Genomic DNA, 57,671 nt, shown 5'->3' with positions numbered 1-57,671 from the left:
CTCGTACGCTGACAAGCTCCATTTCTCTGGAATCAGGACTAGCGACTTCGTCAAATATTCGGTAGGATCGGCAAATGAAATGATAACGACATATATAAAAGGCAGCAGCGTTACCAGCCCGACTATCGTCAATACGGTATAGTTCAGCGCATTAAAAATTTTGGCTCCCATGCTTTTATCCATCTTAGTAAAGTCCCTCCTCTCCGAATTTCTTGGCTAGACGGTTCGCTGAGACGACCAGAATAAGCCCTACAACTGATTTGAAAAGTCCTGCGACTGTCGCGTAACTGAAACGTCCTTGTTGAATACCAACACGGTACACATACGTATCAAATACGTCTGCAACTTGAGCAACCGGTCCGCTTGCCATCAAATAAATTTGCTCAAACCCTACGTCCATTACTTGTCCCAAACGTAAGATGAGCAGCACAATAATTGTGCTTTTGATGCCGGGAATCGTTACATTCCTCATTTGCTGCCATCTGGTAGCCCCATCAATCTGCGCCGCTTCATACAGCTCCGAGTTGATGCCCGCAAGCGCTGCCAGGAAAATAATCGTGCCCCAGCCCGCTTCCTTCCATATGCTCTGCGCCGTCAGCATCGCCCAGAATAAATTCGGCTCCGTCAGGAATTGAATTTTTTGCCCGCCAAATTCCACGATCAATTGATTGACAACGCCGCTGCCTTCTCCAAGAATCAGGAAACAAATTCCGACGATAATGACCCATGACAAGAAATGCGGCAAATAAATGACCGTTTGAATGAATTTTTTGAAAGCCAGCTTCCTCACTTCATTCAGCAGCAGAGCCACCACGATCGGAATTGGGAAGAAGAAGACGATATTCAGCAGGCTGATCGCCATCGTATTGCGGAACAGCAGCATGAAATCCGGATTGTCAAAAAACTCTGCAAAATACTTGAATCCCACCCATTCGCTATCCCAAAAGCCCAAATAGGGAGAAAAATTCTGAAAAGCCAGCAGTAACCCCCACAGCGGGACATATTTAAAAATAAGGAAAAATAAAAGTCCCGGCGCAGCCATTACATATAAATATTTGTCTCGCTTCAATGCGACCTGCCATTCCTGCACCCAAGATTTCTTGGGATGCGCGCCTTCGCTCCGTCCAGCTGGCAGCGCTTCTTGAAGCCGTTCCAATTGACTATGCGACAATGTCATCACCTCTCGTTATGTCGTTTGCATCTCGCCTTCTTGCCTGAAACGATCGTACATGACCACAAGCCATGCGGACAATGACCAATTCTTAACCGCATTCTGCGCCCAGGCAAAAAAAGAGGAACCCCGCAGCAGCGGGGCTCCTCATGCTATTTGTCACTTTTTTTGCCTCTAGATCAGGGTTGGAACAATAATTGTGCATCCTAGTTTTCGCTGTCTGCTCCCCGATACTGGCCTGGGGTAACACCGATATGCTTTTTGAATACACGAATGAAATTCTTCGTCTGGTAACCCACTCGCTCCGCGACATCGGAAACCGACAAATCAGTCGTATTCAGCAGCGCAATGGATTGATCAATACGCGTCTTCGTCAAGTACTCAATAAAAGAGACGTCCATGTTCTTTTTGAACAGCTTGCTCAAATAGTGCGGACTCAAGCCGCAAATTTGCGCACATTGGTCAAGCGACAGATCAAAGTGATAGTTTTCCTCGATGTAGCGGACCACTTTCTGGATCAACTGTTCATGTTCCTGATGCTGTTTGCCATGTACGAAGGCCACAATGGGTTCAACCAAGCAAGCTTTGAACCAACTGTTTAATTCTAGAATGGTGCTGATTTTGCGGATATGCAGATAAGGATCTGAACTCTCTTCCCCGAACAGTTGATTCGTATCAAGCCCCAACAGGTAAGCGGTGCGAATAGCTGCCGTGAGCAGACGATAGTATGACATTTGAATCAACTCCGGCTTGTGAATCGCCTCCTCCATCGATTTGGCAAATTCATCCATCATCCGTTCTGCTTCTTCCCGGTCGCCAAGCTGCAAGGAATTCTCGAAATGCGTTTCGATTTCCAGTGGATAACGATAATGGATCTCTGAATGGCCGCTGCCGCCGGTATGGGCGATCACTTGATTCCCCCCAACGATCATGCGGGAACGGACAGCGAGCAGCGCTTCCTCGTATAATTCAGGCACTTCGCCAATCCTCTCGCTTTGTCCGCTTAGACCAATCGTCACCGATAATCTTAGGTAATCGGATACAAGCACCCGCAATCTTTCGGAGAAAAGTTTAATGCTCGAATCTCCCTCTTCCGTCTGCATCGGATCACAGAATAGCCAGACAGCAACCTGATCGTTCAGCAGATTGATGACGATGCCTTCCATTTCCTGCGCTTGCAGCAGTTCACTGACGATGTTCTTCACCGCGAAGACGATTAAATCCCGATCCTTCTCCTGAAAGCGTACCCCACCATCTGTTTGCAAATCGAAGGCAATCACGATCACACTGCTCTCTCGCTCGGCAGGCACATCATACCTGCGCAGCATGCCCGCAAGCTGATCCGGAGAATAGTGAAGAAACCGCCCTTGCAGGAGCTGCAGCGCAAAAATTTCGCGAATCAGCGGCAATTGATCACTAAGCTGCTGCTGCAAGTCATTTGCCGTAGAACTAAGTTCTGCCCAGCGTTTATGCATGAAGCCAACTTCGTCCGCCTCAGCGTCATCCGCTTGGCCCCCTTTGACATGAGCCACGAGATTCTGAATCGGCCGATACACCCGCCGCGTCCCCCATAAGGCGAATAAAGCTCCGAACACAAGGCAGACGGCAACAATAATTAGTGTAATCGTCGCGATACCATTTGATTTGGCATTCAATTGCTTGATTGGCACCATATTAATGTACTGCCACTTGTTATAAGAGGAAGTAATGGAGGTAACCATGTAGTCCGTCTCATTGTAGGCAAAAGCAAACCGCTGCTCGGAACCCTTCTGAGCAACCAAATCAAACAAGCCTTGCGGCACCTCGTCACTGCCTGTTGAAGTAACCAGCTGCCCCTTCGCGTCCAGAATAAACATCTGCTCTCCGTCATAGCTGATAAATCGGTTCATGATGTTTTGAAACTGTGCTTCATCAATACGTATGAACAGCAGTCCGATCGGCTGCTTGGCTAGAAGCGGTGCCTTCGCAATTAAGGTTACCCCGTTCACATTGTAGCCAGGCAAAGCTGGATAAGGACCGATCACCCATTTGAGCTGATCTTCCGAGCTAAGCTCCTTCTGCAGGGCATCACGTTCCGGTTGGCTCTCAATTTTGCGGCCGCCATAGATCGGCGAAGTTAAATAGCCTTCATCCGGTACGTAAATCGCGACATCCCCCGCCTCTTTGTTGCTGCTCATCAGCGCTGATAATTCGCGGGCAATACCGGAGTAAAGACCGGAATAATTGGTATTTTTCAACTCCGTCAGATTTGAGCTGAAAAAAGTGCCCAGCAGCATTTGAATACCGTTGTTCTGTATGCGATCCAATGTCGAATCTATGGTGGACGAGACGTTATTGAGAATCCGCACATTCGATTGATTGACTTCGCTTTGCACCGCCGAGGCGGAATATAAATAGCTGCCTATTCCAACAACAAGCACAGGGATAATCGCCACGAATAGAGCCAACGTTACCATGTTGCGAAACATCGTTTTACGCTGAAAGAAGCGTTTCCAATTGAAGTTAAGTACTTTGCGCAGGACGATCACCTCGCTAACAGATTAATGAGCATTTTAATCGGTTAGCGGCTTAAAATCAATCACTTTTTGCAACGACATTCATATAATGTGTCATATATAATTTAAAACCTCTATTTCAATGATATTTCAATGCGATTTAATTATTTTAACATTATATATTGTGTACTATATAGTTATATGTTACATTAATGACGTACTAATTAAAGATTTGGGGGATGGAGATGCGAGTTGGAATTAGTGGAACAGGCAGAATAGGAAGACTGTGTTTGAGAAAGGCTTTAAGCACAAAACAACAGGATTACGAAGTAATCGCAATCAACTCCACAAGTCCCATTCATGTTCTTGCCCATTTGTTGAAATATGATTCGGTTCATGGTACTTGGGATGCAACGATTGAAGTGCTGCATGACAACTTCATCCAGATCAACGGACAGCAAATCTCCGTCATCAGTGAAAGAGAACCTGATCTATTGCCGTGGAAGGATTACGGCGTTGAATTGGTCGTAGATGCAACCGGAAAGTTTAATCATCGGCATGGCGCTGAACGGCACCTATTCGCCGGAGCCAACAAGGTTGTGATCACGGCACCTGGGACGAACATGGATCTGACTGTTGTCATGGGCGTGAACGAAGATCGATATGACCCCAAGCAGCATCACTTGCTATCTGCTGCCTCCTGTACGACCAACTGCATCGCACCCATTCTACATATTCTGGATGAAGCTTTTGGCATTAAGACTGGGTTTATGACAACGGTTCATGCCTTCACGAATGATCAAAATCACATGGATAACCCGCATAAAGATCTCAGGCGTGCGAGGGCCTGCACGAATGCTATTATTCCAACTTCAACCGGCGTTGGGAAGGCGCTAGTTGATGTCATTCCTCATCTCGCTTCCCATATCCAAGGCGTATCTATTCGCGTACCGACGCAAGATGTCTCACTGCTCGATCTTCAGGTTGCAGTCGGCCGCAAAGTACAAATCGAAGAAGTGAAGCATGCCATCCAACAAGCGATTGCCGGGCACATTGGCACTTATGTGGACTACAATGAATTACCTCTAGTTTCTGTCGACTATATTGGAAACGACAAATCCGCCATCATCGATGGGCTTAGCATTATGACGAATGAAGACCAGATCAAGCTGCTGGCTTGGTATGACAATGAATGGGGTTATGCGAACCGAGTCCTTGATTTCGTATCCTATATCTCGCGCGCTGAATCCTTAAATTCGAAGGAGGAAAAACAATGTCTAACACAAATGATGTAAAATTGGCGGCCATCCATCGCTATGATCTTGGTGTTATTATTTGTAAATCTTGCAATGAAGTGATTGCAACCTTGCCTACGAATGGATATAAAAAGTTTTATAGTTTGTGCTGCTCCATCACATGCATAGAAAAAAATAAGGAGGAAAACAAACGATGAGCAAGACGCAAGTAATTCCCTTTCAAGATGGCCATGCTTCAATGAAAGCTTTATTAGGAGGAAAAGGAGCCAATCTAGCTGAAATGACACGTGCTGGCCTTCCCGTTCCTCCGGGTTTTACGATTACAACCGAGGCATGCTTGGCTTTTTTCCAAACGGGGAATCGAATCTCAGACGAACTGCACGAACAGATGACAACCGCCCTCAAACAGCTTGAGAAACAGAGAGGACTATCGTTCGGAGATGCCATCAACCCCCTGCTCGTTTCCGTACGTTCCGGTTCAGTCTCCTCGATGCCGGGAATGATGGATACCATTCTAAATCTCGGGCTCAACGATACAACCGTTCAAGGATTAGCAAATCTTACGCAAAATGAAAGATTCGCTTACGATTGTTACCGTCGTCTGATTCAGATGTTTGGCAATGTGGTTCTCAGCATTGAATCCCGCCATTTCGAGAAGCTTTTGCACCATTTGAAAGAGACAGCTTGCGTAGAGCAAGATCAGGATGTAACAGCTGAGGGTTGGAAAGCGCTTATCGAAGCTTACAAACAATGTATCCTAACGCAAACAGGCCGGGCTTTTCCACAAAATGTCTACGAGCAGTTACGAATGGCCGTTGAGGCTGTTTTTAAATCCTGGAACAATGCTAGAGCTCAGATTTACCGTAAAATGCATCGGATTCCCGATGAACAGGGCACGGCCGTTAACATTCAGAGCATGGTATTTGGCAACATGGGCAGTAATTGCGGTACGGGGGTTGTTTTTACGAGAAACCCTTCTACGGGTGAGAATACGTTTTTCGGTGAATATTTGATCAACGCTCAGGGGGAAGACGTCGTAGCAGGTACCCGAACGCCGCTTGCGATCCAAGCGCTGAAAAGCGAAATGCCGGGAATCTATGAGCAATTGTTTAAAGCCTCCAAACAGCTTGAGAAGCACTACAAAGATATGCAGGACATTGAGTTTACAGTGGAAAATAATAAGCTTTACCTGCTGCAAACACGCAATGGAAAACGAAACGCCCAAGCCGCGCTGAAGATTGCTGTGGATATGGTTCACGAAGGATTAGTATCCAAGCAGGAAGCCCTCGGGCGCATAGAGGTGGCGCATCTTGATCAGCTTCTGCACAGAGGCATCCAAGAAGATGCGATCAAGGATGTGTTGACCAAAGGACTGCCAGCATCGCCGGGAGCAGCGGTTGGGCAGCTAGTCTTTGACGCGGATACGGCCGCTGAATGGCATCGTGCCGGCAAGATGGTCATTCTGGCAAGAAGCGAAACGACACCCGAAGATATTCATGGCGTGATCGCCTCCGAAGGCGTTCTTACGAGCCGTGGAGGCATGACGAGCCACGCTGCCGTTGTCGCTAGAGGCATGGGCAAACCTTGTGTATGCGGCTGTGAGGACATCCGAATATCATCTGATGAGAAGCAATTGCTGGTTGGGTCCAGCGTCCTGAAAGAAGGTGACTGGATCACATTGGATGGTGCAACCGGACGCGTCATTGCTGGTGCCATGCCCTTGCAAGAAGCCCGAATGACAGATGAACTGCTCGTCATGCTGGCTTGGGCGGATGAGATTCGGTCGTTAAAAGTCTACGCGAATGCAGACAATCCGGAAGACGCCATACTAGCAAGACAGCTAGGGGCGCAAGGGATCGGATTATGTAGAACGGAGCATATGTTTTTCTCCCCCGCTCGTCTGCCTGTCGTTCAACGCATGATCCTGGCAGATGACAAGGAGGAACGATTGCGGGCTCTTGCCCAGCTGCTCCCTATGCAGCAGTCGGATTTCGAAGGTATTTTCGAGGCAATGACTGGCCTTCCTGTCACGATTCGCTTGCTTGACCCGCCGCTGCATGAGTTTCTGCCAAACCTGGAAGATTTGCAAAAAAGACATGCTCAACTGACTTATGATCAGACTGGAACAAACGTAGAAAGAGAGGAGATCGCCAACCTCCTCCGCAAAGTACAGGCTCTCCATGAAGCCAATCCCATGCTGGGACAGCGGGGCTGCCGTTTGGGTATCGTATTTCCGGAAATTTATGACATGCAGATTGAGGCTATTTTCCGCGCTGCTTCCTCCTGTACAGACAGAGGCATCCGCGTACTTCCCGAGATCATGATCCCACTCGTTGGGCATGCCAACGAACTGAAAATCGTCAGAGAACTTGTTGATTTCGTAGCGGAACAGGTGCTGGGGAAAGATAAGCTCCGTGATTGTCCGTACAAAGTGGGGACCATGATTGAGGTGCCGCGAGCGGCGCTTACGGCACGCCAAATTGTCGCTTATGCCGATTTCTTCTCCTTTGGCACGAATGATTTAACTCAGATGACTTTTGGTTACAGCCGCGACGATGCCGAGGGAAAATTTCTATCCCATTATGTCGATCACAAGCTTCTTCCGCATAATCCTTTTCAAGTGCTCGACACCGAAGGGGTGGGACAACTCATTGAACTGGCTGTGAATGCCGGACGTCTCATTAAGCCTGCGCTTAAAACGGGTATATGCGGGGAGCATGGCGGCGATAAAGAATCGATTTTCTTTTGTCATCTGACCGGTTTGGATTATGTCAGTTGCTCACCTTACCGCATCCCCTTAGCTCGAATTGCCGCTGCGCAAGCGTTCATTCAGCATGGAATCAAGGGGCAGCAGCGCGTCTCGCTGGCAATATGAATGACGGAGCTAGAATCAGATGGAATCGGGCGATACTGGCGTATCCCTATGAATTTAGTCCGAATTTATGGTATTCTAACTTCATCAGTGATGAAGTTTCGTTGCTTCGCTGAAATGCCTGTTAAAGGAGATAGATCCATGACCAACCCTAACACTCCTGCCGACTCCGTTTCGGTACTTCCCTTATTTAAGTCCTTTCACTCGGACCACTTGGACTTAACCAATCGCATCGTCATGGCGCCCATGACACGCGGTTTCTCACCTAATGGCGTTCCTGGGCAAGACGTAGCGGATTATTATCGCCGCCGCGCCGAGCACGGCGTAGGTCTCATCGTAACCGAAGGTACGCTCATCAACCATCCGGCGGCGGGCGCAAGCCCGAGTTTGCCGAACTTCCATGGGGAAGCCGCCTTGCAGGGCTGGGCCAAAGTCGTAGCTGGCGTACATGAAGCTGGCGGGAAAATCATTCCACAGCTCTGGCATGTAGGCACAACACGCGCAGTCGGCAGTCAACCGAATCCGGAAGCTCCACCGGTAGGCCCATCCGGCCTTGACCTGAACGGTGTCAAAGTATCCGAGCCGCTAACGGTAGATGAAATTAGCGCGCTGGTCGCAGCCTATGCCCAAGCAGCCGCGGATGCGAAGCGCATCGGCTTCGATGGCATCGAGCTTCATGGCGCGCATGGTTACTTAATCGACCAGTTCTTCTGGGAGAAAACAAATCAGCGCAGCGATCAATATGGCGGAAGCCTCGTTGCCCGCTCCCGCTTCGCGGTTGAAATCGTAGAAGCTTGCCGATGCGCCGTTGGCCCTGACTTCCCGATCGTCTTCCGCTTCTCGCAATGGAAAAGTTCTGATTATACTGCGAAACTGGCCAACACGCCCGAAGAACTTGAGCAGTTTTTAACGCCTTTAGTGCAAGCGGGTGTCGATATCTTCCACTGTTCAACCAGACGTTTCTGGGACCCTGAATTCGAAGGTTCCACACTCAACCTAGCTGGCTGGACCAAAAAAATCACAGGCAAACCAACCATCACCGTCGGCTCCGTAGGGCTGGATGCAGAATTCACGAAGCTCTTTCAAGAGGGAGCTGGCGCCAACGCAGTTCATCTCGGAAATCTGCTTGAGCGATTGGAGCAAGGAGAGTTCGACTTAATCGCCGTCGGCCGCGCCTTGCTGCAAGATCCGCAATGGGCGGAGAAAATCCGCGAAGGCCGCACGGATGAACTGCTGCCATTTACGCCTGAGTCAACACGAACGCTGACTTAATTAAAATGAACCTAGCCTGCAGGACTGCGGCTAGGTTCATTTTATTCTACGATCCCATGGAGTCGAATTTTTCTGGGTGGTGGAGTAGGATAGAGGGTTGGGAGAACGCTGAGAGTAGCTGTGAAGGAAAGTAGCTAATTGGCTTGGGCGATGCGGCAGCACGTCCAAGCTAAAAGGAACTACGATACGCTATTTGTGACAAATCGGCTGATTTGGCTGTTACGCGGAACTATAATAGCGAACTGTAGTTCCCTCCGCACGAGGCAGCTGGGGTAACATTCATACAGAAAAGACCGTCATATCATCCTGACGGCCCTTCTATGTCGGTTAAATCTGCAATGCCGACTATTCGCCAACGCCATAAAAGCGCGCCGCATTGTCTCCGAATAAGGCCGCCTGCGCCTCTTCAGATAAATGCGCAGGCAAAGCTTGAAGCAGCGCCTCGTAGACCTCATCATAACTGCTGGCGAGCAAACACACCGGCCAATCGCTGCCAAACATAATGCGATGTGGGCCAAACATCTCTACGACGGCGTGCACATAGGGAGCCAAATCCTCCCATCGCCAAACTGGATGATTCGCTTCTATGACCAGTCCTGACAGCTTACACATGATGTGAGGAAAAGCAGCCAGTTCGGTGAGCTGCGACTTCCATGGTTCGATCAAACCAGCCGCAATAAAGGGTTTCGCCGCATGATCCACCACAGCCCTAAGTGTCGGAAACCTCCGCAACAGCTCCAGAATATAAGGAAGATGCCTTGGCCTAAGCTGCAAATCCAGCGGAAACTCGTCCTCAACTACCCGTTCGAGATGATCCAGAACGCGTGGTCGAAGGATCCAATCATCCTCCAAGTCCTGAAGCATTGGGCGAAAGCCTACGAATCCTCTGTGTTTGCGAAGCTTGGCGTACTGCTCGGGGAAGTGAGGGGAATCGAGATCCAACCACCCCACTACGCCAGCGATACTATCATGCTCCTCATACAAAGAAAGCAGGAACTCCGTTTCCGCTACCGTAGGTGCGGCTTGCACGACAATTGTATGCTCAAAGTGGTAGCGCTGCCGTGCATCTGCCAATCGTTCCGGCATATAGTCCTCAAATAGAATGCCCTGCTCAGGGGCCAACCAGCCATAATCGCCACGTTCTGTTAGCCAATAATGTTGATGAGCATCAATTCTCATGGTTCACCCGAACAAGATATCTGTAAAATAGTAATGCGGTCCAGGAATGCTGGTCTCCTTAATCGCCACTGGCAAAATATAGACCTCTAGAGGACTGCCATTCCTTACTGCTTCTACTTCCACCTTGTAGCTTCCGGCAGCTAATGTTAGCTCAATCAATTGTTCATCATGAGCCCGGTGATACGCCGGCATAAATTCCAAAATTTCATCGCAATTGATGACAAGCTTGCCATCTAAGATGAGCTTAACCGGGCTGTTCGCCGCTGCGATAAGTCTGACCGTGCGAGGCTCAGGGTTAAATAGCGTCGTTTGCGCACGGTACACGCCATCATCCTCGGAAGCAAGCGCCTGCTCGAGTTCCAGTCGGTTTCCAGTGACGTAGACCTCTTTCCCCTCCGTGTTATTCGGTCCCCAGACGGTCCATTTGGCCGCATTGACCAGCGCAAAAGGCACGCGATGAGCCGTCCAAATCGAAGCATCATGCGAACGCGTCCATACACATGTCAGTTCATAACTCGGTTTAGCCGTTTCAGAAGCGCATACGAGGGCATTCCACTCCGTGGACTCGTTAGGCTGCAAGCTAACTTCTACCGCAGTTGGCCCCTCCCAACCATCTGGCAATTCCAAGGCCAGCCAACCTGTAACAGGCGTCAAAGCACGATTGGTCAGTGTGATTTGCAAGGTTTTCGTTTGATTTACACCGATCGCCGGACCTGTTTGGCCAAAATCAATTTCCAACTCGGCATCCGCGTTCTGCTGTGTGCCAAGAGGCAGCAAGTAGTGATTAGCCGTTACTTTCTTGGTCCAAAGCTCACGAATGCGCGAAGCCTGCTCTACCTGGACAGGCTGATCCCACGACGTAGGCAGGTCGGGATGAACGATAATCCCCGTGTCCCAGGCAGCGAGTATTTGTTTGCCCATACGGATTGTGCGCTGCGTGAGTTCGTCCAAATTCTTCGGCGCGGGAAAGCCTTTAATCGGCGGGCTGACAACAATGCGATCCCCAACCGGATCTACCCATGCAGCAGGCAAGCCTTCTGGCCCTAGCAGCATGCCTAGAATGGCCCCCAGCGTAGCTGCCGTGCAATCCGTATCATAGCCGCAATTAACGGCTTTCAAGATGGCATCTTCGAAATCTTCCCCATACAACCAGCCGAGGATGGTGAAAGCAATATTTTGCGGAGCATCGGTGAAATTATCACTGCCATGGTGTTCCAAAATCAAGGCGCGCGCTTCGAGCCAGTCTTTCCCTTCTTGATGCCAGATCAGCAGATCCTTCAAAGCTTTGGCCGTACGGGAATCTTCCGGGATATAGGTCATCCCTATGGCAATTAAACGATCCCGATCCTTCTCGAAGAAAATGGCGCTTTCCAGCGCAGCAAAGAACATTTCTCCGTATACGCCTTCACCGCCTGCATGATCAACGATCGCATCTTGATAGGCATAATGAGCTGCTGTTTCCGGTGATCCGGGAGTTACCATCGCCCAAATTTCAGAGCGAATCGGCGAACCCATACAGTTCGTAAATGGATTATTGAAAGCTCCTGCAACCGGCGCAACGAGTCCTCTGCGCATATTCGTAATCGCGTAACCGTATTCATCAAAAGGGAAAAAGACATGCTCCAGCCATTCCTGACCTAATTCACGCGCAGTCAAACCAGGGCCGTACTGCTCCAATGCATGCAGCCACACCAATTGCAAATCCAAATCATCATTTTCCAGCGGCCCGTCCGGCAGCTCCGGATAGTAGGTCAATGTGAGCAGTTCTTTCACGCCTTCGACAGGCGCGCCGAGCGTCCCTCCGATATTTTTACCCAGCCATCCTCCATATACAATGCGATAGTAATCCTTTTCATTAAGAATCTGACAGCTCATGTAGAAACCTCCGTTATTTTGATATAATGGTTATGAGTTCATCATACGTGCGGTTTCGTTCTCAATCCATGTACATCAATTAGACTTCAAAATAATAAATCTCGGAGGATGTCATGCCATGTACTACTCTCTATCGCGATTGTCCAAGCTTGACGTCATTTGGGCGGATCTGTTCGATACCAAAAACAGTTCCTTTTACCGCGAGCAGCATCATAATCCCTATTACGAGCTGATTGTTATTGCTGACGGAACGGTACATCTGCAAACAGGTGAAACCCGCATGAGTCTGCATGCCGGCCAGTCGCTGCTAATGCTGCCTTGGGAATCGCATACCGGCTGGAATCCGGAGGAGCGGCAGGGCCAGTTCTTTTGGGCGCAATTTTCTTGCGACCCCGGCCTGAATGAATTCCTTCTGGATCAAGCAAGCCAACTAAATATTGTCCATGCCGAAAGAACCGAGCTGCGTACGACGGAAATGAAACATGAGGATGTATTGGTCGTTCCACGTCAATTCCAAGCGATCCAGCGCTACAAACTGCTGGGGTTGTTCGAAGAACTGGTATCGACCATGAAACAGCCTAAAGGCTATTTCCGTTTCCATGCGACCCTGTTGTTGGGCGAGATTCTGCGGCTCATTGCTAGTGATTTTCTGGAGCAGAGTGCTGTGGATACGAATTTTTCAGCTTCTTATATCACTTTCCGTGGACTGGTCAACCACTTAAACAATTCCTATGAATCCGATATTTCCAAAGATCAGCTGGAGCAAGTGTTGAATCGGAAATATGAATATTTGTGCCAAGTGTTCAAACGCTATGCCCATACGAACATCCATCATTACATCCATCAGCTGCGAGCGCAGCGCGCCAAATACTTGCTCCTGAATACGGGCAAAAGCGTGAAAGATATCGCCGAAGAAGTCGGTTATCAGGACCCCTTTTATTTCAGCCGGATGTTCAAAAAAATCGAAGGAACTTCACCCCAGCATTTCCGAGGGGCAAGTTCTAAGAACTAGCAGTGAAGGCAGCCGGTGCAATGACCGGCTGCCTTCTTAAGGTTTATGATTTAATTGATGTACTCACTAACTTTCGCGCCTGCAGGGTTATAGAGCTCGACCGCATCGGATTCTGTATCGTTCCAGACCTCCGATGTTGTCCAAAGCAGGCTTCGGGAGTACGTCCGGAATTCCGTACCGTTAACACCCGTTTGTTCATAGGATTTACCTTCTTTGCCGCTAAGGAGCATGACATAAGAATCCGGGTTCAATACATAGCTTTCTTTGAACGGATATACTTCCTGGCCGTTTACACTTATAACTTTCCAGCCTTTAAGATCGATTTCCTTGGTGCCCCGATTTTTCAACACAACGAACTCCGCCTTCTTGTCGCGTTCAACGATAATCATGTCAGATTGTACATTTGGCGTCGAAGTAGTTGGCTTTGCAGCAGGAGTAACCATTGGATCAGCAACGATCAAATTGATTAATCCCTGACGGTCCGAGTTAAAATTGATGCGCAAAACTTGAATTCCCGTCACGTCCAAATCCACGGGAGCAGCATTCTTCCCTGCGGTGATGGCATCAATGACGAGAAGTTCCTTCCCGTCACCGATGAACTTGATCGTTCCTGACGCCGTATTGGACAGCGTGCTGTCATCGGCCCCGACAAAAGCAGTAAGCTTCACGTATTTGCCATCTAACGGGTATTGAACGGTTCCACCTGTTTTGATATTCGGAGGATAAGGATGATCATGATGGTAAAGACCTAATCCCTTTTTATAGTTCGTGCCAGCAATTTGAAAAGCAGGTTTATGCACAGCCGTGTTGTGGCCTTTTCCCCAGCTGTTTACGTTAAGCATGCTAGCTTCATCTTCCTTGGTCATCCCGGTCAAATCTGTCAAATACACAGCAGCTTCTGTTCCTGTAGATGTCGGATTGCTGCCGTTCTCGTTCCCAGCATTTGTATTTGTATTCTCCGGCTGCTTCCCGATCCAAATCGTCTTGGATGTGCCATTCCAACCAACCTCCTTGCCGAGAGATTCACTCACGAAACGCAATGGCACATACGTTGTCCCCTTATAGATAAACCCTTGTCCTTGTTCTGCCGTGGGTTGCTTCTCGACCCCTTCGAAAACATACTTCAACTTTTCAAAATAAACCTCGATCTGTGTCCCGCCTGCCGCATAGGCTACGGTTGCCCCTAGCATAAGACATGTGGTTACAACGCCTAACATAAAACCTTTTAAACTGGATTTCATCGTAGTTCCCCTTTGGCATGTATAATAATTCCTTACTTATAATACCATTACAGGAAGTCAAGCTGTCAATGGAGATTATTAAAACTGCGTACCAGACAACAGGCGGAATCTTATTACATTGGATAAATCCAATGTAATCGTGAATTTGGCCGCCAATCGGGCTGGTAGATTGGATTTATCCATTGAAATCCTCAAATCTGCGGCGTTTTTATCAGATCCCATTGGATAAATCCATTGTAGATGCGAATTTAACCGCCAATACGGCTGTTGGATTGGATTTATCCAATCAACAGCGTGAGGCGTTCCTTAGACAATGGACGTGCTACCGCACAGTCCGAGTATTTCAGCTACTTTCCCTTGCAGCTACTCTCAGCGTTCTCCCAACCATCTGTCTAAACTAGTTAACTTCAAGATTCCGTACCAGACAACTGGAGAAATCTTATTACATTGGATAAATCCAATGTAATCGTTAATTTGGCCGCCAATCGGGCTGTTGGATTGGATTTATCCATTGAAATCTTCAAATCTGCGGCGTATATGGCGTTTTTTATCAGATCCCATTGGATAAATCCATTGTAGATGCGAATTTATCCGCCAATACGGCTGTTGGATTGGATTTATCCAATCAACAACGTGAGGTGTTCCTTAGACACTGGACGTGCCACCGCACAGTCCCGATATTTCAGCTACTTTCCCTTGCAGCTACTCTCAGCATTCTCCCAACCATCTGTCTAAACTAGCTAACTTCAAGATTCCGTACCAGACAACAGGCGGAATCTTATTACATTGGATAAATCCAATGTAATCGTGAATTTGGCCGCCAATCGGGCTGATAGATTGGATTTATCCATTGAAATCCTCAAATCCGCGGCGTTTTTATCAGATCCCATTGGACAAATCCATTGTAGATGCGAATTTAACCGCCAATAAGGCTGTTGGATTGGATTTATCCAATCAACAACGTGAGGAGCTCCTTAGACAATGGACGTGCTGCCGCACAGTCCGAGTATTTCAGCTACTTTCCCTTGCAGCTACTCTCAGCATTCTCCCAACCATCTGTCTAAACTAGCTAACTTCAAGATTCCGTACCAGACAACAGGCGGAATCTTATTACATTGGATAAATCCAATGTAATCGTGAATTTGGCCGCCAATCGGGCTGTTGGATTGGATTTATTCATTGAAATCTTCAAATCTGCGGCGTATATGGCGTTTTTTATCAGATCCCATTGGATAAATCCATTGTAGATGCGAATTTAACCGCCTATACGGCTGTTGGATTGGATTTATCCAATCAACAACGTGAGGAGCTCCTTAGACAATGGACGTGCTGCCGCACAGTCCCGATATTTCAGCTACTTTCCCTTGCAGCTACTCTCAGCGTTCTCCCAACCATCTGTCTAAACTAGCTAACTTCAAGATTCTGCTCCAGCGGGATGGGGAGCCCCCCAATAAGTTACCTCTTATTTGCCCAAAGTGGCCCTATTTGAATTTACAACTCAGTTCGGCAGATCGTCAAAAAAGCACTCAGCCAATGAATCCAACAGTTCCATAAAGGAACTTCAGCTCACAGACCAAGTGCTTTTTAATTTTTAAAATTTTAATAATTCATTCAAGCGAATCGTGCTGATATTTACTTCGTTGGATCTGGGTAAACATCGACAGTGATTGTTTTCCCACTTGCTGTGATCATGGTCACGGTAAAGGATGTGACTTCTACAACGGACCCGTCAATCGCAGATTTGGCAGGTTTGTAGACATACTTGGCGTCCCCGCGATTCAGCCGTACGACTGGATTCTTATTCGGATCGGCATTCGGTACGGTTGAGAACACCCAGTCGGTTGGATCAACACCTGCTGGCAGAGCTTCAACAGCGTTCGATTTGCCATTTAAACTGTTGACGCCAGAACTATTATACTCAACTGCGATGTAGCCCGAATTAGGTACAATCGCCTCATTCGCCCATTTGACATTGCTTACAAAAAACTGAATGCCGAAGATGGGGGCGACACGGAATACGGAGCTGTTTTTGAATCCATTGTTACCATACTGATCCATTAATGTAATATTGCTGAACGTTTGTTTTTGATTCAGTTTGCCGCTATCATTACCTGCCCAAACATTAATGCCGTCTGTCGTGTTCTTCAGTGCTGACAGCCAGATGTTTTTCGCCTTGCCGTTATAAGTTGCTGTTAGCGTACTAACGGTCAGCGCATCATCTTTAATTGCAATACTATCGAGGAAAGCGACTTTGCTGCCAACATAGTTAGAAGGTTTGAAAACTACGGAAATACTTGTTGTCCCCACATCTTTGCCACGAATGCCGTACCCATCTGATAGGTTGCCCGTTTGGCCATCTGCCTTAGGCTTAATGACAACAGATGAAGCACGCGTATTCGACGTTGTGATGGAATTAAGCGCTTGAATCGTGTTGTTCGGCAGTTGTACCACGTTGCCACTGGCATCCTTGGCAGTAAGTACCACTTTACCCGAGAACATGTTTTCCAAAGAATAGGCTTCTGTCGAGTACACATTAGAAACAACGGTCGAACTTACGTTGGAGATCACATTATTTTCTGCGCCTTTCAGCGTATCTTTGATCTTATCAACGGCATAGATTCCATTAGCAAAAGGCGTCAGCGTATACACCAAATTATTGGCCTCTTTGCCTTTAATCAGCTGCGTAGAACTTACGGCTGTTGATATTAAGGATGCTGTTCCGGCAGCTACAGCAGCTTGATCTCCTTTGAATAACTGAGCCACAACCTGATACGTTCCTTCATTGTTGTTATCCGTTTTGGCGATGAAGAAGAAGTCTCGGTCACGGAAGTAGCCAAAATCGGCTGGTGCCTTACCAGAGTCATAGCCATCAGCAGTCCCGTCTACGCCTTTTACAATGAACGATGAATTAACGGTATCCAAGGTATTCGCCCCCCGGACTACATACACAGCATCCGTGACCGTTCCTGATGTTTTGGCAAAACTCAATTTCATCGAATAGCCTCTGTAATCGCGATCGAAATCTTCATTGTATTGATCTTTGAACTTCAATCTGAAGGCATTTTCCGTTCTACCGTTCACCATCTCGATGGAGGGCAGCATTTTAGCCTTAGGCACGACGGATAAATAGACCGTTTTCGGGAAACGCTTGGCTACGATATTCGTCGTATTCGATGCTGTTTTTCCACTTGTATTCACAGATGCCTTGACCGTTAACTGTCCTTTATTTTGATCTGTCAACGTTCTTAAGTCAGACACGCGAATTGTACCTCTATTTGCACCGCTCTTCTCGATACCGCCAATTAGTTTGCCAGATGCGTCTTTGGCACCAATTGTCGCACTGCCGTTAGCAAAACCATAAACAGTGATTTTGTCGGCATTCTCTATGACATCATCTGTGCTAAGAATGTTACCACCTTGGTCTTTGACCACGATAGGCAGATAGAAATCATCGTCGCCAACAGCAACGGTATTCGGGAAGTTGCCTACGCTGATATCGTATGGAGCTTTGGAAGCTGCCACTTTCAACACTTTGGTCGCTGCTTGACCAGAACCGAATCCGGCCACAGAAAGCGTGACATCTTCTACACTAAATTGGCTGAAATTTGCGGCAGCTCTAACTTTCAACTCTGGAATGCCGTCGCCTGTTTCATCCGCTATAAAACCGAATCCATGTGGTGGATACGTCGCTGCAGTATCAATGACTCCCGCTGCTGTGGAATAGGCATTGGCATTCTTGGTCAATACATCAAGATCTGTCACTTGGAAGCCATATTGGTCAAAAGCTTTGTAAGGAACAGTGACCACATCACCCGCTTCAAACTTCGTTTTCCCATTGACATAAGCAATCTCGCCTAATTCAATCTTGCTGACGGTTTGCGGATCGCCAACAGTAAACGTTTTGTTCGCTTGAACCGTATAATCCGGCGCGATGATCCTGACTTCAAATTTGGAATCTCTGCGCAATTTATTCGCGTAAACCGCATTCGTCACATCAATCGTCAGTGACTGCGAATCACCAGCAGGAATCGCATCCAGTTCTGGGCTGGTATATAAGCCGAATATGGCCGCACTAATATCGGACACTTCCTTGTACTGATTCGTAGCTTTGAAAGTCAGCTTAATTTTGCCTTGGGCCACCGTTTCAGCGGCAGTTGTAAAATCAATTTGCGTTATTTTCTCATTCGAAACGGATACTTCCGCTGTGCCCTTGTCGATCGTCAATCCGCCATCTTTCACTGCTTCCAACTTCAGGGTGTAGATGCCTTCCGTCATTTTGGTATCCAATGTGATCGTGGCTTCGTTTTTATTGGCATTCCATTTCGCTGTGCTCGTTACGGCTGATCCTGTTATACTGCCACGAAGCACGGTAACAGTTAGCTTCGTGGTGTCGGCAATCACACCGTTTAATTTCAGCACAAGTGTTTTCGCACCTGTGACTTTGAAATCAGCGACAGATACTTTGGTGACAGCCGGACCTCCAGCTTGAACCAATAGATACGCCGCATAGGCGTAGTTAACAAGCTGCTCGCGCTTCGCAGATTTCGTATAATCTGCTGCACTGGTCATAAGACCAGCTTTGATAGCTGCGGCTACCTGGCCTTTGGCCCACTCGGATACGGTGCCGGTTAGCTTGGACGTATCTGCTTCTTCTGCTTGCAGTTTGAACACACGAGCAAGCACCGAAGCCGCTTGCTCCAACGTTACGATACCATTCGGAGCGAATTGGTCTTTGGCAACACCTTCCATGTACCCGGCTTTGGTTGCAGCTCCGATAAATCCAGCTGCCCAAGCGGCATTGTCCAAGTCTTTGTACGTTTCGCTCGATGGCTTATCTTCCTTCAAGCCATTCAGCAAAACAATCGTCTTGGCAAGCTGCGCTCGCGTCACTTCTTTATCAAGCCCTGCTGATCCGGTGTCATCGGTTCCTTCCAAGATGCCTTTTTCTTTTAAAACATTAAACTTAGCCTGTGTGTCCATTTGAGGTGCAGCCGGTTTCGTGGATGGAGTTTCCGCTGGTGCAGTGCCTGCAGGAGTCGTAACCGTTGGTGCTGCAGCTGCCGGAGTCGCAGCCGCTGGTGTCGCAGTTGCAGTCGGAACTACATCTGCATAAGCCAGATCAACGGAAGCAAACAAAGAGAATACCATTGCAGATGCTAAGAGTACGCTTACCTTTTTTTTCATAACCATTGGCTTCATTTTTCCTCCATCATTTCGTCGTAATTTCAACCCACTTCTGATACACAACCGTCACATGCAAACGCTTACCAAAAAGTGCCCCCTCCTTCCATTCCCTTAATCAAATGATAGTTTAAGGGAGCGGAGGCCACATACTAGTTATTTAAGCGGTTATTAAACAAACTTAAGGTTTTTCAACTTTTAATTTACAAGCTTCAACCATCAATAAGAGCGTCATCGACTGACCGTAAGGCATCGGGCATTGTTTGATATTGCGATAATAGTCCAAGTTATCTTTCAGCGCCGTTCCATAGGATACGCCATGCACGACACCTTCCTCATCTATTTTGCCCAGCACGCCATCCAAAGCTTTAAGTCCAACTGCCAGATAGCGCTCATCGATAAAGCCTCGTCGCACTGCTTTTAGTATCCCATAGGCGAATGCGGCAGAAGCCGACGTTTCCAGATAGGAATCCGGATGATCCAATAACGTATGCCATAGCCCGCTTTCATCCTGAAGTGCTGCTAGCGCTTGAACCTGTCTTTCCAAAGAGGAAATCAGAAATTGGCTGATCCCTTCCGGTAGGGGAGCAATGTCCAGGTAGTCCACCAAACCCGCCGTGTACCAAGAGTTCCCTCTAGCCCACAAAGCACCTGCGAAATGATGATTCCCGATAAACGTCCAGCCATGATAAAACAGCCCAGTTCGAACATCGGTTAAATATTTGAGATGCACCAGAAACTGCCTGATACTTTCCTGTAAATAGGGATCCTCATCCAGCAGAACGCCCATCCGAGCAACGAATAGGACTGTCATATACAATGTATCATCCCATAGCTGGCCTGCGTTGAGATTTCGGGTCACGATATGTTGAAAACCGCCTTCCTCTGTCCTTGGCAGCTCTTCCATGGCATAAGTTACCCATTCTTTGCAAAGTTTCAGATAGGTTGGATTGCCGGTCTCTTCTGCCAGAAAACTCAAAGTTAACATGGGGCACATCGTGTTTACATTTTTGTCCGGCACCCCCTCCCCAATACGCTTGTCAAACCATTGGATCAACTCGTCTTTAATCGCTTGATTGCCGGTTTCCTTATAATAGGAATACAAGGCAAACAGCCCTACACCTTGGGGCCACTCCCAGTTATCCATAGACACTATACCAATCGAGACGCTTTCTTGGAAAGCTGGCTTTAACTCTTTCATCTTTCGAATCAGCTTAGCGATAATATCTTCGTATTGATTCACTGTCATAGATTGAGTCATCTATCAATTCCTCCTTGAATGTTGGCCACGGCTTCCGGACCAAGACGGTCCATCAGCTGCTGCACATATAAACTACGTGGAGTCACATGCTGCCCCAAGCTTTCCCAATAGGCTTGCTTGCGCTCCCGGGGATCATAAGGACAAGGAAGCAGCGGCTTGCCTTGTCTGCCGACATGCCCGATGGCATAGTTTTGCGCGGTTGGAGGCTGCTGGGAGACCAGTTCGTTCGTTGTGTTCCACGCGACATAATTAGCGCCTGCCCAACCCTGACCGCTGCCGAGCCAACCACGGTCTTGAATGTGAATCCGTCCATTCACATTGTCATACAAACAGCCAACAGACCACCTATGATGAGGTTCGCTTGTGTTGTAATCCAGCGTCGACTCGCTGTCTAGGAATACGTTGGGCCCGGCTACTCGCGCGTCAACCGCGAAGGCGTGTCTGGCAGTCTCCGTATATGCGCGCTGAACCAACGTTAGTTCGCCCATTAGATGAAATGGATACCGACGTCCCCCGGTAATGACGCTGATAAACGCCAAGACGACGCAGTCTTGTATGGTGACCCATTTGGCATTGCGGCCGACTTGTACGAGCGCATGCTGCAGATGTAAGCCAACAATATCGCGAACCCAACTATTTGTGACATTATCCATATAAATAAAATTGATCGCGTGATCCTCATCCGCCAAATAAACCGTATTTCCTTCATTGCCATCAATTCGCGTGTCCGTAATACTTGGATCATATTCCACGTCTACCCGCATGTTCTCTACTCCGACATGCTCGATTCGGCCCGAATCCTCATATTTCACGACAGAACCCCAGCCCCATTGCTTCTCAATCGCATTGGCGATAGGCGCGTCCAGTTGCAAGCAATTCCCTTCGATATGTGTAATAACGCGGTCAAATTCCAAATGAAATGGCGGCCATTGTACCGTTCCCCCTGCCACCGGGCGCATCCGAATCGTATCCATGCCAATCGCATGAATCCAACGTTCATTGCCGAAACGAAGCACTTTAACCTTGTTGCCTACGCTAAAGTTGGAAGCGTTTCTCACATGAATCGAACGCGAACCCGCAGGAACATACAAATCGATAATTGTTGTATGGGTATCAGGCAGCATGCCCGGAGCTGAAGTTCCGGCAATCTCAATGAGATTGCGTTTTAATTTGCCCGTTGCGTACAGCAGTGTTCCATTCTCATCTGTCCCCTCACCCCGGAGCACGATGCCGCTTGCCTCTATCTTCAAGGAACCGCTTACCCGGTAAATGCCTTTCCTCAAAAGAATCGTCCCCCTCAATCCTTCGGCGGATTGCGGCCAAGCAGCTACGAGATTTATCGCATTCTGAATGTGCTCTGTATTATCCCCATCAACAGCTGACAAACTCAGAACAGGCTCCACAAACGGTATTAGGATACCTCCTCCGCCATAACCGCTATTGGAGAAATCAAGTATTTGATTGCCCTTGTAATCAGGCACATACGTCAGCTTGCCGCTTTCACCTAGATAAACGATCTGACTTTGGCCAGCCTTGCCAGCAATCCGATCTAGCACAGTGAAATAAAAGGCATCGTAAAAGATCAACTCGTCCGTCAAAAACAGTTCAACACGCAGTTGATAAGTCCCGGCTTGATCAGCTCTGCCTGGGAAGGGGAACGTGTACTCCGTTAACGCTTCGATCTGCTGCTTGTGCAAGTGCGCCAAGGCTTCGCCTGTTGCGGCATGCAGCAACACAGCTTTCACAGTCATTGCATCCGCAGGCATAATATGCAGTTCAGGAAAGCTGCTGCCAGCAGCGATTATCGCTGGATGACCGATCTCCATCGCCATAGCGGGATGCGTCAGCCAGATATCCGCCAATGGCTCAGAAGGATCGTTGACATCGATAAAGATCGAGGTCTCTTTGGTCACACCTTGCCAAGTTACCGTCGCTTTCATGTGCGCGACACCAACCTTATGGGTGGTAAGATTGCCCATCTCATCGATGGAAGCCACACCCGAATGCCTGCTTTCGAATGCGATACTTCCGCCCACAAGATCGGCTTCCTCACCGTTTGTCAGAATGCCTTTTATATGGAGTTTCAATTGGCTATTCGTTTGCAATGTTAATGTGACTTCATCCTCATATTCGTTAAACTGCGGATCACAGAGGATGACTCTCTCCAGTAAGGGACCGGTTGGGATATCCAAGTTGTCGTGGATCTCCAACTGAATCAGCTGAAAATCGCGCTCCGGATCAAATAAATCCACCTCAAGCTTCACGTATCTTCCTGCAACCTTAGAAAACAGAGCGATATCTTGCGTGCTTATTCCTCCACGAGAGGCATCGCGCTGGAAAGCTGTTTGCCACAGCAGGTTATCTGGAGAATAGAGAATGCGATATCCGCTTATGAATCCTGACGCCAATTTAAGATTAACCTGATTGAAAGGTACGTTTTGACCCAAATCTACCATCAGCCAAACACGATTGTCATCCATCCGATCCGAGCCTAATGGTTGCCATAAAGTACTCATATCCCCGTCAACTGCATGACAACTGGCAGCATCCGCGCTTTCCGAACTGCAAGTGACTGTGCGATGCAGTGCCAGGTTTGCCAGTAAAACAGACATGTGACTCTACCTCCATTACGTTAATTGTCATGCCTGTAAGATGTTCTCGATTTCCTCTATATCGGCTTCGGACAAGGTAATGCCCGAAGCCCTGACGTTTTCTTCGATCTGCTCTGGTCGGGAAGCGCCAATAATGCAACTGGATACATTATCCAGCCTTAGGATCCAAGCCAATGCCAATTGAGCCATGCTTAGCTCGTTGCGCGCTGAAATCACTTTCAGCTTCTCAACCTTGAGCAACTGCTCTTCTTTCATGAGATGAACGATCGCGCCGTTCTGCTCTGGATCTGCCGCCCTTGAATCCACCGGGTAAGGCCTGCCAGGCTGATATTTGCCGGTCAGAATCCCCTGCGCCAGCGGCGAGTAGACGATTTGACCGATCCCTTCCCTTTTGCACAGTGGAACGATCTCTTGCTCAATACCACGGCGGAACATATGATACTGCGGTTGATTGGCAATAATGCGGTTCAAATTGAGCGCATTGGCCGTCCGAACCCCATCCAGCAGCTGTTCCGCTTTCCACATACTGACACCTGTATATAAAATTTTGCCCTGTTTGATCAAATCATCCATTGCTCGCAGCGTTTCATCAAGGGGCGTCTCGGGATCATAGCGATGGCATTGATATAAATCGATGTACTCGACACCAAGCCGACGCAGGCTGGCATCGCATTGCTCTTTGATATGTTTGCGTGACAAGCCGCGATCATTCGGACCCTCACCCATAGGCACACATACTTTGGTTGCCAAGACATACGAGTCCCTGGGGTATTTGGCTAACGCTTTGCCAACAACCTGCTCCGCCTCCCCCTTGTGGTACACATTGGCTGTATCGAACAGATTGATACCAAGCTCGTAGGCTTTATCAATGATTCTCTCCGATTGATTGGAATCCACAGCGCCGCCATAGGTAAGCCAACTGCCCAAACTAAGTTCGCTCACTTTCAAACCACTGCTGCCTAAACGTCTGTACTGCATAGTAGAACCTCCTTGAAAAGTTGATGATGGCTCGAGGCTACGACCTCTTCAAAGCTGCGATCCATTCAAGCAGCTTGCTCGCTGTTGCCTCATCGATTAGATGGCCTTTCTGTGCTTTGACCAACACTTCAAGAGCTTGCAGCCCCTGATTAACATGCTCTTTGGGCGCTTTCTGAATGACACCAACCAGCGCCGTTAATCCTTTATACACGAGGTCACTCTTGATCCAGCCTTTCTGCTTCGCGTACAGTAAAGCTTCGTCCAAGTGATCGATATCCATGCTGACTTTGAGCACGAATTGCTGCTCTGATTGGTTGCCAACCCTATCGGCCGCTATAACCGAAACGAGGTGATTGCCCAGGGTCAGTGACATGGGTTCAATAACATACGGAGAAGCTACCAGCTTGCCGTCCAGCTTAATTACTTTATCGTTAACGCCACTGAAGGTGTCCGCGATTCCAAAATTAAAAGACACAGTATCCGTCACATAAACAGCCATAGAGACAGTTGGTGTAATTGTAGGGCCGCTTTTATCCACTTGAATGAGCGTTGATTTCTTGAATTCCCGATTGCCTGCGGTGTCCACACTGTAGTAAGCAAGCTCATTACTGCCTTCTTGATCAATGTTGACGACGGTTCCCTCTGTCTCAGGCCCGCCATTCAAACTGTAGTACGTATGCGCGACTCCGCTTCCACTATCTACCGCTGACAAATGAATAATTTGATTATCAGCATGCCAACCACTTTGTCCATCATCTGTCGTTACAGGTGCTGCCACATCTTCGACCACACCGCCAATGTAGATTTCATTGATATTATTCCATGTATCCTTGGAATTGCCTTTCCCGTTATATTTCACATATCTAGCATTGACCTGCTCGAATGGGAAGATTTCCAGCCCAGCTGTTTTCCCGCTGCTTTTGCCGCTGTACACAGAGGTCCACACGAGTCCGTCTTCCGATACTTGCAAATCAAAGGTATAACGATCCACATCCCCTTTCAAAAAGGAGATCACCGCCGAACGAATCGGCTTGTTTGCGCCAAGGTCAAATTGAATCCAATGGGTAATTCCTTTGGCTGCATAGCGAGTATTCAGATCGCCATCAATGGCATTGGCGGGTGGGAAGCTGGCATGATAACCTGCGCTTGCCGTCACACTTTGGATAGGAAAGGTCATAAATCGATCTGGAATATCGCCATAAATCGGGAATCCCGTCATTTGGACCTCATACTTAGCCTGCAAATAAGGATCTTGGCGGTCTTTGACCGTAATAATTGCCGTTCCAAAAACCTGCTGAGCCTGCGTAATCTCGACATTATGCAGACTGGTTGCGCTAATTATAGGAATCACTTTGGTGCCCAGCGGCAATGCAGCGGTATAGCTGTATGTCGATGGAGCAAAATTAGCAAGGGAAACGCCATTGATTCGAATATCCGTCAGTTTCGGCAAAAGCGCATCGATCGGCGGAGTCGGACTTTTGGATAAGACGATTTTATCCAGCTGCGCGCCATTGCCCTGCGACGTGATCGTTAGCTGATGGGGGCCATCTGCTAAAGTCAGGGCTTGTGAAGCTGTTGTCCATCCCCAACCGGAAGACGAAGTTGTAGCATTCACTTCTGGACCCGCATCTACGTACAACTTCAAGCTGCCTCCCCCGGCTCCGCTGGATGATCCAAGAATATGCACATACAAATTGCCGCCATGCGCAACACTCAAACGATAATTCAGCTTAGACACTGAATCCTCCGGCGATTGCATATAGGCTCCTTTGGAGCAAACCTCACATGCCTGCCTTGTAAAAGCCCCCGATCTGCTTGAATAGCTTTCCGCTTCCCATGCGGGCGACAGATCGGCATCCACATTCCGGGTCCAGCTTGTATGTTCTTTCACCCACATCATTCGCGCAAAATAGATCGGGCTCGTAAGCACAGTGCTCATATAGTAGGGATTGGCTAGCAAGCGGTAAACGGCCGGATCAGGATTATACGGCGCGATATGCAAATATTCGCTCCACAGATTCGTCAGCGTACAGCTCGTCGGAAGTCCGTCCACTTTACAGTAAAAGTTGCCTGTTCCCGTAGAAATCACATACCGAATCGTGTTCGATAGTTTGATCAGTGTCTCTTGCGTCACACCATATTTGCCTCGGTCGTAAGCCCGGGTCATCCCCATAATGTCGTTAGCTGCATGAACGCCATCCGCATCCTCTACTTTGCCGAAATAGTCGGCCACATACCACCATTTATACACATCGTGTCCAGCGACTTGATAAGGTTCCAGGGAAGCCGTGAACCACTCAATCGATGCTTTGACGATCTTATCGTAGAGGTCCACTCTTGGCTGATCATCAGCAAGCAGCTCGTGGCATTCCGCCAACCGCATGAAACCGTTATTGATCATCATTTGCTGATTCCAGGGAATCGCTGAATTCGGCGCTGCGCTTCCGGTGCTGCTCCACCTTGGGTCATTCGGCCAGTATTGACGGAACGTATCCGGTTTGACGAAATTTGGGATCATGTATGTGTCCATCGTCCGATCAAGCTCTGCGATGTATTTCTTTGCCCTCTGCAAATAGGTTTCACCGTACAGGGCACCATCGCCATAAGGCACGATTTGATTCCAAAGCGATTTATTTTGTAAAATGAGTTTCGCACTGTACGCAATGTGCCCGATAACATCTCCATTCTCGCTGCCTGAGTAGCCGTCAATAACTAAACCATCGCTGTTGGTTTCACCAACCTTTTTGTTAGGCCAAGACAGCTCTCGATTCCCATTCCACAGCACACGTCCTGTATCCGGATTGTTCCGGGCAGACAGCATCAACTCACTGAATTTAACCATCTGATCAAGGATCGAACGATCTCCGCTGATTTCATACATATACCCCATAGCCTCAACGTTCTGGCCGCTTGGTCCGTATACGAAATCATTTCCATAATTGTTTACTGGCAGATTGACCGAACTCGAAAGAATATACTGCTTAAAGGAATTAATCTCCTCTTGTGTGACTGATCCTTCCAAGCTGCTAACCACCATTGGCGCTCCGGTTGCAGCCGCAACTTTCGGCATCGCCGGTACCCAGAGACCAGAGAAAACAAGCGTCATGGTCACGCAAGCTATAATGATTTTATGCCACATAATAAAGCCCCCCTTATTCTATCCAAAGATCATTGAAATCGTTTACAGTATTTATCATAATTTCTCTATTACTCTTGAGCATACTAGTATCTTAAGGCTCTATTGATTAAATTTATGCTGACTCCACTACAAAAACAGCGGAGGCTGCCCGCAAGGTTTCGCAACCTTCTGGGCAGCCCCTTCACTGCAAATTTACTGATTATACACTTCAATCTCATTAATCGTTGGCACGGCGCTTGCTGTACTGATATATAGTCGCAGATATCTGGCAGACAGCTCTGTGAAGTTGATCGTTTTGCTTGCTCCGATGGAAGTGCCGCTCGTTCCGGCAATATCTGCATATGTTATGCCATCGGACGAGGACTGCAGCTTGTAGCCCGTCACTCTTTGATAGGTTGTTTCTTTGATGACAACCTGATCCACGGCGGTTGCTGCGCCCAAATCAACGCTGATCCACTGATTGCTTAGCGAGCCGTTGGAAGCTGACCAACGCGTTGTGCTGCTTCCATCAAATGCTTGCGCAGCCGTGTAAGAGGCACTCCAGGTTGTCGATGCATTGTACGTCTTGCCTAGCGCCAGATTACCGGACGGAGTCGGTGTTGGACTAGGGGTCGTCGTTGGAGTTGCCGTCGGTGTCGGTGTCGCCGTCGGCGTAGCAGTCGGTGTTGGCGTAGTTCCCGAAGAAACAGGTGACCACCAATTTCCGGAAACGACGATCATCGACAACAGACGAATGCTATTTTCATAATAGCCAGTTGATGCCGTGGTTGTGCTCGTCATATTGCTCCAAAGGCTGTTCAACCAAGTCTGATTGCTGGAATCGATCATCGCGCTCACAGCAAACGGAGCAATAAAGGCTTGAACGCCTGAGGATGTGCCGGAAAGCGCCGTACCGCTAAGCGAATAACCGTCTTTGATGTTGGCAGGGTTGCTCGAAGTCTTGGTTTTGATCCAGCTGTTCAGCTTCGTAAGTTCATTCCAAGAACTCGTATCACCTGAAATTAAATAGTCGGTAGCTATACGCCAAGGTGTGCGGCATGAGTTGTAAGCGTAACTGCCATCCGTTACATCTTCCAAATAATTTGCAGCAACCGGTGCATAGGTCGTGCCTGAGCTGCTGTTGGCAAAGTCTGGCAGCAAGCCAGTATTCGGGCTGTTATTTGTATAGAGCTGATTGATTATGGCATAAGTTTTGTTGATTACATTTCCCCAGTTGGCATTGCCGGTAGCATCTTGGAAAGCTTTGAGATGGCTTAACATGAAATCGGAAGGCCGCGTTCCTTTGCCGTAAGTCGCATCGCTATTCGCCGCCCAATCTCCTAGTTTCAAGTTCCATACACTAGCGTTGACATCAGCCTGCATGATCCCATTGATTGCATTGGTTGCTGCAGCCAAATAGTTGATCGTTCCGCTGCTCCCCCACTGCTTATCCGCGAGCAGCAGTGCGTAGGCAATATCCATATCGCCATCAGTCGCTGAGTCACTGCCGCCACTGGCTGCCACAATGTTGCCACTGCTGTCTTTGCGCTGCTGCCAACCCATCGTATAGGCATTGTTAGCGCTTGGATGCGACTTGTAAAATTTATAGAGTTTGTCAAAATGGGTCTTAGCATTCGCACTGTAGCCAGCCATCAGCGCCGTGACCAGCATCCCGTATCCATGACCTTCTGAGGTGGATACGATACTCGCGTCCGAAGCCCCTTCGCCCTCCTTGTTATACCAAACGTATTCTTCGCTTGGCACATTCGGGCTCGCAACAATATAACGGCTTACCCATTCGTCATAATACTGCTCTACCGATGCATCCATGGCCGCTTGTGTTACGTTGTTCGGCTTAATTGTCCCTGCTGTGTACACGGTATGCTGTGGAAAAGGCCTCATTTCCCCTACCGCCAATGTAGGTTGTGCCGTTAGATACGCCGTTACCAAGCTGATGGATAGAACGAGCGCTGCGCCAATATGTTTATAATTCTTCATGATCACTTCTCCTCTTCCTTATTGGTTATAGACTTCAACTTCATTGATCGTTGGGACCGCGCTTGCTGAAGTCATATAGAGCCGAACATATCTGGCTGTAATAGGAGAGAAGTTGATCGTTTTGCTCGCTCCGAGCGCAGTTCCTGACGTGCCGGAGATATCCGTATAAGTGACCCCGTCCGTAGAGGACTGGAGTTTATACCCGGTCACTCGCTGAAACGTGATTTCTTTGACAACTACCTGATTGAACGTAGTCGCTGCTCCGAAATCCACACTGAGCCATTGATTGCTAACAGATCCGCTGGATGCGGACCAGCGTGAGACATCATCAACGTCAAATGCTTTGGAAGCTGGGTAGGTCGCGCTCCATGTCGTCGAGGCATTGTACGTTTTACCAAGAGCCAGATTTCCCAAACCCAGCGTTGTTGCACTGGCTGCGCTGCTCGCTCCCGAAACATTCGCTGCCGCATCCTTCGCTTTGACCGTGTAGCTGTAAGCTGTCGAGGCTGTGAGCCCAGTATCGCTGTAGGACGTTGCAGCCGTTGAGCCTACCCATGCTGCTCCCCGGTACACATCATAACCTGTAACAGCCACATTGTCTGTGGAAGCTGTCCAGCTTAGGTTGATTTGACTGCTGGAAACTGCCGATGCAGCCAAACCTGTTGGCGTTGTTGGCGCCGTTGTATCCGCTGCGCCCGCATTGCTGTAAACCTCCATTTCATCGATGGTCGGCACCGCACTTGCTGCGCTAACATACAAACGCAAATATCTCGCATTCACACTGCCAAAGGTAATGGTTTTATTAGCTCCAATTGTCGTCCCTGCCGTACCGGCAATATCGGTGAAAGTGGTACCATCACTGGACGATTGCAGCTTGTATGATGTGACTCGCTGGAATGAAATTTCCTTCAGATTAACTTGATCGAAAGCTGTACTGGCTCCAAAATCTACGCTGATCCATTGATTAGTCAAGGAACCGTTAGCAGCAGACCAGCGCGTAGCTGTATTCTGGTCAAAGGCTTTATCCGCAGCATATGTCGTGTTCCACGTCGTAGATGCATTGTAGGTTTTGCCGATCACCAAGTTTCCCGACGTCGTCGAAGTTGTCGTAGTCGCAGTGGCCGTATTGCTTGCAGCCGATACATTCGCTGCCGCATCTTTCGCTTTGACGGTATAGCTGTAAGTCGTCGAGGCCGTTAGTCCCATGTCGCTGTAGGAAGTTGTGGCAGAAGTGCCCACCAGCGTGCCGCCGCGGTAAATCGCATAACTGGCAACACCGACGTTATCCGTGGCGGCTGTCCAGCTCAAATTGATTTGACTGCCAGATACCGCTGCAGCCGTCAAATTTGTTGGTGCCGTAGGCGCTTGGGTATCACTGCCGAGATTGCGCTGGTTTTTCACATACATAAACCGGGAATACGTAGCCATACTGGTGCTCGTTAAGTTAGGCAAATCCGCATTGGCTAGCGCATAGTACATATCCGGACGCAGCGCTGCCAAGAAAAGATTGCCGCTGCGAGCATACGTCGTTGGCGCGCCATGTCCCGTTCCGTCGGTGCCATCAACACGGCCTGCGAAATCATTTGGCCCTCTCATCATTACATCCGCATACATGTTGGCAAATGGCATCATCATAGCCGTCGTAATGCCATAACGACCGCTTAAATAGGCGCGATAGAAACCAGCGACATCCAAGCTAGCATGGTTGGAATCCTCGCCTCCTAATAGCGTTGGATTGTAACCCCAGTTGTAAGTCGTTTTGCCAGCGCTGTTCGTATACGTTTGCTTGGCAGTATTATCGTTAAAGAACCAGTTCAGGTTCGTTTGAACGATACCGTCGTATTGTGCAACACGGGTCGGATTATCGCCTAGAATCGCATGCGCTGCTGCCAGATTCTGCAAACCATAAGAAATCATCATCTGTTGATTCCAAGGCATAATCCCACCGCTCATGTAAGGCGATTGCGTGGAAAAGTAATATTTATTGCCATTGGATAGATTAAGCAGTTTCGGTAAAATGAATTGATTCACCACATAATCGGCTTCCGTTACGAAAGTCGCCGCCCGCTGCGCATAGGTGGCTCCATGCCCATAACTGTCGCCGCCGGGCACCACCGTACTCCCAAGGGCTGGATGCTGCAGGATCAATTTGGCACAATAAGCCAAATGTCCAACTGGATCGCCATTGGCCGAGTCGGCCGACGCCGTTCCTGTATTGTTGCCAGGCCATACCGGGGCAATGGTATTCGTCCAAACCGTGCGCTGTCCGTACGGAGCAGCAAGAATATCATTCCGCTGGGAGAGAAGAACATCGCAGAAATAAATCATCCGGTCGAGGATTTGCGTATCTCCTGTCATCTCATACATGAGCCCCATGGCTTTAATATTTTCACCACTGGCGCCTTGCGCATATTCTCCCTGCATCGATCCGGTATTGGGCCAAACAACAGGCTCAACCGTTTGCATATAGGCTTTGAACGAATTAATTTCATTCTGTGTCAGTGCCCCATCGTAGCTGTCTACCACCATCGGATTGGCCGCATAGACCAAGGAAGGTGAAAGCAAGGCAAGCAGCCAAGCGAAACAAAGTCCAAACCATATAAGATGTTTTTTGGACGGCATTATATAACCCTCTTTGCATATCCCCATCGGCTGGAGGTTTGGCTGAAAACGTCTCTGAGATCACATCGAGATCAGACGCACAAACTCTTTCCCACTCCTCCCTCAACAAAAATACTTCCAGTTCAACCTAATTTTAAAGCGTTTTCATAAAAATAAACATATACCCCGCTAACTCGTTATTTAGTAAAACTAACCTTTGTTTAATTCGGACTGTTTGGGGTCGCGCGAAACTCGGAAGGAGACATGCCGACATGCTTTTTAAATGAAGTTGAGAAATGAGAAGCATCCTGAAATCCCGTCATATGTGCGACTTCGTTCACCGTCAGTGAGGCAATAACCAGCAGCTCCTTGGCTTTTTCCAGTCTTCTATCATGAATATATCTCATAGGCGGCACGCCGAGATGTGCTTTGAAAAAACGAATGAAATAATTCGGGTGAAAATGCGCCGTTTGGGAAAGCTCCTGAATCGTCATTTCTTTATGCAGGTTCGCATCAATGTATTTGATAGTTTCGATCAATTTATCCCAGGCGGCGAATTGCACGGTGACGTGGTCTTCCTTCATCCCTTGATCGATATACGCGGAAATCAACTCAAGCAAAGCTGCCTGAATTTTGATCGGAGACGTCAGTCCTGGCTGCTTGCAATTGTCGATGATATGTTCGAAACAGCTAACCAGACGGGAGTTAGAATCCACGGCTAGAATATGAGGGAGGCCAAGCGACCGTAATATGTGATGAAAGCTGAGATTCGAAGTGAAATGGCACCAATACATGGTAAACGGTGCTGCGTTTGTTGCAGAGAACGATTGCAGCACGCCCGCAGGCGCAAAAAACAATTGACCAGCTTGCGGCTGGTACAATTTGTCGTCAAGCTGGATCCACCCCTCGCCTTCACAGATGTAGTAAAACTTATTGTAGTCGGGTACGAAATTGAATCGCTTCCAGTCCTTCGAACAGACGCTGAGCTTGGCATGCAGCATTTTTACTTTTAACTCAGAAAGCTTATGTGCCAACAACGGATTGGTTACTTGCACAGCCTCCACTTCCTTTATCCTAATGGTCTACGCTCTCCTTGTTGCTAAAGAAGAAAACCCCGCCAACCAGATGGCAGGCGGAGCATCGTTATCCTTATTTCTTCATAGCATCATAGGCTTGTTGGTAAATTTGCAGATATCTTGGCAGCTTCATATTGTCCATATTTTTCAAATATTCATCCCACTTCTTATCGATATCCAGATCACCGATAATCATTCTGGCTGTTGACTCCTTGCGGTAGTCGTCAATTGTTTTGCTAATATTGGCGATTTCATCTGTCTGTTCATTCGTGAAGTTTAAGGTCGGGATCGTCTTCTTAGGGTCTGGTTTATAAGGCTCGTATTTGGTCAGTGTTTCTTTATACAGAATATCCTCGAGCGGGTTTTTGGGATCGGCTGTCTGACCCAAACGCCATTCGTTCGTGCGCAGGGAAGGACCTACTTGCCCCCAAGTCGCATTTTTGGCGCCTGACGAGCTGTTGCCCAGTACGGTGTACTTGGCTGGTTTGCCGTTGATGCCAATATCGCTCGGCCCAGCCGCTTTCCATTCCATATCCGGCCTGCCAAGGATAGCGCGGTTGGTGGCTTCTTCGGAGTAGAGGAAGTCAGCTAAGCGCATGGCAATTTCCGGATTTTTGGCTTTATTGGTGACAACGAAGGAGCCAGACGTAATCCCTTGTGGAATGTATTTGGATGCTTGGACGCCTTTCGGACCCTTTAACGGCGGAACAGCCACGTAATCCTTCCAGCGCGAGCCTTCAAGTGTGTTGAAGACCGTCGGATTCTGGGCAGCAACGACCCCAAGGATAACACTGTCTGGATTTTCACCCAACTTCCTTAATTGGTTTCGGTCCTGTGTCAGCGATTGCGGATCAATCAAACCTTCTTTGAACAGCTTATTAATATATTTAAGTCCTTCCTTGTATTCTGGCTGCGTAAAGGCGGCATTGATTTTGCCGTCTTTCAGGAACTGCATATTGCGGTCGCTGTCAATGAATGCTTGCAAGAGGAACGTATCAATGTAGGAATTAGCGATGTTAGCTCCAATTAGCGGGATTTCATCGGCTTTTTTATTGCCGTTCGGATCTTTCTCTTTAAACGCTTTCAATACTTGATAGAACTCGTCTGTGGTCGTCGGCATCTTCATGCCAACCGCATCTAGCCATTTCTGGTTAATCCATAATTTGGTACTGTGCGTACAGTGGAAGCACTCGTTGACAGACGGCAGACCGTAAATGTTGCCATCCGGTGAAGCAGAAAGTTCTTTGGTATAAGGCAGTGAAGTAAACATTTTCTTCGTTTCAACGCCATATTTGTCGATCAGTTTATTCAGCGGAATAAACACGCCGTCTTTGCCATAAAGCGTAAGTTGAATTTGATCGATATTAAATCCAAGATAAACATCCGGATAGTCGCCGCTAGCTAGCGAAATATTCAACTTCTGCTTGGGATCGTTGGCAATTTCCCAATCAAGATGAATATTCGTCTTCTCTTCCAGCCATTTGGTAAACTCATTCGTGGCGAAGTTTTCCACGCTCGGATTCGTTCGCGACAACACTTTCAGTGTGGTTTTCTCTTTGGTGATGGGCAGTACGCCTGGCGGGTTCACTACTTCGTTAACAACCGCAGCCTCTGGTTTCTTGCTGGCCTCTGATCCAGTCTCCGACGTGTTACAACCTGTTAAGAGAACGGTTGCACTTAAAACTACACATAAAGCTGAACCCCATAATCTCTTTCCTTGCATGTGTAATTCCTCCCTTTTTTATACTGCTCAATGCTTACCCTTTCAGAGACCCAATCATCATACCTTTAACGAAATGTCGCTGGATAAAAGGATAAACAACTAAAACCGGAATGGTAGAAATAACGATCAATGAGTACTTTAGAAGCTCTCTCATGCCTTCTCGCTGGGCCGCACCGACCACATCGGAAATCACTTCTTCATCAAATGTGTTCTTAATCAGCACATCACGCAGAATGATTTGCAGCGGAAACAGATCCGGTGATTTTAAATACAGCAGAGCGGCAAAATAAGTATTCCAATGGCCTACGGCGTAAAATAACGATAAGACAGCGATGATTGGTCCTGACAATGGGGCTACAATTTTCACAAGAAATTTATAATCGCTGCAACCATCCAAATGGGCCGCTTCCAGCAATTCCTCGGGGATTGTCGTTTGGAAGTACGTTCTAGCAATAATGACACTCATGACACTCATCACACCTGGAATAATCAACGCCCAACGGGTATCAATCATCCCTAACTCTTTGATCAAAAGGTAGTTGGGGATCAGTCCGCCGCCAAACATCATGGTGAATACGAAGAGCGCCATCACCGCATTGCGGATATAGAAATCTTTGCGGGACAAAGGATAGGCCGCAATAAGCGTCATAGCCACATTAATCATCGTTCCAACGACGGCATAGTACATGGAGTTTGCAAACCCAACCCAAATCCGTTTGTCTTTGAAAACGGCTTCATAGCCTTGTAAGGAAATATCCACGGGCCATAGCCATACTTTTCCTGAAATGACAGCTGCCGAGGAACTGAAGGAAGCGCTGACCACATAGATTAGCGGGTATAAGACTGACAGTGTAAAGAGGCACAGCATCGTATAATTGAAGATATTAAAGATTTGATCTCCTCTTGGCTCTTGAATGCGGGTCGACTTCATCCTTGTCTTTGCACCTCTCTACCACAGGCTTGTTTGCCCTAATTTTTTGGCTGCTTTGTTAACAGTGAACAATAGAATCAAATTGATGACTGAGGTGAACAATCCAATGGCTGAAGCGTAGGAATATTTAATTCCCGTCGACAGCAGTCCCACCTTGTACACGTAAGTGTCAATAACCTCGGATGTGCTCAAATTGAGCGGGTTTTGCATCAATAGAACCTTTTCAAAACCTACATCCATCAAATTCCCTACACTCATAATCAATAATATAATTGCAACCGGTAAAATGCCGGGAATATCCACGTGCCACATTCGTTGCACTTTGCTTGCCCCATCCATGACAGCTGCTTCATGCAGCGAAGGATCGATTGCAGCCAAAGCGGCTAAATAAATGATACAGCCAAAACCTACATTCTGCCAAATACCTGACCAGACATAAAGTGACTTAAAGTGATCCGGATTCCCGAAAAAATCCACCTTGTCAAAACCCAACTGGGCTATAATCATGTTGACAATGCCTGTTTTCGGATCCAACAATTGGATGATGATGCCCATCATCACAACCATCGAAATGAAATGCGGAGCATAGGTGATCATCTGCACCGTCTTCTTCACGGATGCCCGGCTCACATAGTTCAAACAAAGCGCTAGGATGATAGGAAACGGAAACCCAGCCAATAAACTGTAAAAACTAAGGCCCAGCGTATTCTTGATAACTTTCCAGAATTCATAGGATTCAAAAAAATTTTTGAAATGCTTTAATCCTACCCACTCGCTGCCAAAAAATCCTTTGTGAGGCACATAATCCTGAAAGGCAATGACTGCCCCGTACATCGGTATATATTTAAATATGAGAATATACAGAATGGGCAGCAAAGACAGCAAGTACAACTGAGGCACTTTCTTGATATTGCGCAAAAGCTTACTTACCATATTGGCTTGCGCTTTCTTGTGTACATGCGGAATTTCTCTGACGATTTCCAATCCAAGCCTCCTCCTCTCTCGTGTTAATTTCATGATAGTTTTTTGAGGGAAGGAGCGCATACTAGTTTTTTAAGCACCTATTCAACTAATTTATGATACTTGCTCCTTTTCACAAAAGATAACCGGCTTCGCCGCCCTGAGAGATCAGCCTCTTCAAAGCGACAATTCCTGCTAAAGGAACTACAGGACTCTATTTAAGCAAATAGCTGTCACGCTGGGGTGATAGCGGAACTACGGGGTCTTATTTTCACGAATAGCGCTGAAATTCCCAGTAAACAGCAATATAGCGGACTGTAGTTCCCTTAACCTCGCAATAAAGGCACTTTCTGCTGTAATAGCGTACCGTAGTTCCCCCTCAACCTCACTATAATGACACTTTTGGCTATATTAGCAGCTTGATGTTCCCTTATCTCCGCACGAGTCAGCAGGCGTAACTCCACAACTCCTCGAGTACTCCACCCTGCGGCTGGACCACTGAAGAACTGGCGCGCACTCTGTTTAAGTGGTTACTCATTTACACAAAGAAGACATCACCCTCACGGGATGATGCCTTCTTTGTGCTGCAAGCGGCTGCTCAGTGGAGTGCCTCTGATCAGATTCGGGGATGGGAGTCACCCTCAGCCATGTGATTTGGAATAAGCTACGCTTCCCGCATCCTTGCTCTCTCCTACATCGCAATTGCTTCAGCCGAGTGAACCAAATCTTCGCTCTGATTGGGCATTCTCAGTGTAATCTTGGTGCCGGACTGCGCGTCATTATTCGAGATAGAGAGTCCATAGGTCTCCCCAAAGACGATTTGAATGCGGCTGTTCACATTGGCTAGACCTATGCCGCCCTCACGTTCCACGCGAACGGGCAGCTGGGATGAGGATTGATGCATCGCAAGTCTGGTATGCAGCTCTTGAAGTCTCTCTGGCGCAATCCCTTCGCCATTATCGGTGACAGTGACCACGAAATCATCCTCATCCATGAAAGCGTCGATGCTGATTTGATGATGGCTTTCTATGCCATTAGGAAAGGCATGCTTAAACACATTCTCGATCACAGGCTGCAGGGTAAGCCGCACCATTTTTTGCAGCAGCAGTTCTGGCGGGACCAGCACCTCCACTTCGAAGTTCTGACCCAGTCGATAGTTCATAATGTTCATGAAGTGCAGGACGTGCTTCAACTCATTCGCTAACGTGATTTCCTCCAAATCCGCTCTAACCGAATAACGAAGCATGTAGGAAAGCGAGCGAACGATCTCCTTAATCTCTTGCGAATCCTGCACAACGGCATAACAAACGATCGTTTCGAGCGTATTGTACAAAAAGTGAGGATTAATTTGCAGTTGCAGTGCTTGAAATTCCGCCGCCTGCCGTTTGAGGAGATACTCCTTATTCTTGAGTTCCTCCGCATAGACCTGCTCCATCAGCTCCTCCAAGCGCGAAACCATTTTGTTATAACTGACGGTTAAACGATCCATTTCGTCTGCTCGCCCTGTAAGCGCGACATGCGTCCAATCGCCCTTCTCTGTTTTGCGCATCCCATATTCCAGCATCTTGATGGGCCGAATAATCGATTGCCCAAAACGATACGCAAAGAACAAAGCAATAATGATAGCAATCGCACACGTATATAGTGTCGTTTTTCTTATATTCTGAGTAGGGACTCTGAGTTCATCGAGCGGCATGGAAGCAACCAGCGTCAAGCCTGAATAATCCGATCGTCGGTTGAAATGTACCCGTTCAACATCATCCTTATACTCAAAAATACGATTTTGATTTTCCTTTAACGTGGTAAGCAGCTTGTCATCCAGCTGTCTCCCCACCATCTCCGTTTTCGGATGATAGACGATTTTCCCCTTGTCGTTCACAATGTAGAAATAACCTGTTTCCCCTAAGCGAATACCTTTCCATAACGAAGTAAGCTCATCCGTATTCAGCTCAATGCCCACAATGCCTTTAAAAATTTTGGACGTCTGCCGATCAGATATTTTACGGGTTAAGGCAAGCCTGCCATCCAGGAAACTCCAATCCATAATCGTCAATTTACCGTCTTTATTCGTAATTCCTTTCAATTGCTCCATCTTATCCAACAAAATAGAATTGCTGAAATCCGTCATTTCCGCGTTGTGATCATAGATTGTAAGGCCATTATAACCAAGTAAATAAACCATACTGATTTCGGGATTATTAATAAAAAGCGGTTGTATAACCTTTTCCTTGATCGGTCTAATCGACAAAAAATAAGAAATAAAGTTATTGCCGTCCAAGTTCAAGAAGTCTTTCACATTGGTCGAGGTCAGCATGGACAGCGTAGCGCGATCGTATTTTTTCAAATACATATCCGTATGATTCATCGCATTGTCAACGATTTGGGTCAAAAGCTCATTGGTCTGCTTATCCACTTCATTCGAAGACTGCACATACAGAACGAATCCGACAATCGAAGAGGAAATGACGATGACAATGACGAAATAAGCGAACATTCTAGCCGCCAAATTCGATCTCATTATTTGATCCCCAGCATGCTGCGGTATTCCGTAGGCGAGCAGCCTGTCATTTTTTTGAAAATTTTCGTGAAGTACGGATAGTTCTGGTACCCGATGGTTACCCCGACATCAACGACCTTATAGTGCGGGATTTCCAGCAGCCTTTTGGCCATTTCGATCCGTTTTCTCATCCGATATTGGACGAACGTTTCATTCGTCATTTTTTTGAAAATGTAGCTGAAATAGGTCGGCGCAAGTCCCATCTTCTCCGCTACTTCCTCCAGGCTGAGCTCTTCCGAAATGTGATTGTCGATGTAAGACTTCGCTTCCTCGAACAAGTTCTTCTGATTTCCGCCCCGCCAGTGAAACAGTTGGTTGTACAAATCGAAGAGCTCGCTTTGGAGATACGCGATGGCTTCCGGGATCGTATTCAGCTGTTCCGCCGGCGGTTTCGAAGTGAAGGTGACCAAGCCGTGCGCGTTGAGCTTTTTAACGACTATTTTCAAGCCGTCCGCAATTATGCGCTCCAACTGTTCAACTTGAATCCCTTTGCTCATATCACCTTTTTTCCAATCATCCATCAATACATGCAGCGCATTCAAATCAGCGGCCCAGATCGTCGCCTCTACGCGCTCCAGCCATTCCTCCACCTGGAAAAAGGAAATCGGAACAGAAACATCCTGCTGCAAAAGAAGTCTGTTCAACACAGGATACAGCTCATATTCAGTAAGCGGTTTCAATAAGTACTCTTTGACACCGTAAGTCAGACACTTTTGCGCATAAGAGAAATCATCATACCCCGATATAACAACGATGGGGAGACTTACATTCATAGCTTGAATCTGCTTGCACAGCTCCAGACCGTCCATCTTCGGCATCTGTATATCCGTCAACAATAGATCCGGACGCTGCTTGTTGATCTGATCGATCGCTTCTACCCCATTCGCCACGACAACCGTGCGAAACAGCGAGTTGCACTGCCTGACCAGCTGCGCCAACCCCATTCGAACCATCGGTTCATCATCTACAATGAGGATATGTTTCATTCTGCCTACACTCCCTTTTAGAAAATACGTGTCGTCCATCCAAGAAGTTTAGCTATCGCTTCCACATAAAAGTAATCGCCATAAATAAGCGAAACATTCACATTGCTTTCTGCCGGTTTATTACCGGTGCCTTCCAATAAAATGCCTTGGTAATCAGGCTGATCGAGTGTGCTGTATTTGGTCGACAAGGCATGAATGATCCGTTCAGCAGCAGCCTGATAGAGTCGTCCATCCGCTGGCGGCAACTGACTGGCAATCTCCAATAAGCCCGAAGCGGCGCAGCTCGCTGCCGACGTATCACGCGGTTCAGCGGCAATATTCGGTACGCGGAAATCCCAATGTGCCACGAAATCCTCCGGCAAGCAGCTGATAAAATAATGCGCTACTCGTTGAGCCGCTTGCAAATATCGCTGCTCCCCCGTGTACCGGTAAGCATTCGCCATGCCATACAGCGCCCAGGCTTGCCCCCTGCTCCAGGAGGAATACGGCCCATAGCCCTGCCCGCCCAGATAGTCAGACACGGACCCGTTCTTTGCATCGAACACCGCAATGTGATGCACAGAACCATCCGGACGGATGAAGTGATTAAGCACCGTATCCGCATGCGCTGTAGCTATTTGTTGGAAGCGTGGATCTCCGATCTCTTCCGAAGCCCAGAATAACAAAGAGAGATTCATCATTGAATCAATGATGGCCCAGCCTGTTTTGTCCTGATTCCATGCGCGCAGAAACTTGCCTGCCAAATTAAATCTCCCAGCCAGGAAATTGGCTGCCGCCAAACTGCGGCGCCGACCTGCCGAGTCGCCTGTAAGCTTATACTTCACCATTGCTGTAGGCAAGAACTGGAACCCCACATCATGATGAAGATTGTTATCGCGCAGGAAGCAAGCTTCAATCCGCTCATCCCATCCCCACGCTGCATCTCTATAGTGATCATGCCCCGTCATCTCATGCAAAATCCACAGCATCCCCGGCCAAAAACCGGATGTCCAAACGCATGTTGTCATAGACACCCGCAGGGGAAAGATGTGGAGAACGGTCTCCGATCGCAGCGATCATGCGATCCGCTTTGATCTGAATTTGTTCCCACCAAACAAGCAGTTGTTGTTTCTCCAGAGCATTCGTACCCAGCATCCTAGTCCTCCATGATCATACACATATTTTACCATAGTCGATACGCATAGGTAATCTCATTTTAAAGTATACCGTTTATCGCCTGCTGCCTTATTATGTTTATTTACGATCATATTTTGTTTTTTTACTTTGTTGAGCTTTTCTCCTAATGTTTCCCCCCCTTGTTGCCTAACGAACTGTATGATGCTTATGGACCAGTATTTGGCTTCTTTGTCGATCTAACGAACTGTATGATGCTTATAGACCAGTATTTGGCCTCTTTGTCGATCTAACGAACTGAAGCCGCGTTATGTAGTTGCGTAGAGGGGGAAAAGTAGTCTTTTTCTTGAAATAACGAATCTGGAATTCGTTAACTTTGGATATTCACCCTTTTTTGAGCAAATAAGGATGATTGAATTCGTTAGCGAATTCCCTACACTGGAAATGAGTATAGGGAAGCCTCCATAAGTTACTCCTAGCCTCCAGAGATATTAGGGGGGCATCACTCTTCGACTGCCTAAAAGCCAAGTCCGCATCTCTCGCGGATCGTAGATGACTTATTCCACCTCATTCAGCCGGTTTCCCTCTTCACGGGAATCGTAGATCACTTGTTCCGGCAGCTTCTTCGACATTTGGAGCATTTCCTACACATAGCGCATCCACGATCCGCGGGTTCTCCATTTCCGTGCATTTCCACCAAAATAACGAATCTACGATCCGCCGCAAGCAGCACAATAGACCCAGCCGGCGGCTGGATCTATTGGAATATCGAGACAGCCTGCTAGAGCGGCAGTTGCTGGACAAGTGCTTCCTAAGCTGCATCGCCGCGCAATCACAGCATCGATTCCCCTTTTATGTCATACAAAGGGGTACTAACTATACAGCCACGCTGATCTGTGATCTGCACGAAATAAGCCGACGTAACCGCTTCAAGATCAGCGCGGATTTCACGCGCATCTCTGTCGAGGTGCGCTTCTTTCACGAGCCACTCGACCTCAAACCAGTTCGAAGTATTCAAGGCATAGCGCAGCTCCGCTTTCACGATCGGAATTTCCGACGTAAATTGGATGCTAAGCTGGTTCCCGCTTACTTCTTGCGCAACAATTTGAGCTAAAGCTTCGCTCCCTTTTGTTAAGTGATCAGCAAACGCATAAATTTCCAAAGGCTTCCATCCTGCTGCATGGGAATGCCGAAGTCCGAAATGAATGCTTAAGCTAGACGGATATACACCTTGCTTCGCCGCCTGAAACGATTTGCTGAACAAATGAAGCGGAAAGTGGGGATCATGACTCCAATTCACCCAGAGCATAGGGATAGCAATACGGTGAAAATACGCTGATGGATCCCATAACTGTTTGACTTTAGCAGCAAACTCGGCACTCATCTGAGCAAAGCTTCGACCGTATTGATTGCTAGCCTCGTACAAATATCCGCAGCCATACACTGGAATTGCGAATGTAAAACGTACGTCTACACCTGCAACGATGCCGGTTACAATGCCTCCCCAGGAGACGCCATGAATGCCGATCGTATCTTCCGCGACGTTATCCAAAGAACGCAGAAAGGAATTAGCGAGGATCACATCAGCAACGGCATGATACATCCACTGTTCATCTACTGGGAGCTCGTAATCGGCAAATTCCCCCTGCCGAAACGGACCGCTCCACTCGTGATTTGGCCTGACTCCGTCCTGATTCTTATCGGCGCCGATGTGTCCTTCCAGATCCATCGCGATCGCTGCATATCCCCGATCCACCCACAACTGCACCCATTCCTTGAAGGCTGCTCCCCCGCCGCCATGTACGAGTACAATGCCTGGCAGCTTGGCTCCCACCATGGACTCGGGCATCCCATAATAGGCAAATACTCTGGTCTTGCGTCCTTGATAGGGCAGCCCTTCATAGAAGATCGCTTTGATATTCCCTTCATCCATCTCAGGAATAGGGAATACATTCGGAACTTGATTGAGCGCCTCAAGATTCCATGGAAGTGCTGGCTGACTTTGGTTCAATGATCTCTCTCCTCTCTTACGCTAAGCTGACGGTTCAGCCAAAATAGAAAGTTTCGCAGCTGCTAAACCGGTCGATGTCGCGGTCACTACGATCTCGCCAGCTAACAAGCTGGATTGAATGAGAAGCAAGCAATATCCGTTGAAAGCTCTGCGGCGATTCGCTTTATCCGGTTCATGGCTGCTGGGATTTCCATTGCCTACGCCCAGGATGGCGCCTGGTCCTTCCACTGCGAACATCACTTCTTGATCAGCGGTCGGAACGACATTGCCACTCTCGTCGCGAATCGATACTCTGACAAGACAAACATCAACACCATCTGCCTGAACAATACGTCGATCAGGTTCCATATGAAGGACAGCAGGAGTGCCGGTTGTTTGGACTCTTTTCACAGCAATAATTTGGCCATCCTGTCTGGCTATTGCGCTAAGTTCACCTGGTTCATAAGGTACTTGCCATGTTAAGTGTCCACCTTGGACCATCGGTTTCATGCCAAGGCTTCGTCCATTCAATGCGAGCTCAACCTGTTCGCCATTGCTGTAAACCCATACATCGATCAACTCTCCAATACGGTCCCCCCAATTCCAATGTGGCATGATGTGAATCATCGGCTCTGGTGTCCATACGGACTTGAGATAATAATACACATCTTTGGGAAATCCACAAGTATCCATGATGCCAAAATGGGAGTTCACACAAGGCCAACTGTAAGGGGTGGGTTCTCCTCGATAATCAAAGCCTGTCCAAAGAAATACGCCCGTTAGAAAGGGATTGTTCAAGACATCGTTCCATGCTTGTTCAACCGTGCAAGACCATGAAGGCATGTAGACGCCCTCATAGGCAGGACAATATCCTCTCTCCTTATCGAGTTCATAGATGCCGCGGGTCGTTGTGCTGCTTGCACTCTCACTTCCCAGCATAATTCTAGACGGATAGGCGGCATGATCGTTGATATCCTGTTGGTTTCTTTGTCCATAATTGTAGCCGACTATATCCACTTGATCACTGTAGCCCTCTCCGTTCCAGCCATGATTCATCGCGGCCATCGTAGGCCGGGTTGGGTCCAGCTTACGGGTCACATTCGCCAATGAGCGCAGTATTCGCGCTCCCGTGGTTTTCCCCTCCAGGATTTCTTCATTCTCCATACACCATATAATAATCGAGGGATGATTGCGATCCCTTTTAATTAAATTCTGAAGATCGGCCATGCCACTCGGTGAACTATCCAGCAGGCGGTTCTCATCAACGACCATCAGGCCAAGCCTATCGCACATATCTAATAATTCAGGTGTAGGGGGATGATGAGCGCTTCGGTACGCGTTACACCCCATTTCCTTCAACAATTGAAGTTTGTAAGCGATCACCGCTTCCGGCAAGGCCACGCCGACGCCTGCAAAATCCTGATGATTGCACGTACCTTTAATCAGTGTAGGCCTTCCGTTTAAAATAAAACCATCTCTTGTAAAAGCGATCGTGCGAACGCCGAACATCGTTTCATACGAATCTACTTGCTGCCCGTTAACAATGACTTCCGTAATTAATTTATATAAATTTGGGTGCTCTGGTGACCATAGTTGGGGAGCCGTGATGCTAAGCTTATGTTCTGTTTCCATTTGATCCAGCCAAGGCACAGTTATGGTTTCTGTAAAGTTGGCGACCCTTATCCCGTGGTTATTTACAATTGTAGATCTAAGCTCGCATGTCTGATCCTGCTCATACTCGTTATGTATGATCGTGCGGACAAGTACGTCAGCCGACTCCTCTGACACGCGCGGTGTGGTGACATATGTGCCCGAATGAGCGACGTGCAAACAATCCGTTTTTTGCAGCCACGTATGCCGGTAGATCCCTCCGCCTTCGTACCACCAACCCTCATAACGGTTAGCATCTACCTTGACGACAATAACGTTGAGCCCTTCGTCTCCGTACCGTATTTTATCCGAAATGTCATAATAAACCTCGGTATATCCGCTCTCATGCGTACCGAGCAGATGACCATTCAACCAGACTGTGCTTACCCCCATAACACCATCGAAATGAACCGTTATCTTTTTCCCGAGATCATCGGATGGCATCGCAAACATTTTACGGTATACGCCGACGCCTGTGGGCAAATAACCATGACTGCCTGGTCGGCTTCCTAAATCCGGGTCGTTGACAGCGCTTCCTTCCACAACCCAGTCATGAGGTATCTGGACACGCTGCCAGTCTTTAGGGATCGGGATATCTCCCGTATCCTTATCCACATAAGCGATTTCCAGCCAGTCTCCCTCCTCTCGCTTCCCGCAATCCGTGATGCCTCCAGTCATCCCAGCTTTGACGGCATACTTGATCGGGATATCCCCTTTGTGAAAAAACCAGTCCTTATCGAAGCTTTCTCTACCTCTTGCAGATTGAAGCGGCATATTGACGTCTCTCCCTCACCTGAATATAATTTTATTGATAATTATATGCCTCAATAAAACCATCATCAATCAAAGGATATTTACCTTAATATAATAATATTAATATTTGCAAGGGATGGTTGATATGGAAAATAAGCATTTTTTCTGGAATTTACTAACGGATATTGACTTTCATTTACCCCTCTATCTCGTATCGACTGGCTACTGGGAGAATCAACCGCAAGTGGCCAGAAAAGATGGATATAAGGGATTTCAATGGTTTCAATGCTTCTCCGGACAAGGCATTCTCGAAATTGCCGGTAAGTCGCTAACGTTATCTCAAGGTCAAGGCATGCTATTGTATCCGGGAGTGCCTCATCGCTATTTCCCAATCAGTGAACCTTGGACCGTACAATGGGTTGAATTTAATGGCAATTTCGCCGAATCTCTCCTTCATTCGCTGCATTTTTTTGAATCCATCGTGCTGTATATAACCAAACCGGAAGTTCTGCAGGCACGAATTAATGAAATCAATCATAGGTACAACAGGCACAAAAACCATCTTTCGAGCTACGAGGGTTCCCAACTGTTGTATGGTTTGCTCCTTGATTTATTTCGGTATACTTCCGCTTCCGACAACCGTTCCAATCATGAGCATTTCGAACAATTAAAACCAATTATCGACTATATCGAGAAGCATTATGGCAAGCCTATTACCCTGCAGAATTTAGCCGATCAATTGGAAGTTACACCGCATTATACTTGTGTTTTATTCCAGCGGACATTAGGCATAAGGCCCTTCGCCTATATCAATCGCTACCGGATCCAGAAAGCGAAGGAATTTCTTCAACAAATACCCGAAATGGAAGTTAGATACATCGCTGAGCAGGTCGGTTTTGAGAGTCCCAGCTATTTTATCAAGCTATTTAAGAACAGTGAGGGATTAACGCCTAACGCTTTTCGAAGGATGCATGCTGTCCGATGATCGCCTGAGAATGTTATACTAGTAAAAAGGTGATGAACTTAGTCATGTGGAAACCAGATAGATCAACTAGAAAACCTATTTACCAGCAAATAACAGATTACATGGAACGCAGAATTTCTTTCGGTGAATTTCCGCCTGGAAGTGTGCTGCCTTCAGAGAGAAAGCTGGCTAACCTGCTCGGAGTAAACCGCAGCACCGTTGTCCTTGCCTACGAGGAACTGCGGGCTTCCGGCATCGTTGAAAGCGCTCAAGGAAGCGGCACACGGGTGACGAAACATAAATGGGGGCTTACGCCTAAACAAACTCCGAATTGGAAAACCTATGTCGAAGGCGGTACCTTCCTTCCGAATCTTCCTTTCATTCGCAGAATTCGTGAGGAACTGCGCAAAAAGACGGGGATCATCGACTTCGCAAGCGGGGAATTATCGAATGATTTATTTCCTGCGGACACCATACGCAACCTGCTGCAAGAGCATCCCTTCCTTGGACAACTGGGCTATGAAGACCCGCAGGGCTATCGCCCTCTGAGACAAACGCTTGTCTCGTTTCTAGAGGAGCACTTGCAGATTCAGAGTACAGATGCTTCCATTCTGATAACATCAGGCTCTCAGCAATCCTTGTATTTGATCACTCAATGTCTCCTTAGCCCGAACGACGCGGTTGCCATCGAGGATCCTTCTTACAGTTATTCCTTGCCCATGTTTCAATCCGCAGGATTACGTCTATTTCGATTGCCTGTCGATGAGCATGGCATTAATCCCGAGGATATGATTACGTTATACCGACAGCACCGTATACGCATGATCTTTTTGAATCCTAATTTTCAGAATCCCACAGGCAGCATCATGGCGACCGAGCGCAGAATCCGCTTGCTCGAGATTGCTTCCGATCTCGGAATTCCGATCGTTGAGGACGATCCTTTTACACTCACAGCTCTGGATGGGAACCCTCCGCCTACCTTGAAGTCATTGGATAAAACCGGCAATGTCTTGTACATAGGATCCCTTTCCAAAATTGCCGCCTCCGGCTTACGCATTGGCTGGCTGCTGGCTCCTCAAACCGTTGTTGATCGCTTAACTGACGCACGGCAGCAAATGGATTTCGGCTTGAGTACGATTCCGCAATGGATCGCTGAACAATTTATTTCCGAAGGGCATTTCGAGAATCATCTGAAGGCCTTGCGAAGAGAATTAGAAAAGAAAAGAAATGAGATGGTTCGAGGTTTGCAAACGATTATGGGCGATTATATGTCCTATACGTTGCCGCAGGGCGGGCTTAATCTTTGGTGTAAAATCAACCGGGAAGTCGATGATTTCAAATTGCTGGATGAGGCCATCAAACGAGGCGTGCTCTTTGTTCCGGGTAGTGTTTATGGTTCTGATCAAGGTCATATTCGTATCAGTTATGCGAGACCTCATTTCGATGAGATCCTTCCTGGCCTTTGTTATCTGAAAGAAGCTTTGGACATCCATTGTAAGTAAAAGATGACAACGTCTTCGAATTCAATCCCGAAGACGTTGTCATCTTTATTCAACAGCGTACCGTATATAAGCTAATAAGGCCAACAACCCTGCCGCAATCGCAATGACATAGAGAGCAGTAAGTCGCACCCATTTTACCCCTGTTTTTTGAAAATACGTTTGATCCCCGTCCTGATTCTTGCGCGAAATCCCGATCATAACCGTAGCAACAGAACCGAACAGCAAGATAACCGCAAATATGATGTAATAGGCATATAAGTTCATAAGACACCCCTCTGATCCATTTTGTTAGTCCATATGTCTATGAGGAAAGTATAGCTGAATGATCTATAAATATCATCAGCCACTTTTGTCCCTTTCATACCATCCACTTGGCTTGTACAACAAAAAAGAGCAGACTGCCGCGGCACCTGCCCCTTCCTTCCGATCATCATGTTACGCGGCTCACTATTTTCAATACAGCATCTCTTGTCAACTTGTTCCCGCCTGCGGAGATGAGGTTTACGGTTGCATGAGCCAGCGCTAATGGGATCTTGCAAAATTTCAAAGCCGGCCCATTCTTCAGATCAGCTACATACGAATCAGCGATCTGCAAGTTGCGGCGTGTATACTGCTGCATTTCCTTGAATCCCCATCCATCTGGAAAGAAACTCACACCGCGTTCCGCATCTTCCTTTTGATTTCTAAGAATATTTACCGCCTGTAAACCTCGTCCAAAGGCAACCGCCTTCGTTAAATCAGATTTGGTGCCGTCATGCCATAACCAAAGTTCGGATAACATTTCTCCAACCATGCCTGCCACGCTGTAGGTATAACGATCCAAATCCTCTTCTGTCTGGATATGCCACCCTTTTTGCACCCATTCTGCCATTTCGAAGGCCATTTTGGCAATGTAGCGAAAGACAATTGGCGCTGCTGTCGTCGGACAAAGAATGAACCAATCATTCAGCTGCAGCGTCACATCAGGGAGATTCTTCTCGTATGGAGCGAACAGTTTCTGTGTAGCTTCCTTCAAATCTGAAGTTTGAAATACTTCGCTAACGCCAAACAAGAGCTTCACTTTCAATTCATCTGTCAGTTCATGATGATCCTCAATCTCATCTATGGCCCGCATACACAAATATGCAGAGGATACAGCCTCCTTCAGTCCCGCATCCAAGTGGCTTATGGGGATATAAAAAGTACGGCTCGTTTTCTTCAACATGGTCAGTGCATCGGTCAGTGCGGTGTTATTAATGACAATTACCTCCAAATATGCGCTTAGCTTTTGACTTATTCATAGTTTACTACCTATCATAACACACTTTGATAATGTCAATCCAAATATCGGCGTGGCGATTAAGTTAAAGTAAAGTTCATCGCATGATCTTCCGCGAGATTCATAAGATGGAGAGATGAATCTAAATTCGTTTTGGAATAGGCAGGTGGACGAGAAATGCCTGTTTGGAGGGACGTTGCCGCGGAAATACACCGCATGACCGGCATGCTCGAACGTGTACAAAAAGAAGACGGCTCTTGGCGATTTTGCTTTGAAAATGGTATTTTGACAGATGCCTACTTGATTATTGTCCTTAAGACGTTGGAACAACCGCAGGAGACGCTGATCAGGCAGCTCCATGACCGAATCCTTTCCAAGCAGGAAACGAATGGCGCCTGGAAGGTCTACCAGGATGAAGAAGACGGTAACCTAGACGCCACAGTTGATGCCTATTACGCGTTGTTGTATTCCGGCTATAGCCAGAAAACGGACGAATCGATGCTAAAAGCAGCAAAGTTCATCCTCTCCAAGGGTGGCCTCCAGCAAGTGAAAACGGTCCTCACCCATGCTTTTCTAGCAGCTACCGGACAATCCCCATGGCCAACTTCGCTAAAAATCCCACCGGAATTCTTGCTGCTGCCTCCTTCCTCACCGATCAGTTTTTTCGACTTTTCCGGATATGCGCGCGTTCACTTTACACCAATTTTAATAATGGCGAATCTAGGTTTCAGCAAGCGCAACGCCGCTACACCTGATCTATCCGATTTGTATACCCGCAATGACTGGACGTCTGTTGAGAGGCACAACTCAGAGCGGGAAGACTTAACTTCCACCCGCACGCTCAAGGAGCTGCTCAGCACCATTCAATCCGCCCTGAAGGAACTGTCAGGACTGCCATGGCTCCTACGTGATCGCGGGATACACTCTGCGGAGCAGTATATGCTCAAACGGATAGAAGCCGATGGAACGCTTTACAGCTATTCCTCCTGTACGCTGCTCATGATTATGGCTTTGCTGGCCCTTGGGTATGATAAGCAGCACCCTGTTATTACAAATGCACTCAGCGGCCTAACGGCGATGCTATGGAACCTGAACGGACACGTTCATCTGCAAAATTCTCCTTCAACGGTTTGGGATACAGCCTTGCTTTCTTACGCTCTCCAGCAAGCCGGCACATCGCCGGATCACCCCTCCATTCGCAAATCGATGGATTACCTGTTGCGTGTTCAGCAAACCCTATTAGGCGACTGGAGCCTTCATGTATCTCATCCCCTTCCCGGCGGTTGGGGCTTCTCCGAGTCCAATGCAATTAACCCGGATGTTGACGACACTACTGCTGCTCTGAGGGCTATACGGGGATTATCACTCGTTGACCCTGAATACCGCGATGCTTGGAACCGGGGCTTAAACTGGGTGCTGTCTATGCAAAATAAAGATGGCGGCTGGCCCGCTTTCGAGAAAGGAGTCACCAACAAGCTGCTCACCTTGTTCCCGATCGACGGCGCGGCTGACGCGGCTATTGACCCTTCTACGGCTGATTTAACGGGAAGAACGTTGGAATTCCTTGGGACAACCGCAGGTTTGGATAGGAAACATGCTTTCATAGGAAGAGGTGCCGATTGGTTGCTCAGCAACCAGGAAGCGAACGGATCATGGTACGGACGCTGGGGGATTTGCTATATCTATGGCACATGGTCAGCCCTGACAGGTCTAGCGGCTGTGGGAATTGAAGCAGATCACCCTGCTGTCAGGAACGCCGTTCAATGGCTGCTTAGCATTCAGAATGCCGATGGCGGCTGGGGGGAATCCTGCACCAGCGACCGCAGCAAACGATATGTGCCGCTCGGCGCCAGCACTCCCTCCCAAACGGCATGGGCACTTGATGCCCTTATCGCCGTAAGTCCTGAACCGTCGCCCGAGATCGATAAAGGCATAGAGCGATTGCTCAGCCTACTGCATCTGGAGGACTGGACGACTCGCTATCCCACAGGCTCAGGGTTGCCGGGCTGCCTCTACACCGATTATCACAGTTATCGCTATATTTGGCCGCTCCTCACACTGAATATGTATCAAAACAAATATGCGAAGGAAACTTCGAGGAAACTCTTACGAACTCAATATCCCTTATTCGAGCAAAAACACTCACTCTGAAAATCTAACGAATTCCTGAGGCGCTGCTTCAAGCAAATGATCACCATTTCGCTAATAAAGTGCCGGGTAGCGCCAACTCCGTTCATTAAATCTCTACAGTAGCCATTTTCCGGTCTATAAGCATCCTACCGTTCATTAGTTGCCTTTGGAGACCGAAAACTTCCAAATTAAAGAAAGCTGCGGGACGCCAATTAAGAAGAGCGGCTGTGCCGCCCTAAGAGATGAGCGACTTCATATCGGTTTTCAACAATCTAGCGGACCCTAGTTCCCTTTGGGCTTTGCCGTGACAGAGAGCGTCGTGTGAAAAGGAACTATGTTCCTCTATATGGCGAAAACTGGGGTAAACCTAGCATGAAAGGGAACTGAGATCCGCTATTTAAGCGGAACCTGGCGATTCCAGCGGGGAAATGGTGACATAGCGGATCGTAGTTCCCTTTGAAGCGAAATATAGCGGTTTTCGGCACTATAGCGGATCGTAGTTCCCTTTGACGCGAAATATAGCGCTTTTCAGCACTATAGCGTACTGTAGTTCCCTCAAACTCGCTATCCTGACACTTTTTGCTAGTATCGCGGCTTGATACGAACTCTTTACAAAAAAGAGCTTATCCAGGGATCCCCCAGACAAATTCTTTTTCATCCCAATTGGCCTTTGTACGCTCTGGGCGAAACCCCATAATACTTCGTAAATGTCCTTGTGAACGCATATAGCTCTGGATAGCCCAAGGACAGGGCAACCTCCGTCACGGACCAGTCACATTCCCGCAATAGGCGAGCGCCCTTCTCCATTCTTAACTTTTGCAAATAGTGCTGCGGTGAACAACCGAACTTCTTAACAAAAGCGACGGAAAGATGGGAGCGGTGAATCCCCACCTGGCGGGCTGCATCTTCAATCCGAATATTTTCGGTAAAATGCAGATCCAGATACGCCTTCACTTGATCGAGCCAATGGGTCCCCGCCAAGCTAGTCGAACCCTTCGCGCTTATTTTCATTTTCCAAAATAAATCAAACAACAAACTTTGTTCCCTCAAAGGATCATGTTCCTGCTTTTCAAATAATTCAAGCACGCTGTGAATAGCCCCAATGACATTCGGATTCACGATCCCTTTGGTCCAGAACAGCGCAGTTGAAAGCCCTAAATCGGCAAGCATATGGGGCAGTTGGTGCCCTTCCATGGCTAGCCAGGCCATCCGCAGGGGCAGCGTGTTCGGCGCCTCCATGGTTTCATACACATAAGAAATACCTGGAAACAGACAAAACAAATCTCCCCTGCTGAGGATAACGATTTGATGGCCGTTCGTAACCCTCACGGTTCCTTGAAGAATCCAATGGATGCTGATCTGTTCGATAACTTTAGGTCCAACATGATAGCTGGGTTTGGCTATATTCTGTCCAGCCCTTACAACCCAGCATCCTCCGGCAGTTTGTATGTCTTGGGGAATTGAATACCAAAAGTCGGCAAACTCATTTCCAAATTCCTGCATGTCACATTAAGCTCCCCATATCCTCGGCATCGGCATTGGTTCTTTGCCAAGTTCTGCCCATGCATACTTGAGCAGCAATTCGGATTTCAAATCGGCAAATGCCTGATCCGCCCAAAGATTATTAATTTCTCCAGGATCATTTTCCAAATCAAAAAGTTCCCCGTACGTTTCATTATAGTATATCGTGATCTTAAATCTATCATTGACATAGGTTTTCTGATGAATCGTCGTTGGTTGATGATGGAATTCGCACAATACATGGTCTCTTGCCTGTTCCTTCTGACCAAGCCAGACTTCACGCTGATCTACGCCTGTCATGGTCCGTGGAATCGGAATGTCGCAGAAGGAGAGGAACGTTGGCGCCAAATCAACTAACGATTGCAGAGCGGAACTTTCTTTTCCTTGCGGTATATGACCTGGGTAACGTGCTATAAAAGGGATTTTGATGAGATCCTCATAATGAAAACCGCCCTTGGCCTGCAAACCGTGCTGCCCAAAGAAATGACCGTGGTCCGTCGTAAAAATCACGATCGTATTTTCAGTCAAACCAAGCTCATCGAGTTTATCCAAAATCTTGCCGATATAGGCATCCATCATGCTGATCATGCCGTAATACACAGCTACCATCTTCGCCTTATGCTCATCGGTTAAGCGAAACTTGTCCCCATAGCCATAGTACAGATGGGAGTGATATCCGTGAGCCTCATGACCCCCAGGCTCTTTCAGATAAGAGAAATCAGGATTATCCTCCTGGGTTAATCCAAAATGCGGTGGATTTTTATCATGTTCCCCTGGTGTCACCACAGGAATCGTCAATTGGGATGGATCATACATCGTATCCCACGGCTCTGGCACCAAATATTCCGGATGAGGATCAAAGAAGCTGCTCCAGAGGAAAAAGCTCTCCTCCTTGTCTTTGTACGTTTCCAACATCGCATTTGAACGTTCCGCAATCCACGTATTATAGTGAAACTCTTCCGGAATAGGCCATTTATACGTCGTTGAAGGGTCCATCGTACCCGTTGGAGGCAAGAAATAGTCCCGCCAGTTCAGACATCCCTTCTCCTCTAGCCACAGTGCATAATGTTGGCCGACATGGGCTTCGTTCGTATGATTTCTGGCGAGCTCCACATGGTCGAATCCATAAAATTTCTCTTTATAATTTCGCCAATATTCCAAATCCTGCATGATCGGATATGACTCAACGGAAGGATATTCCTCTGTAGAACGCAGCGGCTGAAAATGGGCTTTGCCGATTAAGGCGGACTGATAGCCACCCGCACGGAAATCTTCGGTCATCACATGTCGATCCTCCAACAGCTTGGTCCCAAGCGTCCAGGCACCGTGCTGACTTGGATACATCCCAGTAATAATAGACGCCCGCGTTGGCGTGCAGGTCGGATTCGGACAATAGGCCCGATTAAACATCGTACCTTCTCGAACTAAACGATCCAAGTTCGGTGTCGAAATTTCATGATTATAAGCTCCGAGCGTATTCCAGTGCTGCTGATCGGTTGTAATTAGCAATATATTAGGTTTCTTCATCGTAGACTCGCCTCCTATTGGGAATATCATAGCTATGAATATGTTTCATTGACAATGGCTTCAAGTTGTCTATTATTATCATTTTGTTAGATTTTAACGCTATGAGCCGAGTGCATTGGTTGCGGAACATGAAAAAGATCACAAGTCACTAAGCCCAAGGGCAAGGTGACATTGTGATCTTTTTATTTATTTGGGCGTTAGTCTGCGGTAGTGAGACAAGGTGACTTGACCAAGCAGTTCTTCGCCACTTACAAAACGCTGCAGCTCATCCACGATGAAATCGCAGAGTTCACGTTTCAGCAGGCCATGATATCCACCGATATGCGGCAGGCATAGCACGTTCTGCAACGTCAGCAAAGCATGATCGGCAGGCAGCGGCTCCTCGTCATAAACGTCTAGCGCTGCGAAAATACGACCTGTGCGCAGCTCCTCCACGAGAGCCTTCTCCTCTACAATAGGTCCTCGCGCTGTATTCACCAAGAGCGCTCCATCGCGGAGCCGCTTGAGCTGCTCAGCACCGACCATTCCTTGCGTGCGTGGCGTCAATGTCGTGTGCAAGGAAACAATATCACTGCGCTCAAACAGCTCATCTAAACCGCAAAGTTCTACACCTAGCGCAGCCGCTTCCTCCTGAGTACAATAGCCAGAGGTCAGCAATATCTGCACTTGGAAAGGCTGCAGCATCCGAATGACCTGCTTGGAGATTTCACCGTAACCAACAAGTCCGACAACTCTTCGTGTTACACCAAGAATCGTTTCCCGATTGTTCTGGCTCCACTGCCCCTGTTTCAAGCGATGGCTGTAACCAGCTATGTCCCAGGCTCCTGCCATAATAAGCGATACTGCACATTCTGCTGTCGAGAGGGCGAGCACTTTATTGGCCGATGTCACAGCAATGGAAGTGGCGAACACGTCCTCATTGACAATAGCCGCTACACTGCCGGCTCCATGGCCGATAAACTTCAATCTATCCGCCCGTGCAAGCACCTCCGGCGTAAAATAAGGAGATCCCCATGAGGTGATGCACGCATCATATTCACCGATTCGCTCAGCCAACTGATCTATCGTAAATCTTTCATTGATGGGGACAAAATCAACCTCTGAACAACGCAACAATTTATTCAATGTGTGCTCCGGCCAGAACAACTCCCGTAATCCAGCGTCAGATATGGCAACTAAAGTTTTCATGTCGTGGTCCTCATTCCCCTATAGATTGAAAAATATCGTTTAGCATTCGGGTATAGCCAGGAAATATGATTTCCGGCTCCATACCGGGAAGTTGCAGTTCCTTGCGCCATTTGCTTTCCCACTCGAGGGAATAGCTGCCGCTGTAGCCTGTCTTCTCAAGCAGCTCAATAATTTCACGAATCGGGATTTGTCCCTCCCCGACCTTCGTATATTTCCAGTTGCTCTCGATCGGATCTTCATAAGGAATCCCATCTTTGATATGTACATGCACGCAATGCGAGCCCAGCAGCGCTATTGTTTCTTCCGGGGATTCTCCCTCTTCCAAAGGATGGATGACATCATAGATGACAGCGCAATTCGGGCGATTAACGTCATCCAGCAGCTTGCGCAGCACACGGCCAGTGGCAAATTCATTATGCGTTTCGATCCATACCTGAACACCGCAGGAGGCTGCATAGTCGCAAGCCTGCTGGATCCGTGCTACGATATCGCTGTATACGATGTATGGCCCCGGCTCATCTCTACGGCTAGTGAAGTAGCCTAGAAAAATCCTTATCCCACAAGCCTGCAAATCGCTAGCTAGTGAACATACGTTTTGAAAATCAACAAGCTGCGCTTCATCTTCAGGTCGGCCTGTCAAGGTGACACTTGAGCCAATGTTGGTGATGCGAATACCCGCCTTCTCGAATTTCCGAACGGCCTCTTCTCGCTGCTCTAACGTCATTGCTGTCGATATGCCCCAATACGGCCCTTCCCGCAACTCCATACCATCAAAACCGCACGTCTGTGCTAAGGCAATCATCTTGTCCAAGGACCACCCCTCGCAAGGCAGTGTGCTGAAAGCCAGTTGTCTCATCCTGTACCCTCCGCTTCTTCTCCTCTATGCTTCTACATTATGGCATGGTCATTTAGGCAGCGCTTTCCCTTTTCCATGTATTTTTTGAACTATTCCACGAATCCGTGTACCATAATGCTTAGAACACAAATAAACGACGATCCGCGGAGGACATCATGCCTGATTATCCGATCTATGCGTACAAGGAGATGCTTGATGAAGAGTTTCCTTTTAAAATTGAGGTGCGCAGACCGCTTACGATGAATCGCCATCTACACGCCCACGAGCATCTACAGTTGTGCTATATGTTGTCTGGCAGTTGTCTGCATTGGGCCGCAGGTCAGCAATATGTGCTGACCAAAGGGGATCTGTTCTCGATTCCCCCCTTTCAGGAGCATCGTTTGGAAGAACGCAATGCGATGGATTTCGTCATGATCCAGGTCGATTTCATGCCCCATGCCATCAATGAAAGCTTTCGGGACATGTCCCAAATACAAACCTTTGTCGATTTTGCCTATATTCGCCCCCTTATATCCGAAGCCGATTTAATGCCAAAAATGACGCTTCCACCCTCTACTCAGACTGTGGTGGAGAATCTATTGCAAGTCACACTTGTAGAATGGGAAGAGAAGGAAGAGGGGTATAAACTGGCGATCAAAGCCGAGCTGCTCAAGCTGCTCGTCATTACCTGCCGACAATACCAACGCCATTCTCAGATGCAAAGTCCGAATGAACGTCAAATTGTGGCTCATCATCGGGAAGCTTTCTATGAGGCAATTGCTTACATGGAGACCCATTATCAGGAGGAGCTTCATTTGGAGGGAATGGCGGCCAAAGCCTTAATGGCCGCATCATATTTCAGTCATATGCTGAAGTTGGTGAGGG

36 protein-coding genes and 1 pseudogene (2 of these 37 only partly in view) are annotated in these 57,671 nt (G+C 47.8%); 9 read left to right on the top strand and 28 right to left on the bottom strand.

The genetic code is table 11. The annotated features are described in order from the left end of the window. The 3 genes from LOZ80_RS07160 to LOZ80_RS07150 all read right to left on the bottom strand — a co-directional run. Nucleotides 1–183, bottom strand: partial view of a carbohydrate ABC transporter permease gene (locus LOZ80_RS07160; RefSeq protein ID WP_238170780.1) — the 5' portion only. It extends 696 nt beyond the left edge of the window; only the first 183 of its 879 coding nucleotides appear in the window; it begins with the start codon at nt 181–183; the stop codon falls past the left edge of the window. A 1-nt stretch (nt 184) separates the two neighbouring features. Continuing rightward, nucleotides 185–1,177, bottom strand: coding sequence for an ABC transporter permease (locus tag LOZ80_RS07155; RefSeq protein WP_443147015.1), 993 nt, complete (start codon nt 1,175–1,177; stop codon nt 185–187). 200 nt (nt 1,178–1,377) lie between these two features. Then, complete coding sequence (locus tag LOZ80_RS07150; RefSeq protein WP_238170778.1) at nt 1,378–3,627, bottom strand: AraC family transcriptional regulator; 2,250 nt, start codon at nt 3,625–3,627, stop codon at nt 1,378–1,380. Nucleotides 3,628–3,905: 278 nt separating this feature from the next. Between LOZ80_RS07150 and gap the strand changes: the two genes are divergently transcribed. The 4 genes from gap to LOZ80_RS07130 all read left to right on the top strand — a co-directional run bounded on the left by gap (nt 3,906) and on the right by LOZ80_RS07130 (nt 9,066). Then, nucleotides 3,906–4,961: a type I glyceraldehyde-3-phosphate dehydrogenase gene (gap, locus tag LOZ80_RS07145; RefSeq protein ID WP_238170777.1), complete on the top strand. Its 1,056-nt coding sequence runs from the start codon at nt 3,906–3,908 to the stop codon at nt 4,959–4,961. Beyond that, on the top strand, nt 4,940–5,119 hold the full coding sequence (locus LOZ80_RS07140; protein WP_189012196.1) for a GapA-binding peptide SR1P: 180 nt from the start codon (nt 4,940–4,942) through the stop codon (nt 5,117–5,119). Before gap ends, LOZ80_RS07140 begins: the two co-directional genes overlap by 22 nt. After that, complete coding sequence (ppdK, locus tag LOZ80_RS07135; RefSeq protein WP_238170776.1) at nt 5,116–7,797, top strand: pyruvate, phosphate dikinase; 2,682 nt, start codon at nt 5,116–5,118, stop codon at nt 7,795–7,797. Before LOZ80_RS07140 ends, ppdK begins: the two co-directional genes overlap by 4 nt. A gap of 138 nt (nt 7,798–7,935) precedes the next feature. Beyond that, the gene (locus LOZ80_RS07130) at nt 7,936–9,066 is read left to right on the top strand and encodes an NADH:flavin oxidoreductase (RefSeq protein WP_238170775.1); all 1,131 of its coding nucleotides are present in this window, start codon (nt 7,936–7,938) and stop codon (nt 9,064–9,066) included. Nucleotides 9,067–9,411: 345 nt separating this feature from the next. Here LOZ80_RS07130 and LOZ80_RS07125 read toward each other — a convergent pair whose 3' ends face one another. Further along, nucleotides 9,412–10,245 carry an amidohydrolase family protein gene (locus LOZ80_RS07125; RefSeq protein WP_238170774.1) on the bottom strand — a complete coding sequence of 278 codons (834 nt, stop codon included), beginning with the start codon at nt 10,243–10,245 and terminating at the stop codon, nt 9,412–9,414. Nucleotides 10,246–10,248: 3 nt separating this feature from the next. Then, nucleotides 10,249–12,120, bottom strand: a complete 1,872-nt coding sequence (locus LOZ80_RS07120) for an ADP-ribosylglycohydrolase family protein (protein WP_238170772.1) — start codon at nt 12,118–12,120, stop codon at nt 10,249–10,251. A gap of 118 nt (nt 12,121–12,238) precedes the next feature. Here LOZ80_RS07120 and LOZ80_RS07115 point away from each other — a divergent pair, with 118 nt between their 5' ends. Further along, nucleotides 12,239–13,132 (top strand): AraC family transcriptional regulator, encoded by an 894-nt coding sequence (locus tag LOZ80_RS07115; protein ID WP_238170771.1) that lies wholly within the window; start codon nt 12,239–12,241, stop codon nt 13,130–13,132. A 50-nt stretch (nt 13,133–13,182) separates the two neighbouring features. Here the strand turns inward: LOZ80_RS07115 and LOZ80_RS07110 are convergent, their stop codons facing one another. The 17 genes and pseudogenes from LOZ80_RS07110 to galA all read right to left on the bottom strand — a co-directional run bounded on the left by LOZ80_RS07110 (nt 13,183) and on the right by galA (nt 45,882). Then, on the bottom strand, nt 13,183–14,373 hold the full coding sequence (locus LOZ80_RS07110; protein WP_238170770.1) for a stalk domain-containing protein: 1,191 nt from the start codon (nt 14,371–14,373) through the stop codon (nt 13,183–13,185). A 1,632-nt stretch (nt 14,374–16,005) separates the two neighbouring features. Then, on the bottom strand, nt 16,006–19,572 hold the full coding sequence (locus LOZ80_RS07105; protein ID WP_238170769.1) for an S-layer homology domain-containing protein: 3,567 nt from the start codon (nt 19,570–19,572) through the stop codon (nt 16,006–16,008). A 163-nt stretch (nt 19,573–19,735) separates the two neighbouring features. Beyond that, entirely contained in the window at nt 19,736–20,815 is a 1,080-nt protein-coding gene (gene bglB, locus LOZ80_RS07100) for a beta-galactosidase BglB (RefSeq protein WP_238170768.1), read from the bottom strand. Continuing rightward, the gene (locus tag LOZ80_RS07095; protein WP_238170767.1) at nt 20,812–23,427 is read right to left on the bottom strand and encodes a discoidin domain-containing protein; all 2,616 of its coding nucleotides are present in this window, start codon (nt 23,425–23,427) and stop codon (nt 20,812–20,814) included. Before LOZ80_RS07095 ends, bglB begins: the two co-directional genes overlap by 4 nt. A gap of 27 nt (nt 23,428–23,454) precedes the next feature. After that, nucleotides 23,455–24,405, bottom strand: a complete 951-nt coding sequence (locus tag LOZ80_RS07090) for an aldo/keto reductase family protein (RefSeq protein WP_238170766.1) — start codon at nt 24,403–24,405, stop codon at nt 23,455–23,457. 37 nt (nt 24,406–24,442) lie between these two features. Next, nucleotides 24,443–27,544, bottom strand: coding sequence for a discoidin domain-containing protein (locus tag LOZ80_RS07085; protein ID WP_238170765.1), 3,102 nt, complete (start codon nt 27,542–27,544; stop codon nt 24,443–24,445). A gap of 192 nt (nt 27,545–27,736) precedes the next feature. Then, nucleotides 27,737–29,521: a glycosyl hydrolase family 8 gene (locus LOZ80_RS07080; RefSeq protein ID WP_238170764.1), complete on the bottom strand. Its 1,785-nt coding sequence runs from the start codon at nt 29,519–29,521 to the stop codon at nt 27,737–27,739. Between the two features lie 18 nt (nt 29,522–29,539). Further along, nucleotides 29,540–32,143: a discoidin domain-containing protein gene (locus LOZ80_RS07075; protein WP_238170763.1), complete on the bottom strand. Its 2,604-nt coding sequence runs from the start codon at nt 32,141–32,143 to the stop codon at nt 29,540–29,542. Nucleotides 32,144–32,343: 200 nt separating this feature from the next. Next, nucleotides 32,344–33,177: an AraC family transcriptional regulator gene (locus LOZ80_RS07070; protein WP_238170762.1), complete on the bottom strand. Its 834-nt coding sequence runs from the start codon at nt 33,175–33,177 to the stop codon at nt 32,344–32,346. Between the two features lie 94 nt (nt 33,178–33,271). Then, nucleotides 33,272–34,921, bottom strand: coding sequence for an ABC transporter substrate-binding protein (locus tag LOZ80_RS07065; protein WP_238170761.1), 1,650 nt, complete (start codon nt 34,919–34,921; stop codon nt 33,272–33,274). A 34-nt stretch (nt 34,922–34,955) separates the two neighbouring features. Next, nucleotides 34,956–35,852 (bottom strand): carbohydrate ABC transporter permease, encoded by an 897-nt coding sequence (locus LOZ80_RS07060; protein ID WP_238170760.1) that lies wholly within the window; start codon nt 35,850–35,852, stop codon nt 34,956–34,958. Between the two features lie 18 nt (nt 35,853–35,870). Continuing rightward, on the bottom strand, nt 35,871–36,785 hold the full coding sequence (locus tag LOZ80_RS07055) for an ABC transporter permease (RefSeq protein ID WP_443147052.1): 915 nt from the start codon (nt 36,783–36,785) through the stop codon (nt 35,871–35,873). A gap of 718 nt (nt 36,786–37,503) precedes the next feature. Then, the gene (locus tag LOZ80_RS07050) at nt 37,504–39,330 is read right to left on the bottom strand and encodes a cache domain-containing sensor histidine kinase (protein ID WP_238170758.1); all 1,827 of its coding nucleotides are present in this window, start codon (nt 39,328–39,330) and stop codon (nt 37,504–37,506) included. Beyond that, complete coding sequence (locus LOZ80_RS07045) at nt 39,330–40,355, bottom strand: response regulator (RefSeq protein ID WP_238170757.1); 1,026 nt, start codon at nt 40,353–40,355, stop codon at nt 39,330–39,332. The genes LOZ80_RS07050 and LOZ80_RS07045 overlap by 1 nt, the downstream gene beginning before the upstream one ends. 17 nt (nt 40,356–40,372) lie before the next feature. Then, nucleotides 40,373–41,489: pseudogene (locus tag LOZ80_RS07040) on the bottom strand (glycoside hydrolase family 88 protein). Between the two features lie 811 nt (nt 41,490–42,300). Beyond that, nucleotides 42,301–43,479, bottom strand: a complete 1,179-nt coding sequence (locus LOZ80_RS07035; RefSeq protein ID WP_238170756.1) for an alpha/beta hydrolase family protein — start codon at nt 43,477–43,479, stop codon at nt 42,301–42,303. Between the two features lie 21 nt (nt 43,480–43,500). Continuing rightward, nucleotides 43,501–45,882, bottom strand: a complete 2,382-nt coding sequence (galA, locus tag LOZ80_RS07030; protein ID WP_238170755.1) for a beta-galactosidase GalA — start codon at nt 45,880–45,882, stop codon at nt 43,501–43,503. Between the two features lie 124 nt (nt 45,883–46,006). Between galA and LOZ80_RS07025 the strand changes: the two genes are divergently transcribed. Both LOZ80_RS07025 and pdxR read left to right on the top strand, forming a co-directional pair. Continuing rightward, nucleotides 46,007–46,846, top strand: a complete 840-nt coding sequence (locus LOZ80_RS07025) for an AraC family transcriptional regulator (RefSeq protein WP_238170753.1) — start codon at nt 46,007–46,009, stop codon at nt 46,844–46,846. A gap of 44 nt (nt 46,847–46,890) precedes the next feature. Next, complete coding sequence (pdxR, locus tag LOZ80_RS07020; protein WP_238170752.1) at nt 46,891–48,327, top strand: MocR-like pyridoxine biosynthesis transcription factor PdxR; 1,437 nt, start codon at nt 46,891–46,893, stop codon at nt 48,325–48,327. A 45-nt stretch (nt 48,328–48,372) separates the two neighbouring features. On the opposite strand, the gene LOZ80_RS07015 is transcribed toward pdxR, so the two are convergent. Together LOZ80_RS07015 and LOZ80_RS07010 are read right to left on the bottom strand one after the other, a co-directional pair. Next, nucleotides 48,373–48,591, bottom strand: a complete 219-nt coding sequence (locus LOZ80_RS07015) for a hypothetical protein (RefSeq protein ID WP_238170751.1) — start codon at nt 48,589–48,591, stop codon at nt 48,373–48,375. Nucleotides 48,592–48,757: 166 nt separating this feature from the next. Next, complete coding sequence (locus LOZ80_RS07010; RefSeq protein WP_238170750.1) at nt 48,758–49,531, bottom strand: squalene/phytoene synthase family protein; 774 nt, start codon at nt 49,529–49,531, stop codon at nt 48,758–48,760. A 231-nt stretch (nt 49,532–49,762) separates the two neighbouring features. Here LOZ80_RS07010 and shc point away from each other — a divergent pair, with 231 nt between their 5' ends. Then, a complete protein-coding gene (gene shc / locus LOZ80_RS07005) occupies nt 49,763–51,736 on the top strand; it encodes a squalene--hopene cyclase (protein WP_238170749.1) in 1,974 nt (657 codons plus the stop codon). A gap of 633 nt (nt 51,737–52,369) precedes the next feature. Here shc and LOZ80_RS07000 read toward each other — a convergent pair. From LOZ80_RS07000 to LOZ80_RS06985, 4 genes are all read right to left on the bottom strand, one after another. After that, complete coding sequence (locus LOZ80_RS07000) at nt 52,370–53,218, bottom strand: AraC family transcriptional regulator (protein ID WP_238170748.1); 849 nt, start codon at nt 53,216–53,218, stop codon at nt 52,370–52,372. A gap of 6 nt (nt 53,219–53,224) precedes the next feature. Next, entirely contained in the window at nt 53,225–54,763 is a 1,539-nt protein-coding gene (locus tag LOZ80_RS06995; protein ID WP_238170747.1) for a sulfatase family protein, read from the bottom strand. Between the two features lie 186 nt (nt 54,764–54,949). Further along, on the bottom strand, nt 54,950–55,951 hold the full coding sequence (locus LOZ80_RS06990; protein ID WP_238170746.1) for a hydroxyacid dehydrogenase: 1,002 nt from the start codon (nt 55,949–55,951) through the stop codon (nt 54,950–54,952). A gap of 10 nt (nt 55,952–55,961) precedes the next feature. Then, nucleotides 55,962–56,807, bottom strand: a complete 846-nt coding sequence (locus LOZ80_RS06985) for a sugar phosphate isomerase/epimerase family protein (RefSeq protein ID WP_238170745.1) — start codon at nt 56,805–56,807, stop codon at nt 55,962–55,964. 155 nt (nt 56,808–56,962) lie between these two features. Here LOZ80_RS06985 and LOZ80_RS06980 point away from each other — a divergent pair, with 155 nt between their 5' ends. Then, nucleotides 56,963–57,671, top strand: the 5' portion of a protein-coding gene (locus tag LOZ80_RS06980; RefSeq protein ID WP_238170744.1) for an AraC family transcriptional regulator. Its footprint extends 188 nt past the window's final position; 709 of the gene's 897 nt are visible here — the first part of the coding sequence; its start codon is at nt 56,963–56,965; its stop codon lies off the right edge, out of view.

Source organism: Paenibacillus sp. HWE-109 (genome assembly GCF_022163125.1).
Classification (GTDB): domain Bacteria; phylum Bacillota; class Bacilli; order Paenibacillales; family NBRC-103111; genus Paenibacillus_E.
Note: the sequence above shows the minus strand (reverse complement) of the source record. Positions and strands in the feature narration are given on the sequence as shown.

Excerpts from the sequence above, each read along its gene's own strand:
- LOZ80_RS07110 (WP_238170770.1), bottom strand. The coding sequence starts at position 14,373 with ATGAAATCCAGTTTAAAAGGTTTTATGTTAGGCGTTGTAACCACATGT.
- LOZ80_RS07025 (WP_238170753.1), top strand. The coding sequence starts at position 46,007 with ATGGAAAATAAGCATTTTTTCTGGAATTTACTAACGGATATTGACTTT.
- ppdK (WP_238170776.1), top strand. The coding sequence starts at position 5,116 with ATGAGCAAGACGCAAGTAATTCCCTTTCAAGATGGCCATGCTTCAATG.
- LOZ80_RS07095 (WP_238170767.1), bottom strand. The coding sequence starts at position 23,427 with ATGTCTGTTTTACTGGCAAACCTGGCACTGCATCGCACAGTCACTTGC.
- LOZ80_RS07155 (WP_443147015.1), bottom strand. The coding sequence starts at position 1,177 with ATGACATTGTCGCATAGTCAATTGGAACGGCTTCAAGAAGCGCTGCCA.
- LOZ80_RS07060 (WP_238170760.1), bottom strand. The coding sequence starts at position 35,852 with ATGAAGTCGACCCGCATTCAAGAGCCAAGAGGAGATCAAATCTTTAAT.
- LOZ80_RS07055 (WP_443147052.1), bottom strand. The coding sequence starts at position 36,785 with ATGGTAAGTAAGCTTTTGCGCAATATCAAGAAAGTGCCTCAGTTGTAC.
- shc (WP_238170749.1), top strand. The coding sequence starts at position 49,763 with ATGCCTGTTTGGAGGGACGTTGCCGCGGAAATACACCGCATGACCGGC.
- LOZ80_RS07150 (WP_238170778.1), bottom strand. The coding sequence starts at position 3,627 with ATGGTAACGTTGGCTCTATTCGTGGCGATTATCCCTGTGCTTGTTGTT.
- LOZ80_RS06995 (WP_238170747.1), bottom strand. The coding sequence starts at position 54,763 with ATGAAGAAACCTAATATATTGCTAATTACAACCGATCAGCAGCACTGG.
- LOZ80_RS07115 (WP_238170771.1), top strand. The coding sequence starts at position 12,239 with ATGTACTACTCTCTATCGCGATTGTCCAAGCTTGACGTCATTTGGGCG.
- LOZ80_RS07080 (WP_238170764.1), bottom strand. The coding sequence starts at position 29,521 with ATGAAGAATTATAAACATATTGGCGCAGCGCTCGTTCTATCCATCAGC.
- LOZ80_RS07130 (WP_238170775.1), top strand. The coding sequence starts at position 7,936 with ATGACCAACCCTAACACTCCTGCCGACTCCGTTTCGGTACTTCCCTTA.
- LOZ80_RS07015 (WP_238170751.1), bottom strand. The coding sequence starts at position 48,591 with ATGAACTTATATGCCTATTACATCATATTTGCGGTTATCTTGCTGTTC.
- LOZ80_RS07050 (WP_238170758.1), bottom strand. The coding sequence starts at position 39,330 with ATGAGATCGAATTTGGCGGCTAGAATGTTCGCTTATTTCGTCATTGTC.
- bglB (WP_238170768.1), bottom strand. The coding sequence starts at position 20,815 with ATGACTCAATCTATGACAGTGAATCAATACGAAGATATTATCGCTAAG.
- LOZ80_RS07010 (WP_238170750.1), bottom strand. The coding sequence starts at position 49,531 with ATGTTGAAGAAAACGAGCCGTACTTTTTATATCCCCATAAGCCACTTG.
- LOZ80_RS07000 (WP_238170748.1), bottom strand. The coding sequence starts at position 53,218 with ATGCAGGAATTTGGAAATGAGTTTGCCGACTTTTGGTATTCAATTCCC.
- gap (WP_238170777.1), top strand. The coding sequence starts at position 3,906 with ATGGAGATGCGAGTTGGAATTAGTGGAACAGGCAGAATAGGAAGACTG.
- LOZ80_RS07075 (WP_238170763.1), bottom strand. The coding sequence starts at position 32,143 with ATGCCGTCCAAAAAACATCTTATATGGTTTGGACTTTGTTTCGCTTGG.
- pdxR (WP_238170752.1), top strand. The coding sequence starts at position 46,891 with ATGTGGAAACCAGATAGATCAACTAGAAAACCTATTTACCAGCAAATA.
- LOZ80_RS06985 (WP_238170745.1), bottom strand. The coding sequence starts at position 56,807 with ATGAGACAACTGGCTTTCAGCACACTGCCTTGCGAGGGGTGGTCCTTG.
- LOZ80_RS06990 (WP_238170746.1), bottom strand. The coding sequence starts at position 55,951 with ATGAAAACTTTAGTTGCCATATCTGACGCTGGATTACGGGAGTTGTTC.
- LOZ80_RS07085 (WP_238170765.1), bottom strand. The coding sequence starts at position 27,544 with ATGTGGCATAAAATCATTATAGCTTGCGTGACCATGACGCTTGTTTTC.
- LOZ80_RS07125 (WP_238170774.1), bottom strand. The coding sequence starts at position 10,245 with ATGAGAATTGATGCTCATCAACATTATTGGCTAACAGAACGTGGCGAT.
- LOZ80_RS07065 (WP_238170761.1), bottom strand. The coding sequence starts at position 34,921 with ATGCAAGGAAAGAGATTATGGGGTTCAGCTTTATGTGTAGTTTTAAGT.
- LOZ80_RS07140 (WP_189012196.1), top strand. The coding sequence starts at position 4,940 with ATGTCTAACACAAATGATGTAAAATTGGCGGCCATCCATCGCTATGAT.
- LOZ80_RS07105 (WP_238170769.1), bottom strand. The coding sequence starts at position 19,572 with ATGAAGCCAATGGTTATGAAAAAAAAGGTAAGCGTACTCTTAGCATCT.
- LOZ80_RS07090 (WP_238170766.1), bottom strand. The coding sequence starts at position 24,405 with ATGCAGTACAGACGTTTAGGCAGCAGTGGTTTGAAAGTGAGCGAACTT.
- galA (WP_238170755.1), bottom strand. The coding sequence starts at position 45,882 with ATGCCGCTTCAATCTGCAAGAGGTAGAGAAAGCTTCGATAAGGACTGG.
- LOZ80_RS07120 (WP_238170772.1), bottom strand. The coding sequence starts at position 12,120 with ATGAGCTGTCAGATTCTTAATGAAAAGGATTACTATCGCATTGTATAT.
- LOZ80_RS07045 (WP_238170757.1), bottom strand. The coding sequence starts at position 40,355 with ATGAAACATATCCTCATTGTAGATGATGAACCGATGGTTCGAATGGGG.